The sequence below is a fragment of the Rhodobacteraceae bacterium IMCC1335 genome, assembly GCA_039640495.1.
GTDB lineage: Bacteria > Pseudomonadota > Alphaproteobacteria > Rhodobacterales > Rhodobacteraceae > Thalassovivens.
The window spans coordinates 2,979,968-3,037,638 of the sequence record CP046864.1 but is presented as its reverse complement, the minus strand read 5'-3'; the positions used below and the strand labels follow the sequence as shown (position 1 = coordinate 3,037,638).

Genomic DNA, 57,671 nt, shown 5'->3' with positions numbered 1-57,671 from the left:
AATAATGCGAAACGCTTTGAGTACTGAAGACAATAGAGGCCCAGGGTGTGTCGAAGTGGGAACGCCCAGCGTCCGCAGAGTGAGCATAAAAAAACAGCAGATCTACTTATATCAGCTGGTCTACTGGGTCGGTAATGCAATCGTCCCAAGTGCAGACGATGTCGTGCGCCACATGTGTCACAACCGCCGCTGCATCAACCCAATGCACCTAGAACATGGCACGCAAGGGCAAAACATACACGACACGCGCGAACGCGTCTAAAGAAGTCAAACCTTCAGTAAGTGAAAGTAGGTTGGAAAGTTGGATAGTTTGTATCTAAGGTGTTGTTTTAGATTGTAGAAGTGCTTTCCAAAAAAGAAATATCTTTGGAAATATCTTTGGAAATGTATTGGAAAGCTTGTTCCTTATGCCCCCCTAAAACTGAGCATTTTTGAGCATCTATGATGGTAACAAGAAAAGGAGATTACCATCATGCTTACCTTATTCATGCTGCTCGCTGCTGCGGGCGGTATCCTTCGGCTTGCCCTGGCTTGGCTGTTAAAGCAGCGCTGGGGAGTGTCTATTGGTGTGCCTCAAGCTCTAGCCGGTGCCCTTGTGGTGCTGGCAGGACTGCCTGAGTTCATTAAGCCCATTCCCTTTCCAGTACCTCTGGGCCTGACCATTGGCCTGCTGCTTCCAGACCTTCTACTGAGAAGAGGCTAATATGGGGCAGCTGGATCTACGCCCAGGATGCATCGTTCTGATAGCAGGCTTTGATGACATCCCAGAGCATGAATTCCGCATAGAAGAAATCTATGAGGAGTTCGTTACAGGAGTGGCTCTCTCTGGTCCCTTTGCAGGGGAATACGGAGAACCAGACATTGAGATGATTGTGAAACTCATCTCTCAAGGAACAACAGCACAGAGATAAGCTGATTGCTTCAGGGAAGGGCTTAAACCCAGCCCCTCGTTGTTCTTACTCACAAAATCCCACCTCAATATCAAAACCGGGGCAATTGCCCCAGTAAGGAGACGTCATGTCTGCAGACATAAAATACGCCTATAAACGGCATAACACCTGGGTCTATCGCAGAACCTATCCCAAGGCGCTGCAACCCATCCTTGGCTCAAGCCTTAAGCAATCCCTGAGAACAGCAGATGCCAAACAGGCAAAAGCCCGCGTGGCTGAGCTCAATCAAACATTCACAAACCTAGTAAAGGAGGCACAGGCCCATGCTGATGCTGCAACAGATAAACCCAACCCTGAAACTCCTAAGCTTGCTGTGGCGCGTCCTCGATATCAGCGCACAAGGCTTCTGGGTGAGCAGCCTGTTCATGGGTTAGCCAAGAGATATCTAAAAGAACTATCTCAAACGCTTAGACCCGGAACTACAAAGTCCATTCGCTATGCGCTGGAGCTTCTAAGTTCTTATGTGGGCAAGAAGCAAAAGATAGGAGAGCTTAGCGCTGATACAGGAAGAGATATCCTTAAGCTAATATCCAAGCTCTCTCCCAATGTCAGGAAATACGCAGAGGCTAAGGAGGCTAGCCTTACAAAGCTGGCAGAGCTCTCACAAACATTTGAGGCCATATCCCTGACACCACAAACGCAGGGCCGTATCTTCAAGCAAATGCAGCGCTTCCTTGACTGGTGCGTGAGAGAAGGAGAGCTCAGCAACAACCCTTGGTCAACTCTCAGCATAAGAGCAAAGCCAGAGGTATCCCCTCATGGCGTTTTAACAGATGCGCAAGTCTCAATTCTACTCAAAGCCAAGGACAGGGTGCTTCACAGCGCCCTTCTCTTTGGCCTCCTGACTGGCATGCGCTCAGGGGAGATCTGCGGGCTTATGGCAGAGGACATTACAGCCAAGGGCAACTTGGGACGGTTTATCAAAATAAGGCCAAACGCTATTCGGCAGCTCAAGTCAAAAGCAGCTGAACGGGAAGTCCCACTTCATCAAATCCTAGAGCAGCTTCTGGATACATCCCTGCCAAAGCATGGGCGGCTATTTCCCTATCTAACAATTGATGCTGTGGTAAAGCGCTATGCCAAGCTAAGGAGGCTATACCCTGACCTCCAAGGCAGCGTATTCCACTCCACCCGCAAGTGGTTCATCACCCAATGCGAGCGCACAGGCACCCCTGAGCACTTCACCGCCTCCCTTGTGGGACATCACTCTGCACGCTCAGCCAATAAGCTGACCTACGGGCTATACTCTGCGGGCATCAGTGATGCTCAGAAGCGGGAGATCGTGGATGGGGTGAGGCTGCCGGACTGGGACGGTACATCATGAGTCCAACCACTATAGCAGAACCTGCTCTCATCCCTGACATCGAAGCATTCGAAGAACGAGTGGCCATCCACATCTATGAGGGCGGCATCCCAACCGAGGAGGCCAAGGACATGGCAGCGCAGATCCAGGGCTTCCGCAGTCAGGCACACTACTGGGCGTGGCTCAGGGTCTATGTCGACAGGAAGAGGTTAGGGTAGGCCCCCGACCAAAACCAAGCCAGCCTCCCAGAGCGGGGGGCTGGGTATGCTTTTTTTTTGTGAAGAAGGTGGGGGTAGGTTTAGTGTGGCAGGTACTCAAAACATCCATATTTCAAAGAAGATGAACTTCAATCCCGAGTAAATTCTTCAGCGCATCTTCGTCCGAATACCGTTTCCGTGCCATTCTTAAGCCCTTCTAGTTCTCATACTTTGGTGTTTTTTTAACGGGGCTAGGACAGCCTTTTTACAATTTCGTCATTTTTTCTTTGTTTGAACGTCACAATCAACTGATTTGAATGTGACATTGGAATGTAAAACTTGGAGATGAAAATGACTATCAAATCTTTTTCAACGGCAGTGTTTTTTGCTGCCGCGAGCGCACTAGCAGCGCCATCGTTTGCTGATACTATCACTCTGGATCTGTGGTCACGTGCTGATCGATCAGGACCTCTAAGAGCTGGGAACATCGTAACCTCGGCTGAACAACTGAACCGCATGTTCGAAGCGGCAGGCTCAGACACTCGCGTTGAGATAAACTTGGTTGAAACCAACAACAAGGGCTTTGATGCCGATGCACTCGCTCTGCTAAAAGCGCATTCTATTGGCGAAACGCCTGACATCGCTGTTGCGGCGCATGAGTGGATCGGCTCTTTTGTTGAGGCTGGTTTAGCCGCAAATCTCGAAGATCACATTGCCGCCTCTCCTTGGTTCTATACCGATATGATCCCCGAGCTCTGGACCTCAGTCATGTATAAAGGTGAGCGTTTTGGTATCCCACAGGACAGTGAGATCCGTATGTTTTTTGTAAACAATGACATCTTGCGTGACGCCGGTTATGATCAAAACTTTATTGACGAGTTGCCCGGCCGCGTGGACAGAGGTGAGTTCACCATGTACGACTGGTGTGACCTTGCAGCCGACACGGTGAAAAAAGGCGCAGCCAAGATAGGTTGGGTACACCGTCCGAATGTTGGCCCAGATTTCCAGATGGCCATGGCCTCCTTCGGTATCGAAATATATAACGCTGAAGAAGCCAAGCTTCAGATTACAAAGTCTGGCCTTACTAAGTACTATGGATGGCTAAAGTACTGTGTCGACAACGGTTCGCTGCCTGCCGACATGACTACGTTCAGCTGGGATAGCACCCACGCTGCTTTCCGCGGTGGCGACGCTCTCGGCAAATTCCACGGCATCTGGAACGTTGGCGCACAGATGGAAGCGTTTGGCCTGACTGGTTCCAAGGACTACTTTGATAAGTTGACATGGATCCACTCTCCAGCAGCGGAAAAGGGTGGTGAGCCCAAAAACCTGAGCCACCCGATCGTCTACATCGTAGGTGAGACCGAGAACAAGGATTTAGCTGCCCTGCTGGTTGCAATGGCCTCCATGCCAGTTCCTAACACCGCCCACGCCGTTGGCACCAACCACACGCCGATCACCTACGGTCAGGTCTCTATGCCCGAGTTCCAAGAAAAAGGTTGGGCGCTGGTCGCCGGTACACCGCTGTTAGCTCGGGCCGAGTTCATGCCGAACCATGCCAAAATTGGCCAGTATAACGCCATCACTTACACCGGCGTTCAAGCGGTCGAGACCGGCGAAATGACCCCAGAAGAGGCGGTCGATATGGTACTCGAAGAACTCGAAATCGAGCTTGGCGATGACGTGATCATCCTCGACTAAACCTAAAGCATATCGAGCACGCGCCTCAAAATACACCCAAGCGCGTGCTCCCCTTTTAAGGACAAGGCCTCATGAAAGCCACCCGTCAGCGATTTGATGCCGTTCTCTTCCTCGGCCCTGCCGTCGTACTGATGCTTGCATTTTTCGTTGCCCCTATTGTTGTGAACATCTTAGTAGCCTTTTCGGACATGAATCAGACGGTGCGCTTTGAAGAGTTCCCAACTACTAAGCAATTCAACAAGCTCGGCAAGCTGGATCCAGAAGCCTTTTTGGGCATTGAGCTTCGTGGATCCTTTTACCGCGCTCTTGCGCTTACTGCGAGTTTCGTGCTGCTGACTTTGTTTATCTTCAATGTCAGTTTTGCCCTAATCCTCGCAGTGACCACAACCGCTGTGCCGGAGCGCATGGGGGCAGTATTCCGGGCGATCTGGCTTCTGCCACGTATGTCGCCTTCGGTGGTTTATGCGCTGCTGTGGCTTTGGGTGGTGGATAGCGCCGAGAGGGGCCTTCTCAATCAAGTATGGCTTCTGTTTGCATCAGAGCCACTGAACCTTCGGCTCGATCACCCCATGGCGGTGATCGTCGTCGCAAATGGGCTGATCGGTGCCAGCCTTGGAATGATAATCTTCACCTCGGCCATCCGGTCAATCCCCGAACATCTGTTCAACGCTGCCCGCGTCGATGGAGCCGGGCCGTTGTCTATAGTGCGCCATGTGATCTTGCCCGCCCTGCGCTGGCCGATAAGCTATATAACCATCTATCAAGCGCTTGCTTTGCTAGTGTCTTTTGAATACATATTCTTGATCATGGGTCCTGCGCGGTCGACCATGACAATGGCCATGCTTAGCTACACCAAGACATTGGCCCCAGGCATCGGGGGCGGGCAATATGCCTATGGCGCATCCATTGCGCTGATCCTGATTGTTGTCGGCATCGCAGTCGCTCTGTTAATGTGGCGGCTAATTAATATGAAATCGCTGCTACAGCGCCCCCGGATTGAGGTGAACTGATGGTTGATTGGGTGAAACTGGCCCAACGCTCACGTCTTGGGCGAAGGCTGCGTCTTGGCGCTTTATCGTTGTTTCTTGCGGCCGTCTCTATTCCCATCGCAGTGCCCTATATCTGGATGGTGATGATTGCCTTCACCGCGCGGCGCGGTATGGCAGAAACAGGAACACTCTGGCCTGCGCTTGTGGTGATTCTTGTCGGTCTTGGCATCTATGGCGTGGCGATGCTCTGGTTGCGGCGTGAACGGCTAGCAATTGTCATGGGCGTTTTGACCGCCTTTCTGCTGGGTCAGATCCTGTTGGGTCAGGACCTACACCTACAAAATTTTCGCTTCATGGTTAACGCCAATATCATTGATGATCTCGACGGTCAGGGCACAGTGGGTGAGCGATACCCATGGGTCTGGGAGGCCTTTGCCAATTCTCTTCTTCTGGCTAGCACTCAGACGGTGATTGTAGTAACCGTCTCGACCTTGGCAGCCTACTACCTCAGCCGGTACAGCTTTCGCGGCCGCAACACCTTTCTGCAATCACTGCTAGTGTTGCAGGCTTTTCCGGCAATTACGTTAGTGATCCCAATCTTCCTGATCGTTTTCTGGGTGGGCCTACTGAACACACTCTACGCGCCAATCCTTGTACTGACCGCGCTAGAGTTACCCTTCTTCATATTTATCATGAAGGGCTTTTTTGACGCTGTGCCCTGGGACATCGAAATGTCGGCGATGACCGATGGAGCATCACGACGCGAAGCTTTCTGGATGGTAGTCCTGCCGCAGGTCCGCGTGGGCATGATCGCCATCGGAGTCTTTGCCTTTATCAAGGGCTGGGAGGAATACGTCTTTGTCAACGGGCTGCGTACCGGGGAAAGTTACTGGGTGATGTCCACTTATCTTTACTACGTCCGAGAGGACGTTATGGGCGTGGATTATGGCATGGTAGCCGCCGTGGCGGTGCTATACGTGTTGCCGGCACTGATCTTATACCTCTTTTGTCAAAAATACCTCACGCAAATGACGCTTGGAGGGGTCAAAGGCTGATGGCACAGATCGAATTGAAAGCACTGCAAAAAGCATGGGATGACGCAGTCGCCGTGCAAGACATGAATTTGACAATCCAGGATGGAGAGTTCGTCGCAATCCTTGGCCCCTCTGGCTGCGGTAAGTCAACAACGCTTTTGATGCTGGCGGGACTCTACCTGCCTACGGGCGGTGACATACTATTTGACGGCACCCGTGTAAACGAAGTGGAGGCACGACATCGCAATGTAGGCATTGTCTTTCAAAGCTACGCCCTTTACCCTAATATGTCGGTTCTGCAGAACATCCTCTTCCCGACTCGGTTCCAGCAAACACCGGACGCCGAGAAACGCGCCCGCGAGATGGCCGAGATGGTGCAAATCAACCAACTTCTGGAGCGCCGCCCTTCGCAGCTGTCTGGCGGTCAGCAACAGCGTGTGGCATTAGCGCGAGCGTTGATAAAAAGGCCCAACTTGCTACTCCTAGACGAACCCCTATCTAATCTCGATGCAACCCTACGCTTGACCATGCGAGCCGAGATCCGGCGGATCACCCGGGACTTAGGTGTGACAACAATTCTTGTTACTCATGACCAGCTTGAGGCTACCACAATGGCGGACCGCGTGGTTTGCATGAACGCTGGCCGGATCGAACAGATCGGCCGTGCCGAGGATCTTTACCTACGTCCGGACACGCTGTTTGTGGCGGGCTTCATCGGCTCTCCACCAATGAACGTGATCTCTCTGCCTAATCCTCTAATTGAAGCACCAAGCATAGCCAGAACATTTGGCTTGCGTCCTGAAGCCTTGCGCCCCACTGAAACCGGCCTGCCGGCGCAAGTTACTCATTTTGAACCCATGGGGCGCGAAGTCCTGACAACAGTGCAAACTCCGCTAGGGCTCCTGCGGTTCCTAGAGGCCGGAACTCAGCCGCGCTGGCAGGTCGGCGATCGTCTGCATCTTACACATGCGAGGGATGACGCAATCCTTTTTGATGGCTCAGGCGCGCGTATCCCAAATGCAACTGCCTTGATGAACGAGCAAGGCTATGCGTGAGCCGATACGCAAGACAACCCCTTCGCTTCCCACACCCTCGCAAGGTGCTCGCAAGGAAGTGGCCTCTGGCCTGCGATCCGAGCAAACACATGCGGAGCTGCTTGCGCATTGGGAGTGTCTGAACAATGTGGAGTTGCAGCAAACTATGCCTACGGATACCCCTGCTATTGTGACTGTCGCCGCCTGGAACATCGAGCGTTGCAAGCGCGTTCCAGAAACTGCGCAGGTGCTGCGCGAGAGCGGTGCGGACATCGTAATGGCCACTGAGATGGACCTTGGCATGGCGCGCTCTGGTCAGCATCACACAACTCGTGATCTGGCTGAAGCTTTGGGGATGGGCTATGCCTTTGGCGTGGAATTCGTGGAGCTTGGCACAGGCGATCCCTACGAGACCGGGCTCTTTAAGAATATACCCAACATGCATGGGCTGCACGGCAACGCGATCCTGTCGCGATATGAAATAGAAAACGTGGCGCTCTTGCCCCTGGATGCAGGGGGCCAGTGGTTCACAGACACACCCAAAAACGACGGCCAGCTCCGCATCGGGGGTCGCATAGCCATCGCAGCGCAAATTGGCGGAGTGACCTTTGTCGCAGCACATTATGAAAGCGAAAGCGACGCGCAGGGGCGCGCCGATCAGACTTGGCGTATGCTGGATCTGATCGCTCAGGAATATGGTAATGGGCCCTGTATCATCGGCGGGGACATGAACACTGCCGCCTTTGTGGGCCAGCGTATGTCCGGGATTGAGACCCTTGAAGATCCCGCCCCAACCGAGCCATCATTTGCAGCCTTTGCCGAGGCAGGCTTTGACTGGCTAAGCTGCAACGCTCCCGGTGTCACCACTCGCTCTGCCCCAGGCAAACCTGTACACTACCCGCTTAAAAAATTGGACTGGCTGTTCGTGCGCGGGGTCACCGCCTCGGACCCAGCTATCTTGCCTGCGATCTGTGAACGAGGCTATTACCTTTCGGATCACGAGCTGATCACTGCAAAGGTCGAGTTGTGAGACCGCGCTTGGTCTGTCATCGTGGGGCCAGCTTGATCGCCCCGGAAAACACTTTCGCCGCTGCCGATGTGGCCTTGGATAGAGGTGCGCACTTGATCGAGCTGGACGTGCGCGAAAGCGCCGATGGTGTGTTATATGTTATGCACGATCAGACACTGGACCGTACGACAGATGGCACTGGCCCGATCCAACATCGCACCGCCGCTGAAATTGACGCTCTGGATGCTGGACGCTGGTTTGCTCCTGAGTTTGAAGGCCAAAGGGTGCCGCGTCTGGATGCCTATCTTGACCATCTTCGCAGTCGCAGCGCTGGGGCTTATGTGGAAATCAAGTGGTGCAATGCCGACACATGCTCAGCCATTCTGCGCGAGACGGGGATAATCGACTCCTGTTTCAGCTTTTCTTTCAAGCCCGAGATGCGCGCTGCCATGCGCAAAACCGCACCAGACCTGCGCCAGATGATAACCTTGTCGATTGCGCGTAATGTCTCGGTTGCGAAGTCACTTTACCGGGCTGATCTGATCGAGATCGAGGCCGCCGAGTGCCAGTCTTCCGTGATCGCGGCGGCGCACGCGGTGGGGTTGGAGATCATGGGCTACACCGAATCCAACGACCCTGCGATCTTCCTACGCTATGTAGAGGCCGGACTGGATTACATCAATCACGACCACCTAGACGTAGCTCTTTCCGTGCTGGAGAAACCCCTATGAAATGCGTTAGCTACAACATCCAATACGGGCTGGGTGCGGATGGCACCTATGACCTGCCTCGCATCGCTTCCGAGGTTGAGGTAGCTGATATCATCGCACTTCAGGAAGTTGACCGTTTCTGGGCGCGCAGCGGGATGGTTGACAGCCCCAGTGTGCTTTCTGACCATCTACCCCATCATCATTGGGTCTATGGGGCCAATTTGGATATGGATGCGAGCTTCCGAGATGAAGGCCGTCTGATCCACCGCCGCAAACAATTCGGTACGATGATTTTGTCACGCTGGCCAATCCTATCCTCGCGTAATTTCCCGCTGCCGAAATGGGGTGACCGCCAGCACCACTCCATCCAACAGGGTCTTCTGGAGGCGGTAATTGACACGCCGCTTGGCCCGGTCCGAGTGTATTCTGTACACATGAGTCACCTTTGCGTTGCAACGCGCCAGCCACAGATCACGCGCATCCTCGACATCCTTCGTGAAGCACCATTTGAGGGTGGTGCATGGTGCGGTGGGCATCCCAACCCTGAGTCTGGCTGGATTGAAGAGTCTGAACCCCCCATGCCCGAGGCGATAATCCTGATGGGTGACATGAACTTTGGTCCTGGCATGCCGGAATACGACCAGATTATCGGCGGTACGGCCCAAGGTTTTGGTCGCCTGACCAATCGTCGGGGCCTTCTAGATGCATGGGTGCTAGCTGGTCATGTAGAAAACGCCGGCTCCACCCATCCAAACGCGCGGTGCCGTATCGACCATTGCTTTGTCTCCACCAACCTTGCTGGGGCCGTGTCCGAAGTCTGGGTTGACGATCAGGCCAAGGGATCGGATCACTGGCCAGTATGGGTCACCTTTGCGAGGGCTTCATTAGATTAAACTGCCTTGTTTCCGACAGGCCCGACTTATAGCAATCTAGCTTTGCCAAAACAGGTTTAATTCCGCTACTTCAAAACCTTTCCGGAGACCATCCAGCTTGCGGCAATGCTGTATGTCAGATTTCCACTTTCATTAAGAAATTTAGAAGATCTTCTGCATGAAGGTGGCGTTGATGTCAGCTATGAATCTGTCCGGGCACGGGTTTGGCTTTAAGTTCGCAAGCAAGATCGAAGAGCTCTTTTGTGCGGCTAAGGACCGCTTTTGGGACCGTTTTTCCAAAAGGGTACTTAATTAAAGCATTGAAAATAAACAACCTTATTTGAGTTCGGTCGCATCCCCGGTGCGCCATTTTCTCTATTTTTTTTGAATAAATTCAATGATACCAGTGGGTTGGACCATTTTTCGGGACCGCTTTTGGGACCACTCGGTCAGATTTTGCTGTATTTCGTCAAAGCTGGACAGGCAAAGAGGGTTGATCCGCCTCACAGTTAGATTCAAAACTATGAGATGGACCCCAAGATGCCAAAACTCCCCGCCTATGTTTTTAGACGCCAGAACGGCTCGTATCGCTATAAAAGAAACGTCCCTAAAAAGCTCAGACACCTGATTGGAAAGGATACACTCTACAGGCAACTGGGGGAGAGCTACTCAGAGGCGATGAACGCCCTTCCCAAAGTGCACTTGGAAATAGAGCAGCTGTTTGCAGCAGAAGAGACGATGCCCTCCAATGAACGAGCCCTGGCGTTTATCAGAGCAGCGCTGGGCGAGGAAGTTGCGGATATGGTGGTGGCTGGTCATATCGTTGAATACAGCCAAGAGGACTATGCTCTGAATGAACTTGCAAAGACCATCAAGGGCAAACTGCCAGAGGAAGTGGTGAGGCAAGTCTATAACGGCAAGCTACAGTCGCCGCCCATGACACTGGATACAGCCTTAAGTGAATATGCAGCCTATAAAGCCGGGGAAGGTGTGAGAGATAAAGATGCTGCCCTGCGTATCAAGAAGCTGCGCAAAGACCTTAAAAGCAGCCTGGGAGAGCACAAGCTGGAAAAGGGTAGCCTGGCGGAGATTACCAGAGCAGATGCCAATGCCTTTCGGGACCACTTACTGGAGCGGATGAAGCCCAACTCGGTGCTGAGGAATGTGGCCGTTGTAAAGGCAGCCGTGAACTACGTGATAACAGAACATAGCCTTACCATTCCAAATGTGTTCAAAGGGCTGAAGATAAAAGGGGCAGGGGCCAGCGTCGAGGACAGGCATCCACTGACGGACGAGCATATCGCCATAGTAACTCCCTGCTATCAGAATGACCCGCTTGCCTGGGCACTCTTCATCACCTTGATAGATACAGGCGCAAGGCTGTCGGAGATTGTAGGACTAGAAGTCCAAGACGTGGACCTGCAGGAGCGCTCAGTAACCATACGCCCCAACAACATTAGAGGTCTCAAGACGAAGGGGTCACATAGAACACTCCCACTGAGCCAGAGAGCAGTAGAGACACTGCAGGAGCACAGGAAAGGCAAGGGGGATGGGGAGGCTATATTCCCCAAGTATGCTCGCTCTCGTGGCAATGATGCTGCCTCTGCTATGCTCATGAAGCGCCTTAGGACAGTCATAACAGACAAGAAGCTTACCATGCATTCCCTCCGCCACCGCATGAAGGACAAGCTCAGAAACACAGGCTGCCCTGAGGCTGTCTCTATGGCCATCCTAGGTCATGGTTCTAACACAGTCGCTGCGAACTATGGTTCAGGCTATGCCCTAGATATCATGCGGGAGCATATGGAAAAGGTGTGGAAGTAACGGAGCTATACCAGAGTGCTCCAGAGTGGCACGAGGAGACACCAAAAGGATTAAGCATAAGGTGGTTATCAAAAAAGGAAGTGCTTAAAGAGAGCATCAGAGAGCAGCCCTAAAGACATAGAAAAAATATCCCAAAGCTATGGAAATAAAGACAGCTCTAATAGCAGACGATAAAGAATAAATTGTAGTGTAGTTTGTTCTAAGCTGACAGGGTGTGGGAACACCCAAACCCTTATGTATTATATATTATATATTACGACTTACATATTACGTCTTACGCATTACCCCTTACAGCTTATCCTTTAACCCTGCCTTAGGAGCCTTTCCTGAGGTGTTTTTTATTTTTGTATTAAGAACAGAAAGATAATTTAGAATGACCAAGTATATTGATCCAAAGCTCTCCCATGAGATCCTAGAAACCTACCAAGGCTACAGCCTTCAGGTGTTTACCTCAGGGCGCATTAAGCTCAGCTTTCATAAAAGCCATAAAGACAGAGTAGAGTACTATGCAGTAAAGCCTAAGCGCTCCCGAGAAGCTTATAAAAGGCAGTATGATCGTAGTGCTTTAACTAAGCCAGAGCATTACCAGTTAATAGAAGAGCTACTGGCTGAACACCCCAACAGCCTCATCTACAGAGTGCATCTTAAAGGGGATATCAATGCCACTGCTGATAATGCCCATGTGCTTGTCTTAACAGAAGATAAGCATCTGCATGTGTTGCTAGATACGCTAACCCACCAATGGCAACTACCAACTCAAGTCATAAACGCCTTACTAATCGCAAGTGGTCCTAAAAAAGGACGCAGTGCTATCTTCAATGAGTACATGGCCAGCTATCAGCATGACTGGGTGGATATGACCTTCACCGAGCAGGACTATAGAGACGGGTATCGTACAGTTACAGTTAATAGATCTGTTCACCAGGTCAGTCATCAAGAAGATGACTTTACGTTCTAAACCTAAGAGGCCCTATCATCCACGTGGTAGGCTTGAGAGCCATAACGTTCAAATTCAAAACTCAGATAGCAAAGCGGACCTTCGCTGCAGCGGACCCCAATGTCTGCTATGCGGACCTAGCCGACCTTGCGTACTATTGAATCGACGGCCGGTTTCGGTGCATCGCGACCCCCGCCGATGAATTCGGTTCGAGATTGATCCGGTGTATGCATCGCGTCAAACTAGCAAAAGCAGCCGTTCGAGCAAATTTTAGCGAAATTCACCTTCAGATGATTGAGTTGCAGGACAAAGTTGCGGTTTGCGAAGCCTAAACTAGCAGCTGCTTTGCTCGTGTAGGCCATCGCCAAAGCCATCCTTCATCAAAGCGTCCAGCATTGGACAGTCTGCGGTGCCGTCATCGCAGTTCTTGGAGAGGCTCAAGAGCGCTTCTCTGAGGCGCATAAGGTTCTCAATCTTCGCGTTTATCTCACCCAAATGGTTCTCGGCCATGGTTCTCACCTCACCACAGGATCGGTCATACTGCGGAGTGAGGGATAAAAAGGTCTGTATGTTCGAGATCGGAAAACCCAGATCGCGACACCGGCGCACGAACCTGAGTTTGGCGATTTCGTCGGACGAGTATAACCGACGCCCACCAGCGGAGCGTCCGGGCTTTGGGACAATCCCCTCTCGTTCATAGTAGCGGATCGTTTCGATGTTCACGCCGCTTTGTTCCGACGCTTTGCCGATGGTGAACATTTTGCTTGCTCCTGTAGTCACTACAGGAAGTAGAAAAGCAAAATGGATTTGAATGCAAATCAACAACCGGTCGCGAACTCTGGCGTTGCTTCCAAGCTTGTGATGCCCTTCGCAGCACTTCTGGCGCTGTTGTCGGCGTCGTGCTGTGTTTTGCCTATCGGCCTTTCGATACTGGGCCTAGGTGGTTCATGGCTCACCATGCTTGGGCCATTCGTCGCTTACCGGGACTTCATTCTTGTCGGCGTCGCGATTGCACTCGTTTGGGCATGGTATCGGGTGCTTCGGCGCAGGCCATGTGCAACGCGCAGGCAGTCCACAATCGTCTGGACTACAGTCGCGTCCATCGCCTTTCTGGTCGCGCTATCTTCGCCCATGTGGGAGGCGTCTGCACAGCGTTTTATGTGGGATTTGCGGAGATCGACACAATGAAGAACAAACTATTGGCCCTAGGAGTGGGTGGCACGATCTTGGCCGCGCTCTGTTGCTTCACACCGTTACTGCCGGTCGTACTGACTGCGCTTGGTCTGACGGGCTTGCTTGGTGTCGTCTACAGCGATGCGATCTTGCTGCCGATATTGGCCGGATTTCTAATTCTGACGGGGTACGCGCTATGGCGACAGAAGAAACAAAAGTAGTGCTGCAATCTACTCTCACATGTCCAAATTGTGGACACGCTGAGACCGAGACTATGCCGACAGATGCTTGCCAGTGGTTCTATGAATGCAAATCATGTCAGACCGTCTTGAAACCGCTTGAGGGGGATTGCTGCGTCTATTGTTCTTACGCAACTGTTCCATGCCCACCGATTCAAAAAGGTAAGTCCTGCTGCCCCTAGGGGCGATTCAGGCCTCGCGCAGCTGAAGGGTCAACGAACCTCCGAAAAGCTTCTTAGCGAGGCGGCTCAGATAAAACGACGGGTTGACGCCATATACTCGTCAAAATCAGACCCGTATTGCTTCTTGAGCCACGGTTCTTCCGCGAATGGCGCAGCTACCAAAACCAAGATCGAAGCCGTTCCAACAATGAGCGTTGTTGGTGTTGCAGTAAGGATCAACCAACCTCCTACAATCGCGATATCGGCCATGTACTGAGGATTGCGAGAGTAGCGATACATGCCAGCGGTCCTCAGCGTGCCTTTCGCGCCGCCCGTTTGTGGCACCCCGAAATGCGAGACTTCAAACCAGACTACGATATTGCCGAACACAATGAGCGGTATCCCAACCCCGAAACGCAGCCAGGTGGGAAACGCCAGATCACCCCAGCCCAAGACGCCAAGCATGATCAGAATGCCAAACAACGAAAACGTTGGCACCCAGACCAGAATTGGTGTGATCGACGTGTAGCGCTTGGGTGGCCAGATACGACGCGCGGGGAAAGCGATTGACCAAAGGATCGAAGCAAGTGTCACCGCAGCAATTCCCAGACCTAAGTAAATCAAGATGACTTCTATCATTATCTGGTCTCCTCATGCCCATAGAGCTGCGCTCCATCGTGTGCATTCCCCAGATCCTCCAATTCGAGAGTGGAGTGCTGGATGCCGAACTTTTCGGCGAGGCGCGCTTTCACTGCCGCTTTGATCCTTTCGCCCGACGCGCCATCAGCCGTCACGACATGGCAATCCAATGCCGCGTCGTTCTCTTGCATCTGCCACAGATGAACGTGGTGGACATCATGGACCCCGTCGACCTCCCTGATTGCAGCAACAACGGCATCATTGTCGATGTCGGGTGGGCTACCTAGCATCAGGATGCGGATGGGTTTGCCGATTTCAGTGAAGGCGAGATAAAGTAGGTAGAGCGCGATGCCGATCGTGATCGCCGGATCGACCCACCACATGTTATAGAGCAGGATGAGCGAGCCGCCGATAATTACGGCAACAGAAGCCAACGCGTCTGACAAGTTATGCAGGAAGAGCGCCCGGATGTTCACGCTGCCCTTTTGCATGGAATAAGTCAGCAGCGCTGTAAGCGTGTCTACGGCCAGCGCCACCGATCCCAGGATCACCACGGTCCAACCGGCCACTTCGGTCGGTTCGATCATGCGCATTCCGCCCTCGTAGATGAGATAGAACCCAACGAGGATGAGGGTGGTGTAGTTGATCAAGGCAGCCACAACTTCGATCCGGCCATAGCCGAATGTCATGCGCCCGTCCGCAGGGCGTCTTGCGATTTTCCGAGCTGCAAAAGCGATCACCAAGGATGCCATGTCGGAGAAATTGTGCAGAGCATCCGCAATAAGCGCGAGGCTGCCCGACAAGATCCCGCCGACGATCTGCGCGACCGTCAGAAGTGCGTTGGCCCAGATCGCGATTGAGACACGGCGGTCCCCTGACGCGGGATCAATATGCGCGTGACCGTTATCATGAGGCATGACGCGATTCCTCGTGTTTATGATTGGGCAACGCCAAGCCAGGTATTTGCGGCACATTGCCTGATCTGATCCGGCGCACGCGGGCGTTCATCCAATGGCGGACTATATGGCGATACAATATGCCTTTTACGAAGCTAAACGACTGCTGATGAGCGGCGTAGAATTCGTCGGGCGCGTCGAAAATACCAAAGTCCTGGGCAATACCGGTTTCTTGGATGTAGGTATCGCCACCCGTCCACTCTACAGGGGGAGCCTGCAGGCAGTCGGTGCCTGCCCCGTAACCGCAGAGGCTGGGTGAATCGGTAAATGTGGATTGGAGCGCCGATAGAAACTCTGCATCCAGAATAAACCCTTCGAGGTTCGCCCAACCCGTCTCGGTCTGCACCTCAACCCATGAGTGGACGATCTCATTGGGGGCGAGGGGGTAGACGATTTCTGGCACAACACCCCGCTGCATTTCTTTGTGGATCGTGAACCCGTGAAGGCGGCACCGCACACCGACCGCGCGCAACAAAGCCATAAGTAACGTGCCCTTGGTATTGCATTGACCAAAACCGTCAGCGAGTACTTCTGCCGCCGGGATATCGTCTGCGCGGTTGTACCCAAAGGCAACTTCGTTGCGGACGAAATCGTAGACCGCGCCGATCCGGTCATGCTGAGAAAGGGCTTTCCACCCTCGGTCCTCGATCAGTTGTGCAATCGACGGGTGGTTGAAGTTCAGGATTGGGGTTGCTGCTAACAACGGATCATCAGCGCTCATTTTCATCTCCTCGAATCGCCTTTGAGATAGATGTAATTGCTACAGTGACTTTAGGTTCAAGGGTTCTTTTCGTTTTGGTAGCTTGAGAGCCGTGGAAACGGTTAAGCCCCAATTTCATCGTGGTCGGTCAGACACTCTGAGTGATCGCGCAAGACCTCGAGAACCTTGCAGTCCGCCGTATTGCCTCCGCTGCATTCGTGGATCATGCGCTTCAACTCTGTGCGTAGCGCTTTCAGCCGATCCATCCTTAGTTGTACCTGCTTGAGTTGCCGCCGGGCGATGGAATCCGCCTCATGGCAGGAGCGGTCGGGATTATCACTGAGATCGAGAAGCTCGCGGATCGCTTCAAGGGGAAACCCCAACTGGCGTGCGTGCCGGATAAAGGACAAGCGGTCAACTTCCGCATCCCCGTAGCGCCGCTGCCCGCCTTCGGTGCGACCTGGTTCGGGCATCAGGCCGATCTGTTCGTAATACCGGACAGTCTGAACTTTTGTTCCGGTCTTCTTTCCCAAACTTCCAATTGTCAGCATGTGACCTCCATATCTATAGCGTTGGTAGCTATAGCTATTGGCATCCGCAAGCCAGCACGGTAATCACAGATCCGTGACACGCTGCCGCAATGCCGAAATACAACTTGAACCTCTAGCAGCTAGAACATTTAGAACGCTTTAAAAATGGGCGGAATCGGGCGCAATACAACCAATGAAATTTTCTACGTTACAAAAAATGCTTTGGGGACTTACCGCGATCGTGGTTGTTGGGTTCATTTTTTTGCAGGTTTCTATCAGAGAGGAACAGCGCGCTGATGCGCCCGCGTTCCAAGCCGACTTCGAACTGACCGATCACCGAGGCATAGTTCAGACGGACGAAGATTTCGCGGGGCGCTGGTTGCTCGTCTTCTTCGGCTTTGCGAATTGCCCCGATGTGTGCCCCACGACTATGGCCGAGGTTGCCGCCGTCATGGATGCGCTCGGCTCTGACGCGGCCCAAGTCCAGCCTCTCTTTATTTCAATTGATCCCGAACGTGATACGCCCGAACAACTCGCAGAGTTCGTACCGGCGTTTGGCGCAAACATCATTGGGCTGACCGGTACGGCCAATCAGATCAAGCGAACATCTGAAACCTTCCGTGTGTACTTTGAGAAAATCGAGGAAGCGGCATCGCCCGACGGATACACGATGGGGCATTCGTCTCAGCTGTTCCTCTTTGATCCGCAAGGCGGATATGTGGGGGCGTGGGTCTACGGCACACCGGCAGAGGAAATCCTTGCCGATCTGAAGGCGCGGATGTCGATATGAGACGGGTGATGTCAAAAGAGACGGCTTTGACCGCCGCGTGGATCGTCGCTTTGGGGAGTTCGCTGGCCGTGCTCTTTATAGGTGAGGTTCTGGGGCAGGCTCCGTGCAATCTGTGCTGGTTTCAGCGTGCGTTTATGTTCCCTCTGGCCGTCGTGTTGGGCCTCGGTCTCTGGTGGGATGATCACCGGGTCGGTCGCTACGGTGTTGCGCTCGCCCTTGGTGGGGCCGCCATCGCACTCTGGCATCTGGGCCTTTATATCGGGCTCCTCCCGGAGCGTATCCAACCCTGCACTGCGACCGGTCCGTCCTGCACCGATGACAATCAGGTCTTCCTCAGCGTCCCAATCCCACTTTTGTCGTTGGTCGCCTTTGGGCTGATCGCGATCCTGTCCATTTTCTCCCTGAAGGAGCAGCGCACATGAAAAACAAATCAGTCGTTCTATCGGTCCTAATCGTTGGCCTTGCGATCTTTGCCGCCGCCGTTTGGTACCAAACCCGCCCTGCGCCGGTTGCTCAGGTCGAACCTGTCCAGCCCGAAATTGCAGAGGCACTGATCCGGTCCTACTCTCCTATCCTTGGCCCCGAAGAGGCCCCTGTCACCATCGTCGAGTTCTTCGATCCGGCTTGCGAAGCCTGCCGCGCTTTTCATCCGATTGTGAAGGACATACTGGCCGAATATGACGGCGCAGTGCGTGTTGTGCTGAGATATACGCCCTTTCACGGGGAAGGCTCAGAGCAGGCCATACGTGTCCTTGAGGCGGCCCGCATGCAGGGCATTTTCGAGCCGGTCCTCGAAGCACTCCTAGAGTATCAGCCCCGTTGGGCCTCCCATGGCGCGCCAGACCCCGGTCGGATCATTGGAATTGCTGAACAGGCTGGCCTGGACGCGGAAGCCGCGAAAGCCCAAATGATGGCACCACAGACGGTTGGCGTTCTCAATCAAGATCGCGCAGATGTCGACGCTGTCGGCGTGCGTGGTACCCCCACCTTCTTCGTAAACGGCAAACCCCTAGATCCCTTCGGCGCTGACGAGTTGCGCGCCCTCGTCGCAGCGGAAGTCGCCGCGAGTGGATCTTGAACAGAAAACTATCAGGAACAAACCTATGAGAAAATCTACCTTCCATGCCCTTGCATTCAGTATTCTGGTCGGATTGCCTACAGCTTCCCTTGCGGGTTCGGAAGACATTGTGATCGAAGACGCATGGGCCCGCGCGTCTATCGGTACCAACCGTCCGGGCGTAGCCTACATGACCCTGCGCAACACGGGCACTGACCCGGTGACATTGGTCGGGCTGGAAACCCCATTGGCCATGATGCCGGACATCCACGAAACCACGACTGATTCAAATGGTGTCAGTTCCATGGGCCCTGTCGGTGAAATCAACATTTCTCCGGGCGAGAGTGTCTCGCTGGAGCCAGGCGGCATGCATGCGATGCTGATGCGGTTGCAAGCCAAGATGATCGAAGGCGAGACGTTTCAGCTAACCTTAAACTTTGCCGATGGCGGGACACTGACTGTTGACGTTCCAATTTTTGGCATTGCGGCGCTCGATCCGGAAGGCTGATGAACCGAAGAACCCTTTTCACTTATGGTGCCGCAATAAGCGGGGCGCTTGCGCTCACGCTATTTATCGGCTGGTGGCGAGTGGACGGTCCCGGCGCGCCTGAACCTGTAGCTCAGCGACCCTTGCCGCTCACCCAGATGGACTTTCAGATGACCGATCAAGGCGGTGCAACCGTCGGACCCGCGTCGCTTCTGGGCAATCCATCCATGGTGTTTTTTGGCTTCACATACTGCCCCGATGTTTGCCCAACCACATTGTCGGATATTTCTGGCTGGCTTGACGACCTTGGAGATGATGTTGCGGACATGAACGTCGTGTTCATCACGGTCGATCCGGAGCGCGATACCGTGGACGCCATGGCGGAATATGTCAATTATTTTCACCCTGCTATCCAAGGCTGGAACGGGACGCTTGAAGAGACAGCGCGCGCTGCCGCTGGCTTCCGTGCGCGCTATGAAAAGGTCGCCACGGACGGCGACTATACGATGAACCATACGGCAAGCGTCTTTCTCTTTGATGCTGAGGGGCAGTTTTCCGGCACAATAGACTACCATGAACAACGGGAATTCGCGGTGCCAAAAATCCGCCGCGTCCTTGCAAGAACCGGAGAACAATCCTCATGAAGCTTTTTACGCTCGCAACCCTTTTTTCAATGAGCTTCGCCGCTCAGGCCATCGCCCAAGCGACCCAAATTGAAGTTATTAAGACGAATGGCTGCGGGTGCTGCCTAGCGTGGATGAAACACCTCGAAGAAAACGGCTTTGAACCCACAGGTGAGGATATGTTTGCAGGCCTTTTTGTACGCTTCAAACTCGATAATGGCGTTCCGCAACGTATGGTGTCCTGTCACACGGGGCTCATCGACGGATATGTGATCGAAGGCCATGTCCCAGCGGGTGATATACGCAGGTTACTCAGCGAAAGACCAGACGCAGTAGGCCTCGCGGTGCCGGACATGCCGCTTGGCTCGCCTGGTATGGATCAGAGCCGCTGGCGTGAGGCCTACGACGTGTTTCTCATCAACAACGACGGGTCGACAGAAGTCTTCTCAAGCTATTCTGGCGACTGAAGAGATTTACAACGAAAGATATAAATTTGGACACTCTCTCCCCCATCATGCTCGGATTTCTGGGTAGTCTTGCCGCAGGTTCAATGACCGCCATTGGCGCAATACCCGTGCTTTTTGGTCGCGTACCGTCTCGCGCTACCCGAGACCTCTCACTTGGTTTCGCAGCAGGCGTGATGCTGGCGGCATCGTTCTTTTCCTTGATTATACCGGCACTTGATGCTGCTGAACTACGGTATGTGAACGAGGCCGCACCGGCAGCTATTGTGTGTATTGCGATCCTCCTCGGGATGGGTGCCGTGGCACTTATGAACGAGAAACTCCCGCATGAGCATTTCAGCACAGGGCGAGAGGGACCAGAGGCAGCATCCCTTCGACGGGTGTGGTTGTTCATTATCGCCATCACGATCCACAATTTTCCTGAAGGGCTCGCTGTTGGCGTCGGCTTCGGCGCGGACGGTGTGTCAGGTGGTATGCCGCTTGCGATCGGGATCGGGCTGCAGAACGCGCCCGAAGGTCTGGCCGTCGCGGTGTCACTGCTCGGCGAAGGGTATTCGAAAGTCCGGGCTTGGGGGATCGCCGCATTAACTGGCATGGTTGAACCCATTGGAGGGCTTTTGGGTGCGGGGATCATCACGATCTCCGAACCGCTTCTTCCTTGGGGTTTGGCGTTTGCCGCAGGTGCGATGCTCTACGTTATCAGTCACGAGATCATTCCTGAAACCCACCGAAGCGGTCATCAGAACAAGGCAACACTTGGCCTTGCGATCGGCTTGGTCATCATGCTGTTTTTGGACGTCTGGCTCGGATAAAAAAAGATGAAGATATTCATCCTTCCCGGCCTGACTACCGTGTTGATCGCTCTTTTCGTGGATCAAGTCACGAAGTTCTTTGTCATGGACAACGCATCCTCGTTTGCCACCGGCATTCAAATCTTACCCATATTCGACCTTGTGTATGTTCAAAATGATGGGGTTAGCTTCGGGATGTTCGGGGGCATGCCTTGGTGGGGACTGTCGGCATTGGCGCTTTTGATATGTGCCGTTCTCGGTGTGCTGCTTTTTCGCAGCGACAATCGTATCGAAGCTGTTGCACTTGGTGCGATCATTGGCGGCGCACTCGGAAACGTCGTAGATCGCTTCCGATTTCAAGCCGTTACTGACTTTCTGAGCTTCCACATCGCGGGCCTGTATTGGCCGGCCTTCAACTTGGCCGATGTTTTTGTCGTATGTGGCGTTGGCGTACTTTTGTTGTATCCGGTGTGGGACGCACGTCGTCAGGCATAAATGTCGATGGGCGTGCCATCGCGCACCATTGCATAAATCTCTTCAATCTGCCGATCACTGACCGCAATACATCCGGCGGTCCAGTCCTGCTTATTCGTTGGATCGATCCCCCGCCTCGGGCCACCGTGGATAAAGATATCACCCCCTGGAGACTGGCCCTGAGCTGCCGCAAAAGCGCGGTCGGCCGCATTCGGGTACGAAATGCCAATTGAGAGATGAAACAGGCTCTCGGGATTTCGGCGGTCGATGGTATAGGTTCCTTCGGGCGTGCGTCCGTCGCCCTCGAATTGCTTGTGTCCTTCCGGGGCAAAACCAAGCCCGACCGGGTAAGAGCGCAGCACGCCCTGCGCTCCATCGAGAACGAGCAGTCGTTGAGATTTGTAGAGGCGCAGGCGTGTCACGTCAGGGCCAGTGTACGAACTGAATTTGTTGGCGCATCCGGCCAAGAATGTCGCGACCGCACCAGATAGGAACAGCCGTCTCGGTAATTTTGTTATCATTACTGCCCAATGCCTCTTCTTCGGAGGTTCGTTTTGCCTATCTGATACAGCGTTGCCTTCCGCCAATCAATGGCCGTGAGCCAGCGCGCCCTTTGCCAATTCTTCGCCAACTTGCTCTCCGCCGCGCGGTCCTTGATCGTTGTCGCGCGCTCGTAACAACCGCAAGGCATTCGCGACAACGAGGAGCGAAACCCCGACGTCTGCCGCGATCGCGCCCCACATGGACGCCATGCCAAAGGCGGTCGCGACTACGAAGACTGCCTTGGTTGCTAAAGACAGGCCGATGTTCTGTTTGATGATCGACATGGTCCGGCGCGAATGCCCGATCAGCCATGGAACTTTGCCGATGTCGTCTGTCATGAGAGCGATGTCTGCCGTTTCAATCGCGGCGTCCGACCCGACCGCGCCCATTGCGATGCCGTAATGCGCACGCGCCATTGCCGGTGCGTCGTTCACTCCGTCCCCGATCATCGCGACGGTCGTATATTGCGCCACCAGCTCTTCGATGGCGGTGACCTTATCCTCGGGCAGGAGCTCGGCCCGCACCTCGTCGATACCGACTTCGGCAGCCACTGCTCTTGCCGTGGCCGCGTTGTCGCCGGTGAGCATCACGATCTTTTTGACACCCTGTGCGTGCAAACGCGCGACAGTGCCCTTGGCATCTGGCCGGATCCGGTCCCGCAGTTCGAGAACGCCGCTGACGCCGTTGGCATCACCGATCGCCACCAGCGTGCTGCCCGCGCCTTCGATCTGATTGCGCAGATCAGCCGGAATATCCCCGCCAAGGCCCTTTTCCTCGGCAAACCGGTCTGAGCCGAGCCAGATGGACTGACCGCCCATTTGACCCTCAAGGCCGCGCCCTGGGACGGTTCGGGTATCCTCGGCGGCGACGATTTTTATTCCGTCCTGCTCTGCACGGCCAAGGATAGCCCGCGCCAGAGGATGTGAGGAACGCGCTTCGAGGGCCACGGCCCGTGCCATCAATTCGGCTTCGGTTGTGCCACCAAGCGGATAAATGGCCGCAACCTCGGGCTCACCCATGGTGATCGTACCGGTCTTGTCCATGGCCAGCGCTGTCGTGCGACCCGGGGCTTCGACATAGGCTCCGCCCTTGATCAGCACACCATTGCGCGCCGAGGCGGCAAGAGCCGCGACAATGGAGACAGGGGTCGATATCACCAAAGCACAGGGGCAGGCGATGACCAAAAGAACCAGTGCGTTGTAGAACCAAAAGCCCCAATCGCCGCCCGCGACAAGTGGCGGGATTAAGGCAATGAAAATAGCAAGCACCATCACAACTGGTGTGTAAATGCGGGCGAACTTTGTCACCCATTGTTCGACCTCTGCGCGACGCGAATGTGCATCGCCGACCATGCGAATGATCTTGGACAACACTGTGTCAGATGCCGCTTTCGTTGCCAGTACGGTCAACGTGCCCTCACCATTTATGGTGCCCGCGTAGACATCGTCGCCCGCCTCTTTTGGCACCAAAGCGCTTTCACCCGTAATGGGCGCCTGATCGACAGCTCCCGCCCCGTCGACAACTTCACCGTCCAGGGGAATGCGGTCCCCTCCGCGCACAATGAACTTGGTTCCGACAGCGACGGCCGCGGCGGGAATATCCGTCTCAGACCCATCCTCGTTTATCACCCGCGCGGTCGGAGGCGCGAGGTCGAGAAGCGCCGAGACGGCATTGCGTGCGCGCCCGACGCTCCAGCTTTCAAGATACAGTGAAAGTGAGAAGAAAAACGCAACAGTTGCGGCCTCGAAGAACTCTCCAAGCGCGATTGCACCGGCAACGGCAACCACCATCAACAGGTTCATATCAGGAGAGATCCGGCGCGCAGACGACCATGCTTTAGGTGCCACCAGCCACACACCGAATAGAATTGCGCCAGCGAACAAGGCAACTTCCGCCATTGGCATCGCGGATTCCCCATGGCCGGAAAAGATGCCGATGGCCCCGCCAATCCCGGTTTCAACCAGATGGTATGTGAACCCCGCCGCCCAAAAGCCTCCGCTCAACATCGTAAACTGCTTTTGTTTCTTCAGATGTGCAGCCTGATCGGCGCTGGCGTCCTCGGCATCCCACGGTTTGGCCGTCATGCCAGTTGATGCGACCGCCTTGATGATGTTGTCCGAGGACACTGACGTGCCACCTTCAAGAACGGTCATTCTGGCGTTGATGACGTCAAAGGCCAGAAATTCCGCCCCTCCGACCTCTGGACCGACGACTTTGTTGAGGATCGAGACCTCTTCCGCGCAGTCCAAGCCGCTGACGTGGAAACTCCGCCCGTCGGAGGCGCTGACTTGCGTTGGCGGAACAGCATCACCACCACAGCAACTTGTGCCTGTTTCAGGCGAAGAAGCGGCATGATCGTGATCATGATGAGCAGCATCGTGTGGCATGAGTTATCCTTAGATTCGCGACTATTTTGACAAGGATACGAGCTACAGCAACTAGAGCTACAAGAAGAAAAATGACAGCGCGTCCTATATTCGTTTGAACTACGAAAACCTGCCTCAGTTAGTCACCTTCCAACAACGCGCCGGAGGAAGTTTTGAGGCCGAAGGCGGGAACGATTGAATATCGTCTGGCTTTCATCATATCAGCGAAGCAACAATACTTGGGTAAAGGGAGCCAAAAGATGATCAAGCGAAATGCAGCCGTATTCACGCTCATACCGCTCGTGAGCGCTTGCGCGGTCACCATGACCGAGCCTCAAGACGCAAGCCCGACACCTTCCATTCCTGAGGAAGTGATTGCTATTGCAGGACCCAACCAAGACCTCATGTCAGCCTTCCTGCGTCCTGAAGACAGTTGCTATTGGTACATGCACAATGGCCCGGTTGAAAAGACACCTCTGCCGCTTCGGACTGCTGACAACCGTCCCATCTGCATTCAACAGCCCGCAGAGGCATAACAAACAAAAACGGCCCTGAATTCATCAGAGCTGTCTTCATTTGTTCGCAGTCATCGACGATGCTTTGACTGTTAGCTGGTGGAGACCACGCTGTCCGAAGCGGAGTAGAGATATACAGTTGAGCCGATTTCGACATTTGGATACAGCGCATTGATATGCGCCATCACCATCCGCACGCAGCCTGAACTCGCGCGGCCGCCAATCGATCTGGGGTGAGGCGTGCCATGAATACGCAAATACGTATCGCGCTGCCCGACGTAGAGGTAAATCGCACGAGAGCCGAGGGCATTTGTAGGACCAGGCTCCATGCCGTCAGCCCATCGCGCGTTCTCAGGGTCACGTTCGATCATCGATTGGGTCGGTGTCCAATGCGGCCATTCGACCAGACGGCGCACGGTATAAGTGCCCGGTTCATAAAGATTACCGCGCGCAATCGCGACGCCGTAGCGCATCGCCGTGCCCCCCTCTTCGATGTGGTAGAGATATCTTGCGACAGCATCGACGTGGATATCGCCAGGCGCCAGCCCATCCCGTGCCTCGACCCGTTGCGGAAGGAAACGCGGTGCAAGATCCCATGGGTTAGATGTTTCAAGAACGAAGTTTTCTGGAGTAACTTGCGCGTCCCAAGCAGCCTTTTGTGACGCCGTTGGCCATGTATTGGCAAAAGCGGGCGAAGCCAGCGGCGCTGAGAAAAGTGCAGTAGTGGTCGCGATGAAATGGCGTCTGGTCAGCATATTGAACTTGTCTCCGTCCTAATAGTCAATTTGCGTAATATGTGCCGCATGCTCCATATGACAGGTACAACCTACACCAACTAGAGGTTCAATAAGAATCTTCGCTTCACACAAATTTGTGTATTTGCATTTGCGTACTGACAACATTTTGTCACGCGACGGAGGCCAGCAGCCAGTGGCCGCTTTCGGGAAAACCCGGCGTCGGCGTGAGCTTCCCCTTAAATCGGGGCTGAAAAAGGTCGAACGACAGCTTTGTGCGGATTCAGGTCATTTGTGTGGCGTCCAGAATCTAGGACTCTGGGCTCCTAGCAGCCATTCGCCGCAATCCGATTAAATGTCTGCTTTGCGTATAGTGCGCCAAGTGCCGTGTAAATCTTGATGCAGGACCCCAAACAGCCTCCACCCTTTCTTCGGTGGAGGTTTTTTAAGCTTTGCGTCAGTTGAAAAAGGTGGACTTGATGAAGGCGATGTCCTGATGCATCATTCAAAGTGATACTTTAGAGCTTATAGGACTGAAGGGCTGTGAATGGGTGAAAAAGAGAAAACTAACTTCAGCCTGACTGGAATAGAAGATGATCTCATTAAGGCGGCGGTACAGGAAACAATTGGCCGAGAGCATACCGAAGAAGAGCTGGAACTGCTTGGATTAGAAGCGGCTGAAAATAGTCCTGAATTTGCAATTTTAGAACAACGTCAAAAGCAAGGTCTGTGGAACTACCCCTTTGATGGCAGTGAGGTATTTTCGCCGCTCGATGAGAATGGTGATGAAATTATCCCAACTGATATAGAGATCTTAAGGTTTGTCGCTGCAAAGTTTGTAAAGCGCGAAATGAATTTTTTCGAGATTACGAAACTTGAAAAGCCAATAACAAAATTCGATCTGCAGCCCATAGTTTTTACGTTAATCCGTTCGACTTTCCCAAAATATGAATTACCCAAAGAAAAACTAAAATCGCTTATGGATGCGCTAACAAGTAATCCCACGGCTGAGCCAGGTTTAAGCATTCCTGTTTGGAATGGGAAAACAATGACAGAGCCTGGAAATACAGAGAGCTTAATCTTTGATAATGGACAATTTACAATCAATCTTTGGCAAGAGCCGAGCTATCGGAAACTAACCCCTAGAGATAATTCGCTAGGAGTTTTTGAAGAATTTCTAACATTCATTTTTAAAAATCCTGCAGAAAAAGAAGTCTTTCTGGACTGGCTGTCGTGGTGCTTGCAAAATGAAACTGACAAGCCCTCTTGGGCAATATTTCTATTTTCTGAGAAACATGGCACCGGAAAATCTACACTTGCTTCGGTCGTTAAAAAGCTTTTTGGCGAAGAGAATGCTTCTGAACAGCAAGGCATCAAGCCGATTATAAGCCGCTTCAATAAGCCCATTTTGCATAAAAAGCTCATCTATGCCGAAGAAGTAAAAGTTGCCCAAAATTCTGATGACGGAAATAAACTCAAGACCTTAATTTCTGAACGTCAAACTATGGCGGAAAGTAAAGGAAAAGACATTGAGCCTGTAGATCATAGGTGCTGCTTTATTCTTACGACCAACCACAAACCAATATGGTTAGAGCCCGGTGATAGACGGTTTTATATTATCCATGTCGATCATGAAGGCTTTGCGGCTGGGGGAGCCAAGTACGAAGAATTCGTAGCTCTAGTGCAAAGAGTAAAGCAGACATATGACAGACCGATTGATCTTGCATCGCTCTATGGTGCTTTAAAAGAACGTAAACAGTCGGCCATCTTCGATCCTTATTCTTTAAATGTGAATAAAGTGGCAACGGATATCATGAAGGAGATAAATGCGCTTTCACCTGATATTGTCGAAGAGATGCTTGAGGAATTTCTTCGAGAGCATGGCATTCTTTTTGTACCGGTGAGGTATGCCAATAAGGTTGTAGAGTTTTTTGCGCATAGAAATCCGAATGCATCAAAATATAGCTTTGATCGTTTAGGTTGGAAAAAGAAGAAGTTTGCTTGGGGCGGCAAGGGCCCAGCTTGGGCTTTCTATGACCCCCAATCTAACCCAGAGAAAGGACGGCTGCAGACAAAAAACTTTGTGGAGACAATAGAAAATCATCTTAACCGGACCTTGGGCCCAGCATTAAACGAAATTGGGTTTGGAATTAATTTTGAAATGATGGAACGCAAAGCTCCCAAAACACAAGAGAATGATGCTCCCTTCTAATAACAGTTCCTTAGAGCTTTGGTTAAGTGAGCTGGAGCTTCGACAACAAAGGTTTGAAAGAGATGCGTTGTTTTTACTTACTGCCAGTGAACGCCGCTGCTGGTGGGCAGAAATTATAGAAAACCCGGATAATGCAAACAGAATAATGCGAAACGCTTTGAGTGCTGAAGACAATAGAGGCCCAGGGTGTGTCGAAGTGGGAACGCCCAGCGTCCGCAGAGTGAGCATAAAAAAACAGCAGATCTACTTATATCAGCTGGTCTACTGGGTGGGTAATGCAATCGTCCCAAATGCAGACGATGTCGTGCGCCACATGTGTCACAACCGCCGCTGCATCAACCCAATGCACCTAGAACATGGCACGCAAGGGCAAAACATACACGACACGCGCGAACGCGTCTAAAGAAGTCAAACCTTCAGTAAGTGAAAGTAGGTTGGAAAGTTGGATAGTTTGTATCTAAGGTATTGTTTTAGATTGTAGAAGTGCTTTCCAAAAAAGAAATATCTTTGGAAATGTATTGGAAAGCTGTTGGAAAGCTTGTTCCTTATGCCCCCCTAAAACTGAGCATTTTTGAGCATCTATGATGGTAACAAGAAAAGGAGATTACCATCATGCTTACCTTATTCATGCTGCTCGCTGCTGCGGGCGGTATCCTTCGGCTTGCCCTGGCCTGGCTGTTAAAGCAGCGCTGGGGCGTGTCTATTGGTGTGCCTCAAGCCTTAGCCGGTGCCCTTGTGGTGCTGGCAGGACTGCCTGAGTTCATTAAGCCCATTCCCTTTCCAGTACCTCTGGGCCTAACCATTGGCCTGCTGCTTCCAGATCTTTTGCTGAGAAGAGGCTGATATGAGGCAGCTGGATATAAGACCAGGATGCATCGTTCTGATAGAAGGCTTTGATAACATCCCAGAGCATGAATTCCGCATAGATGAGATCTATGAGGAGTTCGTTACAGGTATGGCTCTCTCTGGTCCCTTTGCAGGGGAATACGGAGAGCCAGACATTGAGATGATTGTGAAACTCATCTCTCAAGGAACAACTGCAAAGAGATAAGCTTATTGCTTCAGGGAAGGGCTTAAACCCAGCCCTTCGTTGTTCTTACTCACAAAATCCCAACTCAACATCAAAACCGGGGCAATTGCCCCAGTAAGGAGACAGTATGTCTGCAGACATAAAATACGCCTATAAACGGCATAACACCTGGGTTTATCGCAGAACCTATCCCAAGGCGCTGCAACCCATCCTTGGCTCAAGCTTCAAGCAATCCCTGAGAACAGCTGATGCCAAACAGGCAAAAGCCCGTGTGGCTGAGCTCAATCAAACATTCACGAACCTCGTAAAGGAGGCACAGGCCCATGCTGATGCTGCAACAGCTGAACCCAACCTTGAAACTGCTCAGCTTGCTGTGGCGCGTCCTCGATATCAGCGCGCAAGGCTTTTGGGTGAGCAGCCTGTTTATGGGTTAGCCAAGAGATATCTAAAAGAGTTATCTCAAACGCTTAGACCCGGCACTACAAAGTCCATTCGCTATGCACTGGAGCTTCTAAGCTCTCATGTAGGCAATAAGCAAAAGATAGGGGAGCTTAGCACTGATACAGGAAGAGATATCTTAAAGCTAATATCCAAGCTCTCTCCCAATGTTAGGAAATACGCTGAAGCTAAGGAGGCCAGCCTTACAAAGCTGGCGGAGCTCTCACAAACCTATGAGGCCATATCTCTGACGCCACAAACGCAGGCCCGTATCTTCAAGCAAATGCAGCGCTTCCTTGACTGGTGCGTCAGAGAAGGAGAGCTCAGCAACAACCCTTGGTCAGCTCTCAGCATAAGAGCAAAGCCTGAGGTCTCCCCTCATGGCGTTCTAACAGATGCGCAAGTCTCAATCCTTCTCAAAGCCAAGGATAGGGTGCTTCACAGCGCCCTTCTCTTTGGCCTCCTGACTGGCATGCGCTCAGGAGAGATCTGCGGGCTTATGGCAGAGGATATCACCCATAAGGGCAACCTTGGGCGGTTTATCCAAATCAAGCCCAACGCCATCCGACAACTCAAGTCAAAAGCAGCTGAACGGGAAGTACCGCTTCATCAAACCCTAGAGCAGCTTCTGGATACATCCCTGCCAAAACAGGGAAGGCTATTTCCCTATTTAACAGTTGATGCTGTAGTAAAGCGCTACGCCAAGCTTAGGAGGCTATATCCTGACCTCCTAGGCAGCGTATTCCACTCCACCCGCAAGTGGTTCATCACCCAATGCGAGCGCACAGGCACCCCTGAGCACTTCACCGCCTCCCTTGTGGGACATCACTCTGCACGCTCTGCAAACAAGCTTACTTATGGGCTTTACTCAGGAGGCATCAGTGATGCGCAGAAGCGGGAGATTGTGGATGGGGTGAGGTTGCCGCAAGAGGTGGCGCTATGACTGCCTCACGTATCCCTGACATCGAGGCCTTCGAGGAAAGGGCTGCTATCGCTGAACACGATGGCAGGCTGACAAGGCTGCAAGCAGAAAGCCTCGCTGCAACAGAGCAAGGGTTTGCCTCAGCAGGCGCATACTGGCGTTGGCTTGCTAACTATGTGATCAAGCGAGGGCTTGGTTAGACCGCTAAACACCCCCTGTCCGGCTGCCCATCGCGGGTGGTTGGGCGGGGGGATGGCGATTAAATTTTTGTTTTAGGCATAACAAGCCAATGCGGACATTGATGCAAAGTGCAGCGATCGGCAGGAAAGAGCCCAAACCGGAAATGTCACACCTTCGCAGCATAGCGCGCGCAGCACGATCGATGCCGCGACTGCTAAAATTTCGGTGTCGCAGCGCGGCGTGAGAACCAGCCATTCGTAGAATTTACACCAAAGGAACTGCAGCCAAGGCTCAAGTTGCGGATTTTTCTGCCGTACGCTACAAAAGTTCGTAAGTCTGCTTTGCCCAATTGGGCAACTTATGCTGGCCATTAGAGTTCCAGCTAAAAATCTTAGCTCACGACACGAAACCCAAGGTTTGAACTTGTCGTATCCGGGGCGTTGCCATTTCGGGCGGCCGATCGGTAGCGGTTACAATAACTTTTGTGACACAGAAATGACCCACCCCGTGCGGCGCGTAAGCCAGTGTCCGTCGCGAAATACGGGTCGTGGGCCGGCGTCGCTGCGTGGTAGTCTGGCGAAAAGGCGTCGGCGCACCATTCCCAGACATTGCCGATCATGTTGTGAAGACCAAAACGGTTTGCTGAGTAGGCTATGACCGGCGCAGTCCCGATGTACCCGTCATCAGCAGTATTTGAGCCCGGAAACCGGCCTTGCCATATGTTGCACATGTGCCTTCCGTTTGGGGTCAATTCTGTCCCCCAAGGATAGGTTTCCTGTGACCCTGCACGGGCGGCGCATTCCCACTGTGCTTCGGTTGGCAAGGTGCCGCCGGCCCAGTCGCAATAGGCGATCGCATCAAGCCAGGACACATGAACAACGGGATGGTCCTGCCGCGCGAGAATATCTGACCCTGCGCCTTCCGGCGCGCTCCAACAGGCGTCGGGTGTCAGATACCACCAAGGCGTTTCGGCGGGCACATCGGTGGTCATGCGCTTTTTCGTGGCTGACAAGAACATGTGGAACACATGGCTCCACCCCTGAGATTGGGCTGTTGTTATGTATCCTGTATCCTGTACAAACTGGCCAAAGTCGCGGTTTGTTACGGCGTATTTCGAAATCGAAAATGGGGTGAGCATGACCTTGCGGGCCGGACCTTCACCGTCTTCTGGATAGCCCTCAGCGTCATCGGTCCCCATCATAAATTCGCAACGTGACAGGTGGATTTGGTTCTTCGCCAGATCCGGTCGAAGCCCGCTTGGCTTTGGGAACCAAAAATCAGTGCGGACGGGTGCCGCATTTGGGATGCAGCATCCTTTTGCCATGTTAGAATCCCATCATTTTTGGCAACCACAAGAAAGTATGTGGAACAAAGGTGACCAAAGCAAGGATCATCAACATCGCGATAAAGTAAGGGAGCGAGGCCTTGAACACACTTTGCACCGGCACCCCGGCGATGCTGCTCGAGATGAAAAGACATAAACCCACAGGCGGCGTGATCAATCCCAAGGCCAATGTCAGGCATGTGAAAAGACCAAAATGCACGGGGTCAATTCCATATTTATCTGCCAAAGGCGCGAAAATTGGCACTAGCATAACCATTGCGGCAGCCTGCTCAATGAAAAGTCCGATTACAAGATATAGCACCAACATCAGCGTCAGGAAAACAACAGGACTGTCGGTAGCAGCCTGAAAACTATTGCTGACAGCGCGCGGCACCCCTTCGATTGTCAGCCACCAAGTTGAAACATTCCCGAATGAAATGATGATCATCACGACTGAGGTGACAATCACAGTGCGCACCATGGCTGCGTATACGTGTTTGGCAGATAGCTCTCTTGTGACGAAGAAACCGATGAACAATGCATAGACAATGGCGACGCAGCCAGCTTCTGTCGGCGTAACGATGCCCCCAACAATCCCGCCTACCATTATAAACGGTAATACCGCTGCGATTATAAAACGTCGAACGATCCGTACGACATCCCAAAATTCATAGGTGGTGCGGTCAATCGGGTAGTCCTTTTTGCGCACGACAAAAATCGTTACAATGATAAGGCTTAACCCGATCAAAACGCCAGGAATAATACCCGCAATGAACAAGGCGGCGATAGACACGTTGCCAGCGGCAAACGCATAAATCAGCATTGGCAGGCTTGGCGGAATGATCGGCCCAACGACCGAGCTAACGGCTGTGACTGCCGCTGCAAGTTCAGGATCTTTATAGGCCTCGTCAGTGGCCTTGATCATCATGGAGCCAACTGCACTTGTATCCGCAATCGCCGATCCGTTGATGCCACCAAAGAACATGCTGACCAGAATGTTGATGTGCAAAAGCCCGCCCTTGACCCGTCCGATCGCAAGTTTCGCGAAATCCAGAAGCCGCGACAAAATACCAGAGCCGCCCATCAATTCACCAGCGAAGATGAAGAATGGGATGGCCACGAGGGTGAACTTGTCCAAACCCGTCCAAAGCCGCTGCATGTAAAGCGCGTAAGGCTGATCGGTCAGCCAAAACACACCAAGGGTCGAGACCCCCAGAGAAAAGGCAATGGGCACACCGATGAAAATCAGTACAAGGAAAGAGACGAAATATGCAGTGAGCGCGTTCATCTTAGGCTCCAGCGTCAATGTGATTTTCAGGTCCGCGTGATCTCACGACCGCCAGCAAAGTCGAAAAAAGCGTTGCGATCAAAGCGTATGCACCCCCGACAGGGACCGAAAAATAGGGCACAGCCATGCTGACGCCAAAAACAAAGATGTCTTGCGAATTCCAACCACTCATTGCGTAAATGCTGCCGTAAAAGACGATGGTCGCGAAGAGCCCCATCAGCAAGATGTTGGTGAAAACGTAAAGGTTGAGGCGGTGTCTGGCGTTCAGTGAATTGGGGAACATATCCACGAGCACATGCTCGCCGGACCGGATCGCCAGACCAACACCCAGAAATGCCATCCACTGCATCAGGTACTTCGCCATCGCGTCGGCAAAATTCAGTGGGTAGAAAATGACAAAACGGGTGAAAACCGAAATGCAGATTGTGGTCACGATAACCGCCAATAAGACTACGCAGGTCACCTCGACAATCCGTGCGAGCTTTTTATCCAGCTTTTCGATAGTTGCCGTATTCATGTTGGATTCCTCGCAAGATCGGTAAAGCTTGATAGCTGACGCAATTGTGGGGGAAGGCGAGAAACCTCGCCTTCCCCATCCTATATTGCGAATGTTTATTCGCCTAGGGAGTAGCCCCAACCGTCAGTTCCGATTTCACCGGATTCGGTGCGGATCAGGTCCAGTTTTTCCTGACTCATACCTACGTTTCCGACAAAGCGCGGCCAAACGGCGTCAACCGTCATATCACGGACCTTCTGATATTCTGCGTCTGGCAATGAATAGATTTCAACACCTTCATCGCGCATAGCTTGAATGTTTTCAGTGATATATCCACTTACGAAATCGACATGCCACGCCTGTGCTTCTGCGGCAGAATCTTCAAGGATCATGCGCACATCATCTGGAAGTGCTGCCATTTTTTCGGCGTTGGCAGCGATTACCAAAGCGTAGTTTTGAAAGTTCAGATCCAGAATATAGTTGATCAGGTTGCCTTCGTGGAACTTGGCAGAATAGAAGCTGGCATAAGGTACGGTTAGACCATCTACCATGCCAAGACGCACAGCTTCGGGTGTACCGGGCCAATCAACTGTCACACCAGCTGCGCCCCATGATTCATGACTGCCGATTTCAAGCGGCGAACGCGACGCACGGAACTTTAGGCCGGCAAGATCTTCGGCTGTCTCGATGCGGGCTTTGGATGTACCTACATTGCGCGGGCCACCAATCTCATATGTAGAGAACCAAACCAGACCCACATCGGCCAATTCAGAGTTCACCTGCGTTTGTACAGCGTCGCTGCCCAAGGCGCTCAGCATCTGCGCACGGGATTCAAACAAGAACGGGAAGTGAAAGATTTCAAAGGCCGGGGTGATTGTCGCAAGGTTTGCAAAGGAGTCGCCCGCAAAATCAAGGTGGCCGTTTTTGACGGCTTCAAACGTTTCCACACCCGATCCAAGTTGACCACCGTGGAATACTTCAATTTCAATCCGCCCGTCAGAGGCTTCTGCCACCAATTCAGCGAATTTATTCAGACCAAATGCAGTGACATCCTGTTCTGACAGAACGTTCGATACTTTGAAGGTATATTCTGCCTCGGCGAATGCAGCAGTTGAGCCCATCAGGCTAACAGCAAGCATAGCGCCCGTCAGGAATGTTTTTCTCGTGATGGAATGTGTCATTGGTTTCCTCCCAGATATGACAAGTAGTGGTTTTAAATTTCTTCGGGTTTTTCCCAGAACGCGTTTTCGTTGCGATCCGCCATAACGCGTAGGATTTGGGCCCGCGGGATGACGCCACATCGATTTGCCCAGGTTTCATATTGGACAAGCATCTTTGCCTTTCGGTCAGGATGTTGCGCAACGATATCGTTCAGTTCAGTTCGGTCGTCGTCCATGTCGTAGAGTTCCCAGTCATGGGGGTACTTGCGGACCAGTTTCCATTTGCCGTCACGAACAGCAGCGTTACCCTCGTGTTCCCAGAACAGGGGACCCCGTGTTGTATCGGCTGAGGTGAAGCTATCAGCCATGCTTTCCCCTTCGCAGGGCGGGATCGCGTGACCATCGTATTCAGACGGGTACTGCGCACCGGTCACTTGCAAAATGGTAGCCATTATATCGGTTAGTTGTCCCGGACTATGGCGCAAACCACCGGGTTCCGCGATGCCATTAGGCCAGTGCATGATCAGAGGGGTAGAAATGCCGCCTTCGTGAATCCAGTGCTTGTAGAGACGGAATGGCGCGTTCGAGAGATTGGCCCAAGCGGTCTCGTAGCTTTGGTAAGTATCCTCTGCGCCAGGCATGATGCTGCGGTCATTTCCAATGCGCACGTCCCGGCCATCGCGGGTCGTGTAACGCGCGATATTCAGATCTTCGACCAGTTGCGACGGGGTGACATCTTCGGGGATATCCTCTGCGCAGCCACCGTTATCAGACAAGAAAATAATCAGCGTGTTATCCGCCATGCCCGTTTCATCAAGGGCATCGAGGATACGTCCGATGCCCTGATCCATCCGGTCGATCTGTGCGGCGTAAACTTCCATGCAGCGGCAAAGCCAAGCCTTGTCTTCTGCATCATCAAAGGGCGGTTGCGACGGATCGCGGTCGCTTAGACCCCACTTGGCATCCAATAACCCACTGCGGACCAAACGGGCCAAACGTTCTTCTCGCAATGTATCCCAACCCGCATCAAAACGGCCTTTGTATTTTGCAATATCTTCGGGATGGGCGTGCAGCGGCCAATGCGGCGCTGTGTAAGCTGTATAAAGGAAAAAGGGCGCATCCCCGTCCTGGTTGGCGTGTGATTTGACATAATCGGCTGCCTGATCGCTGATCGCGTCGGTGTAGAAAAACTCTGAATCAGTATCGGCCTCGTGTTCAACATTTTCTTCACCACGGGTCAGTGTGTTTGGGCTGTAATAACTGCCTGCACCAATAATAGTGCCATAGAACTCATCAAAACCGCGTCGGGTCGGCCATGCATCTGACGGCTCGTGAAGGCTTGAGGCGATATGCCACTTGCCGCTCATATAAGTGCTGTAACCTGCGCCTTTCAGCACTTCCGGAATCGTCACTGCGTTCTTACTAAGATTGCCAACATAGCCCTCTGGCCCCATATCATAAGTCAGCACGCCAATGCCGGTCTGATGGGGATGCAAACCAGTCAACAAGGATGCGCGTGACGGGCTGCATCTTGCCGTATTATAGAACTGCGAGTACCGCAGCCCATTGAGTGCAAGAGTATCAAGGTTCGGGGTCTCGACTTCGCCGCCGTAGCAGCCAATATCAGAGAATCCCATGTCGTCATTAAGGATGACGATAACGTTCGGCTTTTGGTGGTCAGACATGCTGGCCCTCATTCATTACATTCAGTTTTTGGTGTGGGCGCGCGCGCGTGGCGCTAAAGTCGTCGTCGCATGAGATCAATCGAGAATTGAAACGATTCCGGATGGTGGATTGATTGTAGGTATTCGACGACACGGTCCTGTGCCGTCAACGTCAGACGGACCGAGATTAACAACGCACTTCCAGGTGCGACGTTCAAAAGTTCGGCCTCTTCTTGCGTTGCCAGTTTGGCCTTGATGTCTTGCTTGGCCTTGACAACATCAATCGAAAATTCTTCCTCGAGCACCTTGTAAACCTTGATGTCGGTCAACCGATGCTCTTGCAGCTTCAGGCCAATCTCGGGGGGGTAATAAGCCTGTTCGATTGCCATTGGCTCATCGTTTGCTGTCCGCAAACGCCTAAGTTGCCAAACAGCGCGTTCGCCTAATGCTTCGCTGATCTCCTGATCCTGATCGGCTGTCATTCCTTGTGACAAAATTTCGGCACCTGCCTCGTACTTATCGATCTCGGCCAATTCTTGAAAACCAAGCAAATTTCCAACCCAGCTTTCTTGAACATTGGTCCGCATAAAGGTGCCTTGGCCGCGTTTGCGGGTGAACACACCTTCCTCGACCAATGGCGCGATAGCATTTCGGATCGTCACACGGCTCACGTTGAAAATCTCGCCCAACTCGGCTTCGGTTTTCAAACGGCCCTCTTCATTGATCAAATCGCCAATGACCGACCGTTCTTTAATCAGGCTTCTAACCTGAATATGCAGAGGTACAGGCTTTGCTGGCGCACTATGATATTTTGGTGTTGTCATTTTCTCTCCCACTTCAAAAGTAGTAACTTTTGGATCATATGTCAATAAATGTATTAAATTTTCAAAATTACCATCACTTTCAACAGACTACGGCCTTTATTGGCCACCTTTCCACGTCTGGTTTCGCTCGTTTTTACCAATTTCTTGCATCAACTCGTCCATTAACGGTCAGGTTTGGTCCACGGCCCGTTTGCGATTCTTGTCCCAGAAAATCGACAGCTTTGCGCCTCTCAATGGCTTGTCGTCCGCCAACTAGTTACTATGTCCGTTTGCAGCAAATGGGTAGTTTGGGAATTCTCGGTTCTGGCCTCTCCGAGTGGCTGGTATGGGGAAAGCCGTTGCACTGCCAAAAGAACACTGCTGCACCTGCGAAAGAATGCTGCGTTAGCGAAGGTTGAAAGTCCAAGGTCGGTTTTGTCCGCATAGCTGACCTTTGAGCTCACTGCAGCTAATGACGGCAGAGGTAGGAAGCCAGACCTGGCAGGTGAGTCACCGTGGACCGCTTTTGGGACCGCTTTTCCAAAATAGCATCTCAATAAGGTATTGATAATAAACAACCTTATTTAAGTTCAGTCGCATCCCCGGTGCGCCACTATCATCAGACTTAAGCAGTCTACCGATAGATAACCTACTGATAACATTCTCATAAGTAACTTTGCCTTAGTATTGGGCTGGAGAGAATGTTGACCAGATTACTGACCAAAAAAGTCCCTTACACGTTTAACCGTGCTGGGTATTACTACTTCTCAAGACGGGTTCCCGCTGATCTTTTGAGCCATTACTCCTATCCTCGTATTGTTCAGGGCCTTAAGACGAGGTCTGCGCAGACTGCTAAATCAAGGGCTTTGGTTGCTGCGGCTAAATTAGATGAATACTGGTCTCATCTTAGAATGACCGACCCTGATCTTATTGGGCGTAGTTTGTTAAAGTCGGGATATGGTTCATTTGCCCGGAATACTCAGCTTGATGTGTCTACTGCCATTGAGCAATGTATTTCGCTCTCTGACGCTTTAGAAACCTATGTCACGCAGAAGGGTGCTGGTAAGCCAAAGAGCTTTGAGGCTGCGACCCAAAGAGCCTGTACTTATCTTGTAGATGCCTGTGGAGCCAAGACCTTAGCTGAGTACACAAGAGCAGATGCTCTGCGTTATAGAGATTACCTCATTGCCAAGGGGCTGGTTGGCTCGAGCGTTGGCAGGGTAATCAGTTCTATCAGAGCCGTCTTTAACTTCGCCATCTCTGAGTATGCGCTTGATCTCAAGAACCCCTTTGTAGGTATGTACTTTGATAAATCGGCTGGAGTAAGTAAGCGGCTTCCCATACCGATAGAAGACATCCGCAAAGTCCAAAACCAGTGCCGCTTAATGGATGATGACCTAAGGTGGCTGGTGGCTTTGGTCTCAGATACGGGTATGCGCTTGGCAGAAGGCGCTGGGCTGCTGAAGAGTGATATAATCCTAGATGCAGACATACCTCACATAAGCCTTAAACCGCATCCCTGGAGGCCGCTAAAGACATCTGGCAGCAAACGAGATATACCGCTTGTAGGAGCCTCTCTATGGGCCGCTCAGAGGCTCTCAGAGACCTTTCCGGACAGCCCCTATGCTTTTCCAAGATACAACAGGAGAGACGCTACCAACTCTAACTCAGCTAGTGCCGCATTAAACAAATGGCTGCATCAGTACGTGCCTGAGGGTTGTACAATGCATAGCTTCCGGCATTCGATGAGAGATCGTCTGAGGGCGGTAGAATGCCCGTCTGATGTGATTGATCAAATAGGCGGTTGGGCAACTGAGGGAGTAGGGCAGGGGTATGGTGAGGGATATTCAGTTCAAGTTCTTAATAACTGGTTAACCAGAATAAATTCTTTACCAACCTAAACTGTCCATTAATTCAGTAATTTTTACTGCTTTTTCGTTCCATATAAAGTGAAAGGGATTATCCCCTGATAACCACATTTCTCGTGTATACTTATTTCGTACAGTCCTGAACTCAGACAAATATTGGTTAACTTTTTGGTCATCGCCTCGAGCTTTGGCTGCATATATCGCAAAGATATAAGCATACCCGGCGTTGCCGCAGTATGGTTTAAAGCACTCATCTTTTTCTCGAGATTTATTTTTAGAAATTATTCTTAAGGCAAGTTGTTCAGACGTATCGAAATCTTCGTTCAAATAACTTGTGTTCATATAAAATGCTGTGAAGGTATCTCCTGGATTTTCGTCTATTTCAAACAAACGAGCAAATGAATCTGTAGCTTTTCTAAAGTTATTAGTAAACGAAAATACTTCTCCTGCTAAGCCAAATTGGTAAGCATCATCAGTGATAAGCTGATAGCCTTTTTCAGCAGATTCTAAAGCACTCTCTAAGCCTCCCCACTTCATTTTGTTATCAGTTTTCAAATTTAGTAAATAAAGGGATGACAAGAAATAACTTTTTGCGAGGTACGCATCTGCTTTATTTGGGTTAATTTCTATTGCTTTTTTTGCAAATTTTATAGCGTCCAACATACAAATGGTCCCGCCGGTGAATTGATCATTACCAGACCCCCTGCACAAACCCAATCGCATTTTATAATGATACTTCCAAGCCTGACTGACATTGTGAGTGTAACCCTCTGGGTTTATCGCATATAGTTTTTCTACGGCTTCTTGATACGGAGGATATGAGTCTCTTGACCATTTTTCTCGCTCCTTGGCAGCAAAATGCAATAATCTTAATTCTTCAATGGTTTCTACGCCTTCATTGGAAACTCGAACTTTGTCTTCCTCGAGTTCAAAACTATTCAAAACTGAAATCACCAGTTCGTCTTGTATTTTGAAAAAGTCTTTGGTTTTGGTATTTTTAAAGTCCGAAAAAATGACTGAGCCATCTTCAAGGTTGCGTATGCCAACGCTGGTCCGCATATCATTTCCAAATACAGTAATTGAACCATCTAGCACAAAACGTGCGCCATATTTAGACAAAATTTCCTCATCGCTCAAATTCTGTTCTTGAATGATCTGCGATGTATTCTTTGAGAGTACCCTTAAATTCTCATAACCAGACAAACCACTCACAAAAACACTTAACATACTATCAGCCAAAAACTCTTTGTTTTCACCATCAGTTAAATATTCGAATGGTTTGACTAGAAGGATTCTTCCTTCAAAGTCATTGGCTTTATCTGCATTTTGTTGATTAATGACAAAACCGATTGCCAAAACGACAGCCGTTAAAAATGCAACCGATCCAATAATCAATGATGACGAAAAGCTTCGTTTAGATTTAATTTTTCGTTTCTGAGAAGGATTAAGTAAGACATCGTATGCATGAAATTGGTTCTGTTTGACCTTTTGAACGCCCAGATCGTTAAATGTCATCTTTGTTTTGGGGACCACCAAGTCGTAGATGCTTTTTGATATACATACGCCGTTTGGCTGAGATAACGCCTCAAGGCGAGCAGCTATATTAACTCCATCTCCTAATAAATTACCTTCTCTAGATACAACGTCACCAATGTTGATGCCGATCCTGTATTCAAGTTTTGTTGAGGTCTTTTCAGATTGATTTCGTTCATTAATCTTGGTTTGAAATTCTACTGCACATTCAACCGCATTTACTGCACTTGGAAATTCAGCTAGCACTGAATCTCCCGCCGTATTGAAAATTGAACCCCTTCTTTTATCCAAAAGGCTCTTCAGGATTTTCTCACATTCAGAATAAGCTTTTAAGGTAGCGTCTTCGTCTTTCTCCATATGCTTACTGTAGCCAACAACATCAGCCACAAGGATCACTGCAATCTTCCGGTCAATTACTTCAGTAGACATGAAAAGCCCCACGTTTTTCTAGAAGAATGATTACACTTGGGCTTCATATAGTCCAGTGTGATACTGCAGCATGTTAAAAAGTCGCAGGACATTCCAGATATTGAGACAAATAATCTGGTCAACATTCTCTCCAGCCCAATACTAAGGCAAAGTTACTTATGAGAATGTTATCAGTAGGTTATCTATCGGTAGACTGCTTAAGTCTGATGATAGTGGCGCACCGGGGAGGTAGTTCTACTCCTAATACCTGCGCTGAGTTACTGCTAACATCCTGATATCATTAGGTACAGCATCCCTGAGTTCATCACAATAAGGCGTATTCTGGTCAGTAATCTGGTCAGTAATCGCTGGGGGGGCCAGTGCCATGGGGGTATACCGGGGTACTGTACTCAGCCATGACCTGCGATTGGGTTATGGCAACTGTCATCGGCTTGGATCAGGCTGTTTCATCGGGGCTTGACAGTTTTATCTGTGCGGTAGGATGGCGGCTCTGTGCATCACTCAAGCAATTATCCAAGCTGATACACGATCCTGCTGCTTGATGCTGATTATCCCAGAATATTGTTAATGCTTCATCAGGCTACGGGGCGTGGGCCATAGCCGGTTATGGGGTTGCTATATCTGTGGTCTGCCAGCGATTAGTCTTGTAATCTCGTAAACCACTTTGGGCTAGGTTTCGGGGTTAGTTGACCGCCCTGCTAATCCTTATTGTGACAGGTTCCTATAAGTACCTATAGCACCTTGTCACATTAACGGTATTACTCCCCCGAAACTTCAGGCTCAGGCCCGTAGAGATACTTCAGATTAAATTCAGTGATAGCACCTTCACCCCAGCCAGCGGTTAAATAGGCTTCGGCTTCTTCATCAGTCCACGGGGTGTAGATGCTGGTGGTGGGGGAGCCTGAGTAGTCTTTGGGTAGGAAAAGGTGTTGGTGGGTGGTCTTACGTTTATCACCAGCTTTAAAGGTGGCTATTTGAGTAGCGGTGCGAACAAGATCAGGGAGTTGTGTTAAAAGCCGCTTTGGGTTGGAGGCTTTGGAGCGTTGCACTAACTTCTTGATCGCTTCTTTAGATAATTCCAAATCAGGCCGCATCTTTTCCAATCCTAGCGTTGTCAGCGGAATATCACCCTTTTTGATCAGTTCCATTTCAAGCCTGTCAGGCATCAGATCATTAAACTCAATCAGATGATCCACTGGCATCTCGACAGGCAGGTTTGAAAGCAAGAATACACGTTTCTGATATTCAGCCCATACTAATCGTAATCGGGCTATTGCCTGAACTGTCTCTGCTTCCCTGATTTGCTTTTGCACTGCCTCAATACGGGGATCACTGAAGGCAGGAATTGTAATAGCCGAAGCAGTATGTGGGCTACGCTTAGACAGCCAATATTCAACCTGATCCGAAGGTAGGTTTTCTAAGTCATCATATCCCAGAGGATTGCCTGAGTTACCAAAGATGGCTCTTGCTTGTCGTTCAATATCATCCAAAGGCGGTTGGTTCCTGCCTGTGATGAAGATCACTGACTTATCCTCATAAGCATTTGACCCACGCAAGGACATAAAATGCGCCACTGCTACACCTTCATCAAGCTTGGGGTGAACTCGCAACTGATCACATAAGTCTTTATGCGCCACGAGTAGCGGACTTTCTCCAGCCTTCACCCACTCATTCAGGATCGTAATCAGGGCTGCTATGTCGTTGTGCTGAGGATCATAGGATGGATCAGATAAGTTCTGTTGCTCTTGTCCAATCCTGTTGTTCCAAAAGCTATTGCTGCCTGTACGATCATATACCTGACTGACCACAGCCAATTGGCGAACATCGATCTGATGATGTTGCAAGGCTGGTAGGTAGGCTTCTGTAATGATGGAGTCAGCCGTTGCGTCTAAATAAAGTACTGGCGTGGTGCGAGGCACTCTTGTTGGCTTATGCTCACAGATTACGATCTCGTTCTTTCGGCGGTTATAGGCCAACTGCCCGAAGCTGTCTCTACCCTGATCCTCAATCTCCCGTGCTGCGATCTCAAGTAATTTGGTCAGAGCCTTATATTGCTTGGCGGATCTCACGTTGCGGCTTTGCGCAGTGTCAGCACTGAATGGAGTAGCTGGATTTAACCCTTCAATTGATACGGCGTTAAACTCAAAGGCTCCTATGTCTTTGGCTCGCAGGTAAGATAAATCACCTTGATGTTCGGTTAGGCACTCCAACAGATCGAAGCCTAAATTGGGAATGCCGTTTACACGAACATGCTGAGTTACTTCACCAACTGGGATGGATGGCATATTACTAACTGCAGAGGACAGAAACGCTTCATCTATTATGACTAAATCAGGCTCTGTTTGGCGCTCAAACTCGTTTCTGCTCAGGAACAACGAGGCGTGGGTATAGATGCGGATCGTATTCTCAACGCCTATATCGCTGCTCGTTTGCCTGAACTGATCTAAATAGGCACAACTGCTCAAGAAGCTGCATTGCTCTCTAGAGGTTCGGCTAAGACAGGCATTGCCATAGATGCTGTGGCCCTTCTCTTCCAAATCCCTGACATAATCAGCCCTTTGGCACATAATCGGGTGTTTGTATGCTCTGGCCTCATTATCCCACTCGCCACCAGTACGGGGATAAACATGAATGACATTGGCATTTATGCCTTCTAAGCTTTTCGTCCACTCATCTGCCAGATCATGACGGGGAACATAGACTTCGATCTTCTGACGGTATTTGCCCTCAAGATAGGCTTTTAGATGGGTTATGGTCTTTTTGGTTTTACCTGCGCCCATTGTAAGGCGAATAGCGGCTCTTGGCTTAGACCCTTCCGTTAAATCCCCAAAGAACTTATCCAAAATGTTATTGAGTTCTAATTGTGCCTGAATGGTTCCAACAAGCTTTGGACGCTCTGCTTTGCCTGTACCAGCTACAAGCGTTGTTCTGTCTGAACGGGACACAAAGTCATAAGCACCCCTTTCGAGTTCCTGTAACCGTGCTTTGGCCTTTGATGCTGCATCAGCGATTGTCCAAGCACCACGCTCAGAGACAATGCTTATATCTGCTTCTTCGCAAAAACGGCTCCAAAGGACAGTGGTAACTTCTTCTTCGCTGGGTGTGTGCTTGGCAGTCACCAATTCACGCATAACCTCATTGGATAGAAGGAACATCAATTGCTCCCTACCATTTATTGCCAAACCCGTATCTGGATCACGGGTAATATCGGCAGGGTCTAGTAGTCCTGATTTATCACTGGATCGTTGTCGTGATGCGGCCTGAGTAACGGCGGTTCTAGACGCGAGGTTTGCTGGAACAGGAACTATTGATACCCCGTTACCAGCTTCAAACAGACCAGACCGATTGGGATACGGATCAATAGCACCAGCTATAAAGCGAGGATTGGCAGTCAGGTGGATTTGGATGGGATTAAACAGCCGCAGATCAACAGGGCAGCCAGACAGCCACGCCTTCATTTCATCATCAGAGCAGGGTCTTTCCAGCCAGAACCATAGATGCACCCTGATACCAGCCTTGATTCCCATGCTGGATGAAAAATGATACCAGCAGTCAACAGATTGGAACTCGATTGGAAGCTGCTCAATGGCATATGATAGCATTGCCTGTTGATCGTTAATATCTCCATCCCAAGCAAGGCTATCGATGTCGATCATGCACCATTGGCGAAGTGTAGCAGTGAAGGTAGTTTTATTGCGTGGGACGGGGTTGGTTTTGCCTTCGATCAGTGATCCTCTGATGATCGTGCGTGTGGGATCATTCTCAAGCTTGTGCAATACCTTAGATAGGTTTTGAAGATTAGAAACTGGTTCTTCAGTTACGTTGAACTCTTTACCAATTGCAAATGATTGCTTTTTCAGATCAGGGCCACTGAAGGTTTTAACAAGAGAAGTATGATTGGCGGAGGTAAGGATACTAATGTCGTCGCTCATGGCCAACCTTTTCAAAACTTTTGCTAAAGTATAGGCTTGGCAGTATGAATTTACCAATGGCTCATACTCCCATAATGAGATTTGGATAAAGAAGGAAGTAAGTTTGGCAAAACTGTCAATTGATCAGGCACTTTTAAAAGCAAAGTCGCATGCCAAAAAAGGTGAAATTGCGGAAGCTAAGAAAATTTATTCGACCATACTAAATTCTTATCCAAAAAATATAAGGGCGAAAGAGGGTTTAGCTGCTCTATCAAAAAATATGCAAGAAAAACCAGCAGGAACATCTTTTCAGAATGCCATAAATAGTCTTCTGAAAAAATTTAATATTGGGGAATTTGAAGCCACATTTGATATGGCCACAAGGCTCTCGAAACAATTTCCAAACGCCTTTCAAATATGGCACATTTTAGGCATTACATCTGCTCAGCTAACAAGGTTTTCAATTGCGCATGACGCTTTTGATAAAGCCATACTCTTGAACCCAAAATTTGCTGATGCTTATAATAATAAAGCAGTAGTACTTAAAGAAATTGGTGAATTTGAGGAAGCTCTGATTTTATGTGAGAAGGCAATCGAATTAAATTCATCGTTTGCCGATGCATACAATGTCAAGGGCGTCATTCTTCAACTACAAAAAAAATTTGATAAATCTGTTGATGCTTTTACTCAAGCTATTAAATTTGATCCAAAATTTTCAAAAGCTTATAATAATTTGGGAACAAGCTTATTTCATATTGGAAAAGTTTTTCAATCTATCGACGCTTATAATAATGCAATAAAATACGCTCCATACTTTGCAGGTGCTTATTTCAATAAAGGCATTTCACTCAGATTTTTGGAGAATGACGATGAGGCACTAGAAGCTTTTAAAGAAGCCTGCAATCTGAAATCAGATTATTTTGAGGCACATAAAAATATTGGGGATTTATTGAGAGACCGTAATCAAGAAAAACTAGCATTTGAAGCATATGATCAAGCCTTAGAGATTAATCCACAATGTGCTGACGCATGGAATGGTAAAGGAAATATTTACAGAGATTTAGGTCAAACAGAAAATGCATTAAAAGCCTTTAAAACTGCTATCGAATTAGAGCCAGATAATGGAGCAGCTCATCTGAATTCAAGTTACTTAAAAAAATATACTATAAATGATCCACAACTAAATTTAGTAAAAAAATTGATCTGCGGGGCTGACCAGAGCAAAGAAAACCTGTGTCTATTGTACTATACTTACGGAAAAATGTGTGAGGACACTAATAATCTTGATTTAGCCTTTCAAAGTTATAAAGCAGCCGGTAAAATTAGGCAGGAAAGCTTAGGTTACGAATTTAAAAATGACCAAACTCTATTTGAAAAAATTAAAGCTCATCACAACAAAATTAAAAAACCTAGACCAAAAATCGAAAGGCTTTTGAAAGCCACACCCATTTTTATACTTGGAATGCCACGTTCGGGAACGACCCTAGTAGAACAAATACTGTCTAGTCACTCCCAAATATCAGCTGCGGGAGAGGCTCCCTATCTTATAAAACAAGGCGCTCCAATAAGCATTGGATACACAAATGTCACAGAAGAAATTATTATGAAGTTTAGAGATAATTACCTTCAAAGTATCGTTCAGCACGCCGCTGGCACGCCATTTGTAACCGATAAAACCCCTCACAATTTTTTGCATATTGGATTAATTTGTAAAGCTTTCCCCGAAGCAAAAATCATCCATGTCATGCGTGATCCAGCCGCTACTTGTTGGTCAAATTTCAAAAACCATTTTCGTTCAAAGGCTCTGGGATATAGCTGCGATTTACAAAACACGGTCGATTATTTTCTGCTATACAAAGACTTAATGTCGTTTTGGACAAAAAGTTACCACAACAAAATTTATAATTTGAATTATGAACATTTAACTTCTGAGCAAAATATAGAAACAAATAAACTTATCGAATATCTTGGGCTGGATTGGGAGGAGGCTTGCCTTTCTCCTCATAAAAACCCTAGAATTATAAAAACAGTTTCGAACGACCAAGTAAGAAATAAAGTTTATAAAGGCAGTTCTTCACAATGGAAGAAATTTAAACCATATCTTGATGACGTTTTCGATGATTTATATTCTCGTTCCGCACCGCTACTCAAATAGCCACCTTTAAAGCTGGTGATAAACGTAAGACCACCCACCAACACCTTTTCCTACCCAAAGACTATTCAGGCTCCCCCACCACCAGCATCTATACCCCGTGGACTGATGAAGAAGCCGAAGCCTATTTAACCGCTGGCTGGGGTGAAGGTGCTATCACTGAGTTTAATCTGAAGTATCTCTACGGGCCTGAGCCTGAAGTTTCGGGGGAGTAATACCGTTAATGTGACAAGGTGCTATAGGTACTTATAGGAACCTGTCCCTTTAAGGATCAGCAGGGCGGTCAACTAACCCCGAAACCTAGCCCAAAGTGGTTTACGAGATTACAAGACTAATCGCTGGCAGACCACAGGTATAGCAACCCCATAGCCCTCTATGACCCATGCCCGATACCCTGATGAAGCATTAACAAGATTCTGGGATAATCAGCATCAAGCAGCAGGATCGTGTATCAGCTTGGATAATTGCTTGAGTGATGCACAGAGCCGCCATCCTACCGCACAGATAAAACTGTCAAGCCCCGATGAAACAGCCTGATCCAAGCCGATGACAGTTGCCATAACCCAATCGCAGGTCATGGCTGAGTACAGTACCCCGGTATACCCCCATGGCACTGGCCCCCCCAGCGATTACTGACCAGATTACTGACCAGAATACGCCTTATTGTGATGAACTCAGGGATGCTGTACCTAATGATATCAGGATGTTAGCAGTAACTCAGCGCAGGTATTAGGAGTAGAACTACCTCCCCGGTGCGCCACTAACCTACATAACGCATTGTAATACCTCACTATTTTGACTTTAGTAGTGAGCCGTAGACCATGCTGGCAACCAAATCTAACAGTTACACATTCCAAAAGAGCGGCGTCTGGTATTTCTCCCGTCGAGTTCCCGCAGACTTACGGCGGCATTACAGAACGGGTAGGATTGCCTACTCGTTAAGAACCAAATCCATCAGGGATGCTCGGGTTAGGGCAATGAGCGATGCTGCTAAATTGGATCGGCATTGGCTTATTATGCGAATGTCGTCAGATGATATTCCGGGTAAGCATTTATTGGAGGAGCCTGCAGAAAAGAATGTTGGTCAGGGGCCAAGCCTATCTGATGCAGTGGTATTATACCTCCGATTGAAAGGGCAGAATAAGCCACCCGCTTTTGAAGCCACGTTGAAGCGAGGCTGCGGCTACTTAATCGATAGTTGCGGGATGAAGAATCTCCAAGGGTACACCCGCTCAGATGCTACGAAGTTCCGTGATTATCTATTCGCCAAAGGTCTTAACGGAGCATCTGTAGCAAGGATATTTGGTACTGTGAGAGCCGTTATAAACTTGGCCCTGAGTGAGTTTGGGCTATCAATCGTCAACCCATTCTCAAACGTCTATTTTGATCAAAGCCAAGGGGTTAAGAAACGCATTCCCGTAAAGCCTGAAGACATCGAGAAGGTTCAACAGAAGTGTTATAAAGCTGATGACGAAAAGCGGTGGCTTATTGCTCTGATAGCTGACACCGGCATACGCTTGGGTGAAGGCGCTGGGCTGTTAAGGTCAGATTTCGTAGAACGGGATGGTATTCTTTGCGTCAACATCACGCCGCATCCTTGGCGATCCTTGAAAACTTCCAGCAGTGAAAGGCTGGTTCCACTTGTTGGCTCGTCTAAGTGGGCCGCAGAACGGATATTAGCCCAATCGATAGAAAGTCGGTTTGCTTTCCCCAACTACAATGATGGCAAAAGAACTAACGCCAACTCAGCAAGTGCTGCCTTGAACAAGTGGCTTAAATCCAAGATTGGGCGAGGTTACACAATTCACAGCTTCAGGCATTCAATGCGTGATAGGTTGAGGGCGGTAGAATGCCCCAGCGAGATTATCGACCAGATTGGTGGCTGGCTAACGCACGGCGTTGGAAATAGCTATGGAAACGGATATCCGCCTGATATCCTAGCGGCCTGGTTGCGTAAAACTTTGTTTGATCACAGCACGAAAACTTTTTGACAATTTAAGGGTTAAATGAGACGTCTCCATAATCAAAACAGGAGCGACCGGATGTTTGTTGAAAAAGAGTTTATTTCAGAAGGTTCAACGCTAAGGGGTCGCTGGTATTCGGCTCAAACTAAGTCCGAAGCCCCATGCATCATAATGTGTCATGGCACCTCCGCCACAATAACAATGTGTTTGTCTGACTATGCATCTGAATTTCAAAAGAAGGGCTTTAATGTCTTTTTATTTGATCATGCTGGTTTTGGAAGGAGTGGTGGAAAGGAGCGTCAACTAATCAATCCTTGGCTCCAAGCAAAGGGAATTGCCGCTGCTGTTTCGTTTGTTAAAAAAAGAGATGGTGATCACAGTGGAAAAATTATCCTTTGGGGCGATAGTTTTGCAGGCATGCTTGTTCTTACAGTTGGTGCATTGGTCGAGGGGTTAGCGGGTATAGTTTCGTTCACCGCTTCCTGTGGATTAAGAATTGTTAACTTTGAAAACCCTAAAAAAGATTTCAAAACCTTTAAGACCATATTTGCCCAAGGGAAGTTTGATCAGTTGGAAGATTTGTCTAGAGAAGGCCCGATGCCAGTTGTGTCTGCTGATCAGGAAGCTAATCCTTCTTTGCTAACGCCGATACAAGCTTTTAAATGGTTTATAGAACAGGGTGGAAAATTTAATAGTGGTTGGGAAAATCAGGTGACGAGGGTAATACCTCGAACGGAGGTTCCTTTTACCCCGTTGCTTACGGCTCCGTTTATAAGTGCGCCAGTTTTAATGATGATTGGCAAGGATGATGAAATGCCACTCATCAGCCGGGATGTGCAGCTAGAGGTGTATAGCCGGATAGGAAGTGAAAAAGAGTTTTATGAAATTGATGGGGGTCATTTTGGTGCGATATATCCTCATTCCGAATTATTTCACGAGGCTGTTGCAAAGCAGAGTTCATTCATACAATCAATAACGTAAAGCTGTTTCAAGTCCTACCCGTTCTGTAATGCCGCCGTAAGTCTGCGGGAACTCGACGGGAGAAATACCAGACGCCGCTCTTTTGGAATGTGTAACTGTTAGATTTGGTTGCCAGCATGGTCTACGGCTCACTACTAAAGTCAAAATAGTGAGGTATTACAATGCGTTATGTAGGTTAGTGGCGCACCGGGGAGGTGATGGTTCCTCCGGTAGGAAACGACCCAACGCATTAACCCCACAAAACAAGGCTACTGCCTCATTTCGGTTCCTGCAACAGGCGTATTTTGGTCTACGGTTTGGTCTACGAAAGCTTGGGGGCGAGCGCCAAGGCCTACCTAGGGTTGCCGTATATGAGCCTGACCTGAGATTGGGTTATGGTTTTCGTCAAGTTGACGGTTTTGATTATGCCGGGGGATGAGGCTGACTGTGTACCTACGAGGGTTGGATGGTCTATTAGTATTCCTCTTTCTCGTAGAAGAAGAAAACAATGTAGGGAATGTAGGGAATGTAGCCCAATCCGAAAAGTCCCCACAGAAATCCCAGTAGAAAGTTTTCAGAAAGGGCTACACAGCCTACATCGCCTACATCAGTAGGTTAAGCAGGGTTGCAATTAGTGCCTGTATTTAACGAAGGTATCTTTACAATTATTAGAAACGCTGAATGAGGGCTTTACACGCTCTTTACCCCATATTTTATTACCAGCCCTGTGAGGGTAACGCCTGAAAAAATCATTTCGTTCTGAAAAATATGCATCAATCGCCTCCTTCATTTCTTTTGTTGACGAATAGTTGCTATTTTGGATCACAGCACGTGACATTCCACTGAAAACAGATTCTATGACATTTAAAAATTGTGCCCTAGCAGGTAATGGCCTCAAAATAATCTTCGGCAGTTGATTTTCGTTTCTATAAACTGGATCATTTAATTTTTTTAGTTCAGATAAAAAATAGCGTGACGAATGCCACGATGCTGCATCCCAAGAAAAATATAAAAATCTGCAATGATGGTATTTTTTTTGAAGGAAGTCTGCTAATTTGACCATCTCTTCGCTGTCTTTTTTTTGACTGTAAAAATATGATACTTGGTTATTTACCAATTCTAAAGCCGCAGTCATTATTATTTTACCCTTCGACTCCTGATACTGTTGTACAACTGGTCTGACGCCATTGGGCGTGAGTAATTTTCCACCTCGATGTCTAACTGAGATTGGGCCATATTCATCTATTGAAAAAAAACGGTCAGCAGGGCCAAGGCGTTGAAGTGTTCTAGTAATCTTTGCCAGTTTTTCTTTGTAGTTGGGGTCATTACTTGTTAACACCTCCCTGGTCTTCTTAAATCTATATCCCATTGCTCTAATAGCATGGGAAACATTTGATCTAGTAACTTTAAAATCTAGTCCCGATGAGCCTTGGTTTATGGTCGACGTCAACAAGTTTATTGTCCAAGTTGTTCGGTTAATACCATAAACACTGGGTGGCTCATGCAGAGTTTTTGAAACAACAGATTGGACATCTGCTCTCAGATGACGAGAGATGCGGTCTCTATATTTTTGGCCAGTAATGAAACTAAAGTTGTCACGCTTTCTTTCTAACATAATTCTGCGTAAATACCTTGTGCTAACATCGAAATAGATGGAAAGGATGTGATTTTTAAAACCTAGGCACATAGCTAAGGCTGTCCAGCCCCCTATATTCGTCCATTGATTTTTGGTTTCTCTAATAAGGTTTCTGGGACGGGTGGGCGCATGTTCAATGCATGGTGAGGTCTGAACTGGTTGTATTGCCTGAGCCAAACATTGATAGCGACCTGGGCTTGCCGTGTGGTGTGAAACCATTCGGCGTTGAGCACTTCTTTTCGCAAGGTGCCGTTAAAGCGTTCGTTGTATCCATTTTCCCAAGGGCTGCCCGGATAGATTTGCATTGGTTTGATGCCGATCCTCTTCAGCCAGTCCTGCAGATGCGTGGCAATGAACTCGGGTCCGTTGTCAGAGCGAATAAACTCTGGCTTACCATGTTTGATCAGCAGCGGGTGCAGTGTCTCCAAAACGTCGTTCGCATTCATTTTGGGTCTCACTGCCACGCAGAGCGCTTCACGGGTATATTCATCTAGAACCGTGAGCATTTTATAGCTGCGCCCATTGCTAAGCTTATCGTGCACAAAGTCGATCGCCCAAATATGGTTGGGGTGTGTGGGCCGCAGCCTGATGATGGAGCTGTCTTTATGATAAAGCCGTTTGCGCTTGTTGTGCCGGCGCGGCAGCTGCAAACCTTCTTCAATCCATAAGCGCTCGATCCTCTTGTGGTTAACACGCCAGCCTTCCATGCGCAGCAGAGCTGTGACTTTCCTATAACCATACCACCCATATTGCTTGGCCAGCCGGATCATCGCCAAGCGTAGTTCGTTGTCATCTACTGATTTGGCTTGATAGCGCAGACTTGAGCGGGCTACATCCAGAACAGCGCAAGCACGCCGCTCAGAAATATCCAGCTTTTGACGCGTATGAATAATAGCCTGACGAAGCTGAGCCCGCGTCAGGCCCGCGGCTTTAGATGATCAAGGCTCTCCTTCAGGATCACCTTGTCTAACTGCAAGTCAGCGACGATCTTCTTCAAGCGCTCGTTTTCTTTCTTGAGCGATTTCATCTCAGAAACCTGCGAACGAGAAAGGCCTCCAAACTTCTTACGCCAGTAATAATAACTCTTATCAGAAATCCCAGCTTTGCGACACGCACTCACAACGTCCAAACCATCGTGCAAATGAACATCAATCTCGCGTAACAACTTCAACACATCTTCATCAGAATAACGCTTTCGAGCCATGTTTCCTTACTCCCTTTGCCAATATATACTGGCACAGTTCTAGGGGGCTAAGACATGCTCCAATCAGGTCTTCAAAGATTATATAAGCGATGCGGTTGAGTTTAGGCCTTTGTAAATAGCGGTGTAGCGCCAGTTTCTGTTCGCCATAAAAGACCGTCCTTTAATAGATGTACGGTCAAAACTGCTTCCGTTGTATTGTCTTGGAACTCTGCTATAAAATGTTCCACGATGATTTCGCTATTCTCGTATAGACACCTGCGCTGATTACGTTGTGTCCCCGTGAGCCAACGTGTCATTATGTCTTCAAGTTCGTCAAATCCTTGCTCTTTACCTGTGGCATGAAAAATTCTCTTGTAATCAGGATGGTACAATTCCAACATTGCACCGATGTCTTGTTCGTCCCACGCTCTTTGATATTTTTCATAAAAGCTCATTGAGAACACCTACCTAATATTTGTTTATTAATGCTAAGAGCAATCTTTGCACGTGGTTATTCATCGATTAACATTCCGGAGATAGACCGCGTGTGTTGCTCTTCATCAGACCACTCTTCGAGCCAAGGGCGGATCGTATCTAAATGAGCAAGGGATACTTCTTGATCTTCTGAAATTTTTTCTATCGAAGGTGAAATTTTTACTAGATAAATTTCGCCATCGACCTCTGAAAGAAAACGTTGCTGATTGAATTGTCTCCTGCACCTCTGGTTATGAGATCTGAGTTCTTTGATAACATCTTCTAAATGATTGGGTTTGGGCTTAAACCTAACTATGTTCAAAACTTTCAAAACAAATTACCTTATAAAATTAACAACACCAATGCCTCAAGCGATATTCAGGCACACTACTGTTTGGGCTGTGCATTCACTACAAATAGGTATTACTCTCTGTCGTGTGGAGTAAATGACCCGACTCTAAAATCGATGCTTCATTTTCTGCCATAAACGCAGCTACCTTTGCATCATCTTCCACTTGGATTACCACACATACTTTTTGAAGATCATCCTCGTGAGGACCACGGAATAATGGCGTCATTCCTGCTGCGGCTTGCAGTTCACGGTGCGAGTCAAAGCTTTCAACCCACTCTTCAAATGTGTTGCTGATATTGAAGGTCATAACTTGGGTTTTCATTTTATAACTCCTATCTCCAGTATTTTGCTTCAGGATAACGCAGCGCACGGATATGTGGAGTCTTAAAAAAAACTCTAGCCTACTTAAAATAAAACTCATTATTAAATGCCTACCGTCGAAAAAAATTTGAGCGCAATACGCTCACACATCGCAAGGTTCTAGGTTTTTAGTTCCAACAACTATTAACCTTCCACATGCTCCACTCCTTACACCACCAAGCAGCCAAACCAAAACTAGCAGCATCAAGCTCAAGCCAATTAGGTATTTTCTTTGATTAAGTTTATATTTAAAAAAATATCTTATTAAAAAGCTTCATTAGTGCTAAAAAGGAAACCTCAAAATTAAAAAATGTAAAGCAGACGAGATGTACAAAATAATTGGTTCCGTCAAAAGTCGGGCGTTTCGAGTTTTATGGATGCTAGAAGAAATGGGTCTGACCTATGAATATACTCATGCGCCACCCCATTCAGAGTTAGTCAAACAATATAATCCCTCAGGCAAGATTCCAATTCTTATAGACCAAGGCGCAGTTATTACAGACTCAAACGCGATCATGACTTACCTAGCAGACAAACATCAGACATTGACTGCACCAGCCGGCTCAATTGAACGTGCGCATCAAGATGCACTTTCACATCAGATCATAGACGAAATTGATTCTGTTTTGTGGGCCGCCTCTCGTTCTTCGCTGGGCCTCAAGGAATTAGATAACTTCCCCAATATAAAAGACAGTTTCAAACAAGAATATAAACGAAACCTTGACCGTCTTGAAAAACAGATAAAAGGGTCGTTTTTAATGGGTGACAATCTTTCTTTACCTGATTTCATCCTTGGCCATTGCGCAGGTTGGGCACATGTCGCAAAATTTTCCACTGGGAGCAATAAGTTTGGGGCATACGTTAAAAGCTTAAGAAAACGACCGGCATACCAAACTGCAGCTCGATTAGATATGTCTGACGATTAAAAAGGTCCAAAGATCCTATCGATGGAGTGTGTGGAAGGTGTGGAGAATGGATAAACATGCGGAGCTATCAAATTCAAAGAAAGTTAAAAGCATTAGCACACTACAGGAACAAACTAGCGACGCAGACCGGCCTTTGGATGAGGCTTGGAGTGGATGATTACGATCTATACCCCTCACAAATCGAAAGAGTTCGTCTTTTTTTCAAACCAGTAAACAATTCCGATTGGTGTTTAAATCAAACATATAATTTAAATTCATCGTATTTTCTTATTATACAGATGACCATCCAAGTTGATCCATCATAGCTGTAATTTTTTCAAATTGCTCCTTCCAAATAAAACGAGCTGGATTATCACGACCCATCCACATTTCACGCGTGTATTCATTACGCACTGATCTGAAGTCTTGTAAATATTCATCCACTTTCTTCTGATCGTTGTTCTGATTAGCTTCATAGATTAAAAATATGTAAGCGTAAGCTGCGTTACCACAAAAAGGCTTGGTACAATTGTCAACTTCTCTAGAGTTATTCGTTTCAATTATTCTAAATGCTAACTCTCGCATTTTTTCTAAATCATTATTTAAATAACTGCTTACCATATAAAATCCGGTGAAAGTATCACCTGGATTATCGTCCAACTGAAAGAGTTTGGCGTAATCGCAATTTTGTGTGTGCTGACCCCGTTGAAACGAAAAACAGGAGATCTCCCCTAAATGGAAGAACAAACACCCCCAGTTCACTTAAGCCCAGAGACAGCCCAGTGGTGGGCGTCTGTTATGGATGAATACGCTCTGGAGCCGCATCATGTCCGGCTGCTGACGTTGGCCTGTGAGGCATATGACAGCGCGCAGCAAGCGCGTGAAGTTCTGCAGCGTGAAGGCAAGATATTCATAGATCGTTTCGATCAACCAAAACCGCGACCAGAAGTTGCAATTCAGCGAGATAGCGCAACTGGATTTGCGCGTATGCTTCGCGGTATGGACCTTGATATCGCCGCGCCGAAAAGGCTCGCCATCATAAAGTAAGCGACCAGGCGCGCGCCATTTGGGCCAGCGGGCGTAAGGAAATGATAGTGCTTTACCCTGATGGATCAGGCCTAGTTTGCGAGCCCGAATTGACCGTCGAGCTGGGCCTGCCGCAATTTATAACAATGCCAAACATGCGCGCACTGGCAGACGAATTATCTGAAACAAAATGAAAGAAACGTGATGTTAAAACTCGCTGAAATTGAAAACAAAAAACTGGCTGAGATTAAACTTGTCCAACTCGCTCAACAGGCAATGGTGCCAGAGTTTGAGGCCGCCGCCGATCTTGTCAGAAATGAGCTGGAGCCATTTCGCAAATATGGGCGCGTGCCTTTCGTTGGCGTTAGCGTCAAGAATGACGTCATCTGCATACGCGTAACTGTGCAAAAGACGTTTGCAAAGGCGGTGTCATACAATTGGCTGAATGAAAGCTACCGCGTAACGTCATCCGGCGGCTTGTTTTTCCATGATGGTTACAAAGAGCACTCTTTGGCTTGCGATGCAGGGCAAATTACGCAGCATTTTTTGGCATTGCATAAAGCTAAAATTACCGCGCGTTTTGAGACCGCGATGAAAGATAAGCGGCACGGCAGTGACAATGCCTACATCAAAGACGGTGAACAAAAATTAGACAGATCATCAGCGTTTTAATTTGTGACGTCAGGTGACTTTTTTTATGACGTTAGGTAACACTTTGACACATTAGGCCAAGAGCCGATGATCAAGTTCTAACATAACCTTCCCGTTTCTTGTTAGACTCAGGCTGGCTTCTATCTTTGTTGGGAACGCCAGTCTCTCTCTTAGAAACGCGTCTCCTTGCGTTTCGCTGTTCTTGACTGGCTGGCCTTCTTAATAGGTCAGCCATTTTTACAATGTCCTCCAAAAGCCCTCTCCTGTGTTGCGGGTGTGATCAACTTAATCTCCGTCCTAAACCATCTCAGATTTCGTCCATAGAACTAAATTAATATTTTTTTATGTGAGAACCGTTACTTATGTTACTAAGCATAATGGACCTTGTGAAAACCAAATGAGATCAAAAGTCTCAAAGCCCTTTAACTATTTGATTTACGCATCTAAACCTTTTGGATTTAGCCAGAAGGATTTGGACGAAATTTTATTGAAATCACAGGTCAATAATAAGGCCACTGACATAACGGGCGCACTTTTGTGCAGACATGATATTTACTGTCAGTTTTTGGAAGGACCAGAAAAAGAATTAAATATGACTTATTCAAAAATATTGTTGGATGACCGACACGTCGATATTCAACTGCTCTCATCAGGATCAGCTAGGAGGCGCTTATTCGCTAATTGGGCAATGAGAGACGATCCTATCAAGAGCTGGATGTGGACTAGGGAAGAGATGGATAACGGTATATTGGAAAGTGTAACGCAATCCGACGCCCTCGAAATTTTTGTAAAACATTCAAAGGAAATCGATCAGTTTCTATAAATCATGGTAAAGAATTAACATAATTAAACACTGTCTGTAAAATTTGAAGTACATATATCTAATAGATTTGGAGCGGATGGCTCTGACAAACTAACTCAATTTTGCAGCCCCCGCCTTCGACGCGA

57 protein-coding genes and 2 pseudogenes are annotated in these 57,671 nt (G+C 49.4%); 37 read left to right on the top strand and 22 right to left on the bottom strand.

Features of this window, described 5'->3' with window-relative positions:
• The first annotated feature begins 472 nt into the window (after positions 1–472).
• From GN241_14730 to GN241_14670, 13 genes and pseudogenes are all read left to right on the top strand, one after another.
• Complete coding sequence (locus tag GN241_14730) at positions 473–703, top strand: hypothetical protein (protein ID XAT58506.1); 231 nt, start codon at positions 473–475, stop codon at positions 701–703.
• A gap of 1 nt (position 704) precedes the next feature.
• Positions 705–911: a hypothetical protein gene (locus GN241_14725; protein ID XAT58505.1), complete on the top strand. Its 207-nt coding sequence runs from the start codon at positions 705–707 to the stop codon at positions 909–911.
• A gap of 106 nt (positions 912–1,017) precedes the next feature.
• The gene (locus tag GN241_14720; GenBank protein ID XAT58504.1) at positions 1,018–2,274 is read left to right on the top strand and encodes a tyrosine-type recombinase/integrase; all 1,257 of its coding nucleotides are present in this window, start codon (positions 1,018–1,020) and stop codon (positions 2,272–2,274) included.
• A 515-nt stretch (positions 2,275–2,789) separates the two neighbouring features.
• Positions 2,790–4,151 (top strand): extracellular solute-binding protein, encoded by a 1,362-nt coding sequence (locus GN241_14715; GenBank protein ID XAT58503.1) that lies wholly within the window; start codon positions 2,790–2,792, stop codon positions 4,149–4,151.
• Positions 4,152–4,222: 71 nt separating this feature from the next.
• The gene (locus GN241_14710) at positions 4,223–5,161 is read left to right on the top strand and encodes an ABC transporter permease subunit (GenBank protein XAT58502.1); all 939 of its coding nucleotides are present in this window, start codon (positions 4,223–4,225) and stop codon (positions 5,159–5,161) included.
• Positions 5,161–6,195, top strand: a complete 1,035-nt coding sequence (locus GN241_14705; protein XAT58501.1) for an ABC transporter permease subunit — start codon at positions 5,161–5,163, stop codon at positions 6,193–6,195. Before GN241_14710 ends, GN241_14705 begins: the two co-directional genes overlap by 1 nt.
• Positions 6,195–7,229, top strand: coding sequence for an ATP-binding cassette domain-containing protein (locus GN241_14700; protein ID XAT58500.1), 1,035 nt, complete (start codon positions 6,195–6,197; stop codon positions 7,227–7,229). Before GN241_14705 ends, GN241_14700 begins: the two co-directional genes overlap by 1 nt.
• A complete protein-coding gene (locus GN241_14695) occupies positions 7,222–8,238 on the top strand; it encodes an endonuclease/exonuclease/phosphatase family protein (protein ID XAT58499.1) in 1,017 nt (338 codons plus the stop codon). The genes GN241_14700 and GN241_14695 overlap by 8 nt, the downstream gene beginning before the upstream one ends.
• Positions 8,235–8,948, top strand: coding sequence for a glycerophosphodiester phosphodiesterase (locus GN241_14690; GenBank protein XAT58498.1), 714 nt, complete (start codon positions 8,235–8,237; stop codon positions 8,946–8,948). The genes GN241_14695 and GN241_14690 overlap by 4 nt, the downstream gene beginning before the upstream one ends.
• Positions 8,945–9,820, top strand: coding sequence for a hydrolase (locus tag GN241_14685; GenBank protein XAT58497.1), 876 nt, complete (start codon positions 8,945–8,947; stop codon positions 9,818–9,820). The genes GN241_14690 and GN241_14685 overlap by 4 nt, the downstream gene beginning before the upstream one ends.
• A gap of 90 nt (positions 9,821–9,910) precedes the next feature.
• Positions 9,911–10,027 (top strand): annotated as a pseudogene (locus GN241_14680) (IS6 family transposase).
• A 300-nt stretch (positions 10,028–10,327) separates the two neighbouring features.
• Entirely contained in the window at positions 10,328–11,623 is a 1,296-nt protein-coding gene (locus GN241_14675; protein ID XAT58496.1) for a tyrosine-type recombinase/integrase, read from the top strand.
• Between the two features lie 373 nt (positions 11,624–11,996).
• The gene (locus GN241_14670) at positions 11,997–12,581 is read left to right on the top strand and encodes a hypothetical protein (GenBank protein XAT58495.1); all 585 of its coding nucleotides are present in this window, start codon (positions 11,997–11,999) and stop codon (positions 12,579–12,581) included.
• Between the two features lie 312 nt (positions 12,582–12,893).
• On the opposite strand, the gene GN241_14665 is transcribed toward GN241_14670, so the two are convergent.
• Positions 12,894–13,319, bottom strand: a complete 426-nt coding sequence (locus GN241_14665; protein XAT58494.1) for a MerR family transcriptional regulator — start codon at positions 13,317–13,319, stop codon at positions 12,894–12,896.
• Positions 13,320–13,361: 42 nt separating this feature from the next.
• Here GN241_14665 and GN241_14660 point away from each other — a divergent pair, with 42 nt between their 5' ends.
• From GN241_14660 to GN241_14650, 3 genes are read left to right on the top strand one after another with little or no spacing between them, the layout of a single operon-like run.
• Positions 13,362–13,748 (top strand): hypothetical protein, encoded by a 387-nt coding sequence (locus tag GN241_14660; protein ID XAT58493.1) that lies wholly within the window; start codon positions 13,362–13,364, stop codon positions 13,746–13,748.
• On the top strand, positions 13,745–13,954 hold the full coding sequence (merF, locus tag GN241_14655; protein ID XAT58492.1) for a mercury resistance system transport protein MerF: 210 nt from the start codon (positions 13,745–13,747) through the stop codon (positions 13,952–13,954). Before GN241_14660 ends, merF begins: the two co-directional genes overlap by 4 nt.
• Positions 13,930–14,154, top strand: coding sequence for a hypothetical protein (locus tag GN241_14650; protein ID XAT58491.1), 225 nt, complete (start codon positions 13,930–13,932; stop codon positions 14,152–14,154). The genes merF and GN241_14650 overlap by 25 nt, the downstream gene beginning before the upstream one ends.
• 66 nt (positions 14,155–14,220) lie before the next feature.
• Here the strand turns inward: GN241_14650 and GN241_14645 are convergent, their stop codons facing one another.
• The 4 genes from GN241_14645 to GN241_14630 form a co-directional block, all read right to left on the bottom strand.
• Positions 14,221–14,772 (bottom strand): DUF1295 domain-containing protein, encoded by a 552-nt coding sequence (locus GN241_14645; GenBank protein XAT58490.1) that lies wholly within the window; start codon positions 14,770–14,772, stop codon positions 14,221–14,223.
• Complete coding sequence (locus tag GN241_14640) at positions 14,772–15,689, bottom strand: cation diffusion facilitator family transporter (GenBank protein XAT58489.1); 918 nt, start codon at positions 15,687–15,689, stop codon at positions 14,772–14,774. Before GN241_14640 ends, GN241_14645 begins: the two co-directional genes overlap by 1 nt.
• The gene (locus tag GN241_14635; GenBank protein ID XAT58488.1) at positions 15,679–16,449 is read right to left on the bottom strand and encodes a transglutaminase; all 771 of its coding nucleotides are present in this window, start codon (positions 16,447–16,449) and stop codon (positions 15,679–15,681) included. Before GN241_14635 ends, GN241_14640 begins: the two co-directional genes overlap by 11 nt.
• A 101-nt stretch (positions 16,450–16,550) precedes the next feature.
• A complete protein-coding gene (locus tag GN241_14630; GenBank protein ID XAT58487.1) occupies positions 16,551–16,979 on the bottom strand; it encodes a MerR family DNA-binding protein in 429 nt (142 codons plus the stop codon).
• 172 nt (positions 16,980–17,151) lie between these two features.
• Here GN241_14630 and GN241_14625 point away from each other — a divergent pair, with 172 nt between their 5' ends.
• The 8 genes from GN241_14625 to lspA are packed head-to-tail and all read left to right on the top strand — an operon-like array spanning position 17,152 to position 21,665.
• Positions 17,152–17,748 (top strand): redoxin domain-containing protein, encoded by a 597-nt coding sequence (locus GN241_14625; protein ID XAT58486.1) that lies wholly within the window; start codon positions 17,152–17,154, stop codon positions 17,746–17,748.
• Positions 17,745–18,170: a disulfide bond formation protein B gene (locus tag GN241_14620; protein ID XAT58485.1), complete on the top strand. Its 426-nt coding sequence runs from the start codon at positions 17,745–17,747 to the stop codon at positions 18,168–18,170. Before GN241_14625 ends, GN241_14620 begins: the two co-directional genes overlap by 4 nt.
• Positions 18,167–18,826: a thioredoxin domain-containing protein gene (locus GN241_14615; GenBank protein XAT58484.1), complete on the top strand. Its 660-nt coding sequence runs from the start codon at positions 18,167–18,169 to the stop codon at positions 18,824–18,826. The genes GN241_14620 and GN241_14615 overlap by 4 nt, the downstream gene beginning before the upstream one ends.
• A gap of 25 nt (positions 18,827–18,851) precedes the next feature.
• On the top strand, positions 18,852–19,313 hold the full coding sequence (locus GN241_14610) for a copper chaperone PCu(A)C (GenBank protein ID XAT58483.1): 462 nt from the start codon (positions 18,852–18,854) through the stop codon (positions 19,311–19,313).
• Entirely contained in the window at positions 19,313–19,936 is a 624-nt protein-coding gene (locus GN241_14605) for an SCO family protein (protein ID XAT58482.1), read from the top strand. The genes GN241_14610 and GN241_14605 overlap by 1 nt, the downstream gene beginning before the upstream one ends.
• Positions 19,933–20,382: a DUF411 domain-containing protein gene (locus tag GN241_14600; GenBank protein XAT58481.1), complete on the top strand. Its 450-nt coding sequence runs from the start codon at positions 19,933–19,935 to the stop codon at positions 20,380–20,382. The genes GN241_14605 and GN241_14600 overlap by 4 nt, the downstream gene beginning before the upstream one ends.
• A gap of 26 nt (positions 20,383–20,408) precedes the next feature.
• A complete protein-coding gene (locus GN241_14595; GenBank protein XAT58480.1) occupies positions 20,409–21,191 on the top strand; it encodes a ZIP family metal transporter in 783 nt (260 codons plus the stop codon).
• A 6-nt stretch (positions 21,192–21,197) separates the two neighbouring features.
• The gene (lspA, locus tag GN241_14590) at positions 21,198–21,665 is read left to right on the top strand and encodes a signal peptidase II (protein XAT58479.1); all 468 of its coding nucleotides are present in this window, start codon (positions 21,198–21,200) and stop codon (positions 21,663–21,665) included.
• Here lspA and GN241_14585 read toward each other — a convergent pair.
• Positions 21,656–22,165 (bottom strand): L,D-transpeptidase family protein, encoded by a 510-nt coding sequence (locus GN241_14585; GenBank protein XAT58478.1) that lies wholly within the window; start codon positions 22,163–22,165, stop codon positions 21,656–21,658. The genes lspA and GN241_14585 overlap by 10 nt on opposite strands.
• A gap of 66 nt (positions 22,166–22,231) precedes the next feature.
• On the bottom strand, positions 22,232–24,574 hold the full coding sequence (locus GN241_14580; GenBank protein ID XAT58477.1) for a heavy metal translocating P-type ATPase: 2,343 nt from the start codon (positions 24,572–24,574) through the stop codon (positions 22,232–22,234).
• Positions 24,575–24,813: 239 nt separating this feature from the next.
• On the opposite strand from GN241_14580, the gene GN241_14575 reads away from it, so the two are divergent.
• A complete protein-coding gene (locus GN241_14575; protein ID XAT58476.1) occupies positions 24,814–25,089 on the top strand; it encodes a hypothetical protein in 276 nt (91 codons plus the stop codon).
• Positions 25,090–25,160: 71 nt separating this feature from the next.
• Here the strand turns inward: GN241_14575 and GN241_14570 are convergent, their stop codons facing one another.
• Complete coding sequence (locus tag GN241_14570) at positions 25,161–25,823, bottom strand: L,D-transpeptidase family protein (GenBank protein ID XAT58475.1); 663 nt, start codon at positions 25,821–25,823, stop codon at positions 25,161–25,163.
• 526 nt (positions 25,824–26,349) lie between these two features.
• On the opposite strand from GN241_14570, the gene GN241_14565 reads away from it, so the two are divergent.
• The 4 genes from GN241_14565 to GN241_14550 all read left to right on the top strand — a co-directional run bounded on the left by GN241_14565 (position 26,350) and on the right by GN241_14550 (position 30,425).
• A complete protein-coding gene (locus GN241_14565; GenBank protein ID XAT58474.1) occupies positions 26,350–28,014 on the top strand; it encodes a hypothetical protein in 1,665 nt (554 codons plus the stop codon).
• Between the two features lie 612 nt (positions 28,015–28,626).
• Entirely contained in the window at positions 28,627–28,857 is a 231-nt protein-coding gene (locus GN241_14560) for a hypothetical protein (GenBank protein XAT58473.1), read from the top strand.
• Between the two features lies 1 nt (position 28,858).
• Positions 28,859–29,065 carry a hypothetical protein gene (locus tag GN241_14555; protein ID XAT58472.1) on the top strand — a complete coding sequence of 69 codons (207 nt, stop codon included), beginning with the start codon at positions 28,859–28,861 and terminating at the stop codon, positions 29,063–29,065.
• Between the two features lie 106 nt (positions 29,066–29,171).
• Positions 29,172–30,425, top strand: a complete 1,254-nt coding sequence (locus tag GN241_14550) for a tyrosine-type recombinase/integrase (GenBank protein XAT58471.1) — start codon at positions 29,172–29,174, stop codon at positions 30,423–30,425.
• Between the two features lie 550 nt (positions 30,426–30,975).
• Here the strand turns inward: GN241_14550 and GN241_14545 are convergent.
• From GN241_14545 to GN241_14520, 6 genes are all read right to left on the bottom strand, one after another.
• Positions 30,976–31,782: an SUMF1/EgtB/PvdO family nonheme iron enzyme gene (locus tag GN241_14545; protein ID XAT59303.1), complete on the bottom strand. Its 807-nt coding sequence runs from the start codon at positions 31,780–31,782 to the stop codon at positions 30,976–30,978.
• A 127-nt stretch (positions 31,783–31,909) separates the two neighbouring features.
• Complete coding sequence (locus GN241_14540; protein ID XAT58470.1) at positions 31,910–33,196, bottom strand: TRAP transporter large permease subunit; 1,287 nt, start codon at positions 33,194–33,196, stop codon at positions 31,910–31,912.
• 1 nt (position 33,197) lies between these two features.
• Positions 33,198–33,713: a TRAP transporter small permease subunit gene (locus GN241_14535; GenBank protein ID XAT58469.1), complete on the bottom strand. Its 516-nt coding sequence runs from the start codon at positions 33,711–33,713 to the stop codon at positions 33,198–33,200.
• Between the two features lie 95 nt (positions 33,714–33,808).
• Entirely contained in the window at positions 33,809–34,993 is a 1,185-nt protein-coding gene (locus GN241_14530) for a hypothetical protein (GenBank protein ID XAT58468.1), read from the bottom strand.
• Positions 34,906–36,537, bottom strand: coding sequence for a sulfatase-like hydrolase/transferase (locus tag GN241_14525; protein XAT58467.1), 1,632 nt, complete (start codon positions 36,535–36,537; stop codon positions 34,906–34,908). Before GN241_14525 ends, GN241_14530 begins: the two co-directional genes overlap by 88 nt.
• A gap of 53 nt (positions 36,538–36,590) precedes the next feature.
• Complete coding sequence (locus GN241_14520; GenBank protein ID XAT58466.1) at positions 36,591–37,340, bottom strand: UTRA domain-containing protein; 750 nt, start codon at positions 37,338–37,340, stop codon at positions 36,591–36,593.
• A 680-nt stretch (positions 37,341–38,020) separates the two neighbouring features.
• Here GN241_14520 and GN241_14515 point away from each other — a divergent pair.
• Positions 38,021–39,220, top strand: coding sequence for a tyrosine-type recombinase/integrase (locus GN241_14515; GenBank protein ID XAT58465.1), 1,200 nt, complete (start codon positions 38,021–38,023; stop codon positions 39,218–39,220).
• Here the strand turns inward: GN241_14515 and GN241_14510 are convergent.
• The gene (locus GN241_14510; GenBank protein XAT58464.1) at positions 39,209–41,149 is read right to left on the bottom strand and encodes a hypothetical protein; all 1,941 of its coding nucleotides are present in this window, start codon (positions 41,147–41,149) and stop codon (positions 39,209–39,211) included. The two genes, GN241_14515 and GN241_14510, sit on opposite strands and share 12 nt — an antisense overlap.
• 758 nt (positions 41,150–41,907) lie before the next feature.
• Positions 41,908–45,081 (bottom strand): hypothetical protein, encoded by a 3,174-nt coding sequence (locus GN241_14505; protein ID XAT58463.1) that lies wholly within the window; start codon positions 45,079–45,081, stop codon positions 41,908–41,910.
• A 103-nt stretch (positions 45,082–45,184) separates the two neighbouring features.
• On the opposite strand from GN241_14505, the gene GN241_14500 reads away from it, so the two are divergent.
• The 3 genes from GN241_14500 to GN241_14490 all read left to right on the top strand — a co-directional run bounded on the left by GN241_14500 (position 45,185) and on the right by GN241_14490 (position 50,157).
• Entirely contained in the window at positions 45,185–47,215 is a 2,031-nt protein-coding gene (locus GN241_14500; protein ID XAT58462.1) for a tetratricopeptide repeat protein, read from the top strand.
• A gap of 1,202 nt (positions 47,216–48,417) precedes the next feature.
• On the top strand, positions 48,418–49,203 hold the full coding sequence (locus GN241_14495; GenBank protein XAT59302.1) for a tyrosine-type recombinase/integrase: 786 nt from the start codon (positions 48,418–48,420) through the stop codon (positions 49,201–49,203).
• 15 nt (positions 49,204–49,218) lie between these two features.
• Positions 49,219–50,157: a hypothetical protein gene (locus tag GN241_14490; protein ID XAT58461.1), complete on the top strand. Its 939-nt coding sequence runs from the start codon at positions 49,219–49,221 to the stop codon at positions 50,155–50,157.
• A 610-nt stretch (positions 50,158–50,767) separates the two neighbouring features.
• Here GN241_14490 and GN241_14485 read toward each other — a convergent pair.
• From GN241_14485 to GN241_14465, 5 genes and pseudogenes are all read right to left on the bottom strand, one after another.
• Positions 50,768–51,574, bottom strand: a complete 807-nt coding sequence (locus GN241_14485; protein XAT59301.1) for an IS630 family transposase — start codon at positions 51,572–51,574, stop codon at positions 50,768–50,770.
• A gap of 269 nt (positions 51,575–51,843) precedes the next feature.
• A pseudogene (locus tag GN241_14480) lies at positions 51,844–52,976 on the bottom strand (IS3 family transposase).
• A gap of 101 nt (positions 52,977–53,077) precedes the next feature.
• Positions 53,078–53,410, bottom strand: coding sequence for a nuclear transport factor 2 family protein (locus GN241_14475; GenBank protein XAT58460.1), 333 nt, complete (start codon positions 53,408–53,410; stop codon positions 53,078–53,080).
• A gap of 56 nt (positions 53,411–53,466) precedes the next feature.
• Positions 53,467–53,760, bottom strand: coding sequence for a hypothetical protein (locus GN241_14470; GenBank protein ID XAT58459.1), 294 nt, complete (start codon positions 53,758–53,760; stop codon positions 53,467–53,469).
• A 79-nt stretch (positions 53,761–53,839) separates the two neighbouring features.
• Positions 53,840–54,202 carry a DUF3764 domain-containing protein gene (locus GN241_14465; protein ID XAT58458.1) on the bottom strand — a complete coding sequence of 121 codons (363 nt, stop codon included), beginning with the start codon at positions 54,200–54,202 and terminating at the stop codon, positions 53,840–53,842.
• A 265-nt stretch (positions 54,203–54,467) separates the two neighbouring features.
• Here GN241_14465 and GN241_14460 point away from each other — a divergent pair, with 265 nt between their 5' ends.
• A complete protein-coding gene (locus GN241_14460; protein ID XAT58457.1) occupies positions 54,468–55,067 on the top strand; it encodes a glutathione S-transferase in 600 nt (199 codons plus the stop codon).
• A 270-nt stretch (positions 55,068–55,337) separates the two neighbouring features.
• Here the strand turns inward: GN241_14460 and GN241_14455 are convergent, their stop codons facing one another.
• Complete coding sequence (locus tag GN241_14455; GenBank protein ID XAT58456.1) at positions 55,338–55,667, bottom strand: hypothetical protein; 330 nt, start codon at positions 55,665–55,667, stop codon at positions 55,338–55,340.
• Between the two features lie 114 nt (positions 55,668–55,781).
• On the opposite strand from GN241_14455, the gene GN241_14450 reads away from it, so the two are divergent.
• The 3 genes from GN241_14450 to GN241_14440 all read left to right on the top strand — a co-directional run bounded on the left by GN241_14450 (position 55,782) and on the right by GN241_14440 (position 57,546).
• The gene (locus tag GN241_14450) at positions 55,782–56,093 is read left to right on the top strand and encodes a hypothetical protein (protein XAT58455.1); all 312 of its coding nucleotides are present in this window, start codon (positions 55,782–55,784) and stop codon (positions 56,091–56,093) included.
• A gap of 183 nt (positions 56,094–56,276) precedes the next feature.
• On the top strand, positions 56,277–56,744 hold the full coding sequence (locus tag GN241_14445) for a hypothetical protein (protein ID XAT58454.1): 468 nt from the start codon (positions 56,277–56,279) through the stop codon (positions 56,742–56,744).
• 376 nt (positions 56,745–57,120) lie between these two features.
• Positions 57,121–57,546: a blue light sensor protein gene (locus GN241_14440; protein XAT58453.1), complete on the top strand. Its 426-nt coding sequence runs from the start codon at positions 57,121–57,123 to the stop codon at positions 57,544–57,546.
• Positions 57,547–57,671 lie beyond the last annotated feature (125 nt).

What these genes read in the sequence shown, in the direction of transcription:
- GN241_14440 (XAT58453.1), top strand. Translation starts at nt 57,121, where the DNA reads ATGAGATCAAAAGTCTCAAAGCCCTTTAACTATTTGATTTACGCATCT.
- GN241_14535 (XAT58469.1), bottom strand. Translation starts at nt 33,713, where the DNA reads ATGAATACGGCAACTATCGAAAAGCTGGATAAAAAGCTCGCACGGATT.
- GN241_14730 (XAT58506.1), top strand. Translation starts at nt 473, where the DNA reads ATGCTTACCTTATTCATGCTGCTCGCTGCTGCGGGCGGTATCCTTCGG.
- GN241_14615 (XAT58484.1), top strand. Translation starts at nt 18,167, where the DNA reads ATGAAAAACAAATCAGTCGTTCTATCGGTCCTAATCGTTGGCCTTGCG.
- GN241_14465 (XAT58458.1), bottom strand. Translation starts at nt 54,202, where the DNA reads ATGAGTTTTATTTTAAGTAGGCTAGAGTTTTTTTTAAGACTCCACATA.
- GN241_14460 (XAT58457.1), top strand. Translation starts at nt 54,468, where the DNA reads ATGTACAAAATAATTGGTTCCGTCAAAAGTCGGGCGTTTCGAGTTTTA.
- GN241_14525 (XAT58467.1), bottom strand. Translation starts at nt 36,537, where the DNA reads ATGTCTGACCACCAAAAGCCGAACGTTATCGTCATCCTTAATGACGAC.
- GN241_14625 (XAT58486.1), top strand. Translation starts at nt 17,152, where the DNA reads ATGAAATTTTCTACGTTACAAAAAATGCTTTGGGGACTTACCGCGATC.
- GN241_14530 (XAT58468.1), bottom strand. Translation starts at nt 34,993, where the DNA reads ATGTGGCGTCATCCCGCGGGCCCAAATCCTACGCGTTATGGCGGATCG.
- GN241_14605 (XAT58482.1), top strand. Translation starts at nt 19,313, where the DNA reads ATGAACCGAAGAACCCTTTTCACTTATGGTGCCGCAATAAGCGGGGCG.
- GN241_14570 (XAT58475.1), bottom strand. Translation starts at nt 25,823, where the DNA reads ATGCTGACCAGACGCCATTTCATCGCGACCACTACTGCACTTTTCTCA.
- GN241_14450 (XAT58455.1), top strand. Translation starts at nt 55,782, where the DNA reads ATGGAAGAACAAACACCCCCAGTTCACTTAAGCCCAGAGACAGCCCAG.
- GN241_14650 (XAT58491.1), top strand. Translation starts at nt 13,930, where the DNA reads ATGGCGACAGAAGAAACAAAAGTAGTGCTGCAATCTACTCTCACATGT.
- GN241_14445 (XAT58454.1), top strand. Translation starts at nt 56,277, where the DNA reads ATGTTAAAACTCGCTGAAATTGAAAACAAAAAACTGGCTGAGATTAAA.
- GN241_14710 (XAT58502.1), top strand. Translation starts at nt 4,223, where the DNA reads ATGAAAGCCACCCGTCAGCGATTTGATGCCGTTCTCTTCCTCGGCCCT.
- GN241_14665 (XAT58494.1), bottom strand. Translation starts at nt 13,319, where the DNA reads ATGTTCACCATCGGCAAAGCGTCGGAACAAAGCGGCGTGAACATCGAA.
- GN241_14635 (XAT58488.1), bottom strand. Translation starts at nt 16,449, where the DNA reads ATGAGCGCTGATGATCCGTTGTTAGCAGCAACCCCAATCCTGAACTTC.
- GN241_14600 (XAT58481.1), top strand. Translation starts at nt 19,933, where the DNA reads ATGAAGCTTTTTACGCTCGCAACCCTTTTTTCAATGAGCTTCGCCGCT.
- GN241_14675 (XAT58496.1), top strand. Translation starts at nt 10,328, where the DNA reads ATGGACCCCAAGATGCCAAAACTCCCCGCCTATGTTTTTAGACGCCAG.
- GN241_14540 (XAT58470.1), bottom strand. Translation starts at nt 33,196, where the DNA reads ATGAACGCGCTCACTGCATATTTCGTCTCTTTCCTTGTACTGATTTTC.
- GN241_14555 (XAT58472.1), top strand. Translation starts at nt 28,859, where the DNA reads ATGAGGCAGCTGGATATAAGACCAGGATGCATCGTTCTGATAGAAGGC.
- GN241_14695 (XAT58499.1), top strand. Translation starts at nt 7,222, where the DNA reads ATGCGTGAGCCGATACGCAAGACAACCCCTTCGCTTCCCACACCCTCG.
- GN241_14510 (XAT58464.1), bottom strand. Translation starts at nt 41,149, where the DNA reads ATGTCTACTGAAGTAATTGACCGGAAGATTGCAGTGATCCTTGTGGCT.
- GN241_14725 (XAT58505.1), top strand. Translation starts at nt 705, where the DNA reads ATGGGGCAGCTGGATCTACGCCCAGGATGCATCGTTCTGATAGCAGGC.
- GN241_14475 (XAT58460.1), bottom strand. Translation starts at nt 53,410, where the DNA reads ATGAGCTTTTATGAAAAATATCAAAGAGCGTGGGACGAACAAGACATC.
- GN241_14550 (XAT58471.1), top strand. Translation starts at nt 29,172, where the DNA reads ATGTCTGCAGACATAAAATACGCCTATAAACGGCATAACACCTGGGTT.
- GN241_14515 (XAT58465.1), top strand. Translation starts at nt 38,021, where the DNA reads ATGTTGACCAGATTACTGACCAAAAAAGTCCCTTACACGTTTAACCGT.
- GN241_14545 (XAT59303.1), bottom strand. Translation starts at nt 31,782, where the DNA reads ATGGGGACCGATGACGCTGAGGGCTATCCAGAAGACGGTGAAGGTCCG.
- GN241_14645 (XAT58490.1), bottom strand. Translation starts at nt 14,772, where the DNA reads ATGATAGAAGTCATCTTGATTTACTTAGGTCTGGGAATTGCTGCGGTG.
- GN241_14585 (XAT58478.1), bottom strand. Translation starts at nt 22,165, where the DNA reads ATGATAACAAAATTACCGAGACGGCTGTTCCTATCTGGTGCGGTCGCG.
- GN241_14565 (XAT58474.1), top strand. Translation starts at nt 26,350, where the DNA reads ATGGGTGAAAAAGAGAAAACTAACTTCAGCCTGACTGGAATAGAAGAT.
- GN241_14560 (XAT58473.1), top strand. Translation starts at nt 28,627, where the DNA reads ATGCTTACCTTATTCATGCTGCTCGCTGCTGCGGGCGGTATCCTTCGG.
- GN241_14490 (XAT58461.1), top strand. Translation starts at nt 49,219, where the DNA reads ATGAGACGTCTCCATAATCAAAACAGGAGCGACCGGATGTTTGTTGAA.
- GN241_14575 (XAT58476.1), top strand. Translation starts at nt 24,814, where the DNA reads ATGATCAAGCGAAATGCAGCCGTATTCACGCTCATACCGCTCGTGAGC.
- GN241_14640 (XAT58489.1), bottom strand. Translation starts at nt 15,689, where the DNA reads ATGCCTCATGATAACGGTCACGCGCATATTGATCCCGCGTCAGGGGAC.
- GN241_14700 (XAT58500.1), top strand. Translation starts at nt 6,195, where the DNA reads ATGGCACAGATCGAATTGAAAGCACTGCAAAAAGCATGGGATGACGCA.
- GN241_14630 (XAT58487.1), bottom strand. Translation starts at nt 16,979, where the DNA reads ATGCTGACAATTGGAAGTTTGGGAAAGAAGACCGGAACAAAAGTTCAG.
- GN241_14505 (XAT58463.1), bottom strand. Translation starts at nt 45,081, where the DNA reads ATGAGCGACGACATTAGTATCCTTACCTCCGCCAATCATACTTCTCTT.
- GN241_14495 (XAT59302.1), top strand. Translation starts at nt 48,418, where the DNA reads ATGAAGAATCTCCAAGGGTACACCCGCTCAGATGCTACGAAGTTCCGT.
- GN241_14705 (XAT58501.1), top strand. Translation starts at nt 5,161, where the DNA reads ATGGTTGATTGGGTGAAACTGGCCCAACGCTCACGTCTTGGGCGAAGG.
- lspA (XAT58479.1), top strand. Translation starts at nt 21,198, where the DNA reads ATGAAGATATTCATCCTTCCCGGCCTGACTACCGTGTTGATCGCTCTT.
- GN241_14520 (XAT58466.1), bottom strand. Translation starts at nt 37,340, where the DNA reads ATGACAACACCAAAATATCATAGTGCGCCAGCAAAGCCTGTACCTCTG.
- GN241_14720 (XAT58504.1), top strand. Translation starts at nt 1,018, where the DNA reads ATGTCTGCAGACATAAAATACGCCTATAAACGGCATAACACCTGGGTC.
- GN241_14670 (XAT58495.1), top strand. Translation starts at nt 11,997, where the DNA reads ATGACCAAGTATATTGATCCAAAGCTCTCCCATGAGATCCTAGAAACC.
- GN241_14620 (XAT58485.1), top strand. Translation starts at nt 17,745, where the DNA reads ATGAGACGGGTGATGTCAAAAGAGACGGCTTTGACCGCCGCGTGGATC.
- GN241_14580 (XAT58477.1), bottom strand. Translation starts at nt 24,574, where the DNA reads ATGCCACACGATGCTGCTCATCATGATCACGATCATGCCGCTTCTTCG.
- merF (XAT58492.1), top strand. Translation starts at nt 13,745, where the DNA reads ATGAAGAACAAACTATTGGCCCTAGGAGTGGGTGGCACGATCTTGGCC.
- GN241_14455 (XAT58456.1), bottom strand. Translation starts at nt 55,667, where the DNA reads ATGGTAAGCAGTTATTTAAATAATGATTTAGAAAAAATGCGAGAGTTA.
- GN241_14685 (XAT58497.1), top strand. Translation starts at nt 8,945, where the DNA reads ATGAAATGCGTTAGCTACAACATCCAATACGGGCTGGGTGCGGATGGC.
- GN241_14660 (XAT58493.1), top strand. Translation starts at nt 13,362, where the DNA reads ATGGATTTGAATGCAAATCAACAACCGGTCGCGAACTCTGGCGTTGCT.
- GN241_14610 (XAT58483.1), top strand. Translation starts at nt 18,852, where the DNA reads ATGAGAAAATCTACCTTCCATGCCCTTGCATTCAGTATTCTGGTCGGA.